Consider the following 57,538-nt stretch of genomic DNA (forward strand, 5'->3'; position numbering starts at 1 on the left):
CCATCTAAATATTGCTTAGCAATGATACATTTTAGCTCTCGGCTATATTTGGACATAAAAAGACCCCCAATAATTGGTGTCCAACTATTGGGGGTCAGTTCATTTTCATGTAGGGCTTTTTTGTATCTCGCCTTTCACCGTTAAAACGTAAACCTTGCCCCCAAACGAAGTGTATTCTGGTTTAGGTTTTTACTATACGTGTGTTCATACCCAGCATCGACCGCGAGCCAAGAAAGAACGTCAACCGAGCTCACAATCCCAAAGTTGTTTAAGCCATGCTTATGCGTGTCAGAATAGCTATAAAATGGTTGCAACGACCAACGCTCATTAATCGAAACAATCGCCCCAGCCTCACCGATAAAGCCCTCATCGTAGTTTTTGGTGGTTTCTCTATCACACGGTCCATGGATAGTGTCATTTCGGCACGAAGAACGCCTCTGCGGCCTAACCCAATTCACCCCACCAGAAGCGTAAAGCTCAACCTGCGAAGTAATAGGATGATACCAGCCCAACTGAACAGACAAATCAGACAGTGTCGTCGAAGAGCGTGTGGTCACAGAAGAGTCGAAACCGACGAAAAAAGTATCCTTTAAGGCATAGTTACCGCCGACATAGCCACCGTAAAGCTGCTTACTCCCCGAGTTATTGTAAGCACCATCAAAGTAATCTTGAAAACCATCGTCGCTCACCCTCGTATTCTGATATCCCGTATAGAGATAATTTGATCCTTTAGAGGCTATACAAGGAACACTAATAAAACTTAAGCAAATGGTGGTAACAATAAGGGGGCGCATGCTGATGCTCTGTCTTTTGATTGGAATATATGAAGTGTAACTTAACCTCAATTGAACGATGTTTTATTTTTGTTTCAAAGCTTTTCTAACCTTCACTTCACCTACAAAAAAGCCCTGCACATCATGCAAGGCTTTCTTTTATTTTTTCATAAAGTTATTTAAGGTCGCTACTTTTCTTCAAAACGTTTAGCTAACTGATAGAACTCGTTTACTTGTTCTTTAAGCTCAGTCGAATGATCCTTCACTGAGTGAGTAGCAACTAAATTCTGCTCTGCTGTCGACGCGATAGATTGCATGTGAAGATTCACCTCACTCGACAGTGTGCGTTGCTTATGGGCTGAGTTTTCTACCGACTGCATCAACTCGTTCATAGATTGCATCAAGTTTTCAACTTCAGATATACGCTCTGCGCTCACCTTAGCCACATCACCGCACGCATCGGTCTGCTCTCTGTTCGCCAGTATGTCTTTCTGCCAACCTTCAATGGTAGTGAGCATGGTTTCGATGCTCTCTTTGATTTGTACTGTCGCGTTCGAAGTACGCCCAGACAGCGCACGTACTTCATCAGCCACTACGGCAAAGCCTCGACCTTGCTCACCCGCTCTCGCCGCTTCTATTGCTGCGTTGAGCGCCAGCAGGTTGGTTTGCTCCGCAATGCCACCAATCTCTTCCATTATCTTACTGACACTTTGCGCTTGATCGCTCAGTTGGTAAGTCGTTTGTGTCGCTTTTTCAGCTTGTGAAGCTAAATTTTCAAGGTTGCGATGAGTTTGGTTAATGCTCTCTTTAGCGCCAGCACAAGTCTCTAGAGTCACATCGACAATCTGATGCGCTTCTTCTGTACGAGACGAAACTTCATTCGCGGTTAATTCAACCTCTTCGGTTGCCTCACGTACTTGCAGAATGTCTTTGGTTTGTTGATCTAACGCTTCAGACACTTCAAACGACGTAGCATTAAGATTGTCAGCCAAATCTTGCAATGGTTTCGCTGAGTCAGTCATTCGACCTAATACAGTGCGTATACGAGCAGACAGAAGTTTTAAGTGAAAATCAGCCACAGAAAACTTACTGTTCCCTGAATAAACTAGGCGGCTCACGCTATCGAACTTTGATTGCAGTTTTTTCAGCTGTAAAGGTGTGTCGATGAGTTCTTGGCGGAACAACAGCGCAAGAGCAGAGACAGGTAGTAAACTCAGAAGCCATTGGGACACTTGCCCTACTTCGACAAGGTTTGAAATCAGCGGTGCAGCCAGAGAGCCCAGCAACACAGCATAACGAACACTATCACTGATCTGTAATGACCATTGGCGACCAGATTTCTCAGCCTTCAATAAACCTTGGTATGCTTTATCGGCAACTTGTACCCATTCGTTTTTAGGCTTCACACGTACCGATTGGTAACCACTCACCTTCCCATTATCGTAAATTGGCGTCACATAAGCATCGACCCAATAGTATCCACCCGATTTGGTTTTGTTTTTTACGATACCCCGCCACGCTTTGCCTTGCTTAAGGTTTAACCACATATCGGCAAACGCCGCTTTAGGCATATCGCCATGCCTAACGATATTGTGGTGTTGCCCTAGTAACTCTTGCTGGCTGTATTCTGCGATACGACAAAAAGCATCATTACTGTAAGTAATCACGCCTTTGAGGTCCGTCGTGGATACGAGTTGTTCGTGTTCGCTGAGTAACGTTTCACGAGATAGAGAAGATGAGCTGACAGTCATTATTATTAACTTTGGTTAATTATTATTTTAGGCGAGGAATATATACAATTATTAAAGTTATGACAAAATGTGAACGTCACATTTTGCGTAAATGCCTGCTATTTACACGAATTTAAGCTAGTTACCTCACATAGCTGCAATTTTGTACTAAACGTCCTAGTCTCGGTTACGCCTCTTCTAAATTCAATTCAGTACTAAACTTCACCGTTCTCATTGATACAGAGGTGTGGAACTTACGAATATTGAGATCTTTGCGTAGCACTCGCTCAACAAAGTCTTCGTAGGCTTGGATATCTTTAACAGTCACGATAAGCATAAAGTCATAACTGCCTGAGATCTGATAACACTGCGTAACTTCTGTAGCCTTCGAGATAGAATGGCGAAAAATTTGATAAATATCGCCTCTATCTCGCTCCATTTCGACAGACACGACCAAAGTCATCTTATGACCAGCAAGCTCAGGGTTAATAATAGATACATCGCCCACGATCACTCCCTCCTCTCTCAAACGTTTTACACGCTTTAAACAGGCAGGCGGTGACAAACCAACAAGCTCGGCCAATGCTAAATTGGGAATACGATTATTCTTTTGAAGTTGGATAAGAATGCTTCTATCTATGCGGTCGATTTCCATAATTTCTCAAATCCATTATTTATTGACTAATAATTTCTCAATTAAAGGTAACTAAAAAATTATAGCCGAATTTATAACGAGATTTAGAAATCACGATCACAGCAATCACGATAAGATCTTCTTAAATCAAACAGTCGCAACATGGACGTATCAATGAAATCCACTTATCAATTTTTTAAAGAACTCTTAAAAGAGATTTTCGATGTTACCTCAACGCTTTTTCGGATCATGATTCCAATTATCATCGTCATAAAAGTCGTAGAAGAGCTTGGCGGCATAGTGATTCTGAGTGAATGGTTAAGCCCAATAATGGAAAGCGTTGGGTTACCAAAAGAGATGGGCCTAGTGTGGGCTACTACCATCCTCACCAATATATACGCTGGCTTAATTATTCTCATCAACTCCGATGTTTCTTTAACGGTTGCTCAAGCTTCTGTGTTAGGCAGCATGATGCTGCTCGCTCATTCGCTACCAATCGAAGGCGCAATCGCGAAAAAAGCAGGGGTAAGTTGGCTTGCCACCTTATCAGTCAGAGTCGGCGGCAGCTTGGTATTGGCATGGCTACTGAATCTCAGCTATCAATACGGAGATTTACTCAACTATCCAGCAACCGTCTTATGGCAGCCAGAAGTATCGTCAGATAACAGTTACATCGGTTGGGCTATCGAACAACTCAAAAACTTTGCAGTGATATTCATGGTGATTTCAGCACTGCTACTGTTACTTAAAGTTTTAAAGGTTCTTGGCATCGAGAAGTTAATGGCTCTGCTGCTACGACCATTTTTAAGACTACTAGGCATCAGCAAAGATGCGACCAATCTAACCATCATAGGGATCACGCTCGGCCTTTCGTTCGGAGGAGGTCTATTGATCAACGAAGCAAAGAAAGGACATATAGCCGCAAGAGACGTGTTTACCGCCATTATGCTACTCAATCTGCTCCACAGTTTGATTGAAGACACCTTGTTGATCTTACTGATCGGGGCTGATTTTTACACCATATTCTGGGGAAGAATCGTATTCTCAGTTCTCATCGTCGCTTTAATTTCGCACGCTATTAAACGTGTCAAACCAACGATTTGTGAGCGTTACTTTTATCGCGACGTATCCAAATCATAACAGCGAAAACTCACCTTAAACCTTTTAGTAAAAGAGCCGGCACACAGGCTCTTTAATCATCAGCTTTTTCACTACCCAACTTGTTCGCCACTACCACCAACCGCTCCAACCCAAAAATTTGCGTAACATTGCGCCCACAAGCGCTTTCACCTCTCCTCAATCGAAGAAATCGTGATAATTCGAGTGAAAATAATTTAAACACGAATAATCCATCATTGGGCTGACAATAAAATTCATTATTCTTATATCAACACAAAGTATAACGGTATTTTTATTACTATCTAAAGCCTTACCTCTATTAACATGAGAGACAATAACCATATTATCTACACTGATACTTACTATTAAAACCATCAACTATAAATTCACCAAAATTCAATAAATAACTGACAATAAGATAATTACCTGAGGGTATTTGATATTAACTCTTAATGTTGAAAATAGGATAGACAATAACTTGTAAAAATTTACAGTTTGATTGGTTAATTTTATAAATATATTTTGTTACATAATCGAAACAAATGGCTAATTATAACAATGTCTCATAAAACAATGGCTTTAATGGTTCTGTCCTTATCCTCACTGTCACAGGCTTACACTATAGAGAATGATGAACCATTGCTGAAGTCATTGATTGAACAGGGCATTATCTGTCCAGGCTTAAATTATGAGGAAAACCAAGAAGCTTTGCGTATCTATCTCAATGCCAAAGCAAATAAGAACCATCAGCCTAATCTCGATTTAAATAAAGATATAGAAAACCAACGTCAGGTAAATAAAGCACCAAAAGAGTGCATTAGACCAATATCGGTGAATAACACCGGTGAAGGAAGTTGATATTAATATCGACATGGAAATATAAAAAGGAAATGTAATGAAGATAATGAGAAAGACGTTGCTGGCTTCAGCAATGATTACTCTATTTAGCGTCAACAGTTATGCTAAAACACCTATTGATTTAGGTGTTGTTAATGAAGATAAGCTAATTGAAATGCTAGTAAGACAAGGCTTAGTTGATGAAAACGCTAGCGATCAAGAAAGACACAGCGCCCTTGATCGTTACCTAAAAAATAAAATCAATTCGGGTTTTAAAGGTGATGCGCAATTTGGCAAGAAAGCCATGGAGCTGAGAGCAAAGATTCTAAAAGCCATCGAAAAAGAGTCCGGCGTCAAAAAAGCGAGTGTTTTCGCACTGGAAATGGGTACCAAGCGCACAGACAAAGTGCTCGCGCTGCTTGTCGACTTCCCTGATCTAAACTGGGACGATAACAAGCTCACTAAAGAGCACACGCAAATGCTCTACGAGAGCTACAACTCAGAACACTACCAAGAGTTACTGTTTTCTGATTCGGGCTATACCGGACCAAATGGTGAAAACTTAATCTCGATGCGCCAGTATTATCAGAGCGAGTCAGGCGACAGTTACAGTGTGGCAGGTCAGGCCGCAGGTTGGTATCGAGCTTCTAAGCCAGCATCTTTCTACGGTGGTAACTCCCCGACTACAGATAACGATCTAAATGCTCAAGAGCTCGTTCGCGAAGCCCTCAACCAGTTAGCTCAAGACCCTAGCATCAACCTCGCTGATTACGATATTGAGGATCGCTACGATTACGATGGTGACGGAGACTTCCGTGAGCCAGACGGAGTAATTGATCACCTAATGGTGTTCCATGCTTCTGTAGGTGAAGAAGCCGGTGGTGGCGTGTTAGGTCCTAATGCAATCTGGTCTCACCGATTCAACCTTGGACGCACACATGTGCTAGAAGGCACCTCGAGCTCGCTTCCAGACCGCTTTAATGGCCAGTACGCGGCGTTTGATTACACGATTCAACCGATTGACGCAGCAGCCGGTGTTTGTGCTCACGAATATGGCCATGATTTAGGTCTTCCAGATGAGTACGACACGCAATACACGGGCAAGGGTGAACCAGTCTCTTATTGGTCTATAATGTCTTCTGGCAGCTGGGCTGGTCAAATTGGCGGTACTCAACCAACCGCATTCAGTTCTTGGGCAAAACACTTCCTACAGAAGTCTATTGGTGGTCGTTGGATTAATGATGACCAAATCTCAATTGATGACCTGGAAGACAATCCACAAATTTACACCTTGTTCCAAACGACAGATAACTCCCGTCCGAACATGATTAAGGTCGACCTTCCAGAGAAACAAATCGAAGGTTTGAAACCGTTCGAGGGTGAGTACTCATTCCACTCTCAAAAAGGCGACGACCTGAAAAATAGCATGACCCGTAAGCTGAAAATCCCGGCGGGCGATTCTGCAATGCTTACCTTCAAAACTTGGTACCAAATCGAAAAAGACTATGACTTTGCTCGTGTCCTTGTGAACGGGCAAGCCATCGCAGGCAACATCACCTCTATGGATGACCCCTACAACACCGGCCTAGTGCCTGCGGTAGGTGGTGAGTCTGACGGGTGGATTGATGCTGAATTTGATGTTTCTCAATGGGCTGGACAAGAAGTCGAGCTTTCGTTCGAGTACATCACCGATGGCGGCTTAGCCATGGAAGGTTTCTACTTAGACAACCTGAGCCTTATCGTTGACGGTGACACAGTTGCGCTAGATGACGGCGAAGATAACTCTAGCTTTGCGCTTAATGGCTTCAAATTGAACAATGGTTTCCATCAAGCTCAACACTACTACCTACTGCAATGGCGCAGTCATATGGACGTGGATGAAGGCTTGGCTAATATCAAGCGCATGGGCCAGCTCATGTCGTTCGATCCAGGTCTGATCATTTGGTATGTCGATGAGTCGCTCACTGATAACTGGGTAGGCAAGCATCCAGGAGAAGGCTGGTTAGGTGTGGTCGATGCAGACCAAAATGCCATGATTTGGCAAAACTCAGGAAAAGTCGCTCAAACACGTTACCAAGTCCGTGATGCCGCGTTTTCACTGAAAGATCATACTCCTATGCGTCTTGTGAACAGTGACAACGATGTGCTTCAGGACACAAGCCTAGTGGGTACAGCGAGCTTCTCTGATGACCAAGATTACACATCACCACAAGCTCCTGATTCGGGTCGTATTTTGACTAAGTTTGGCTTGGTGGTAGACATTGTTAACCAAAGCGATGTCAACGAATACGGTGTAGTACGTCTGTCGAAAGTAAGCCAACACAACATCGCGCCAACAGCGAACTTCGAACTCAATACAGATGGGTTGAACGTCTCAGCTCGCAACTTCAGTTCGGATCAAGATGGCGAAATCATCAGCTACCTATGGGACTTCGGCAACGGCGCAACAAGCAGTGAAATCGCGCCAACATGGACTTACCAAGAAGCCGGCGAATACACAGTCAGCCTTACGGTAGTCGACGACAAAGGTGCTAACGCATCGTTTAGCTCAATCGTTAATGTTGAGGTTCCAAACGCGCTTCCTGAAGCAAGTGCGAAGTACATTCACTTAGGTCGTTGGGTCACTATGTGGTCAACAAGCTCAGACAGTGATGGGCGAATTGTCGATACAGAGTGGACATTACCAAATGGAAAAGTGAAACGAGGTCGTACATTCACTTCTATCTTCCCTTCATACGGAAAGCATGAAGTGAAACTAAAAATCATCGATGACCAAGGCGGGATCACGACTAAGACCATTATGGTCGACCTATAAGTCGCTTCTAGCTCAAATCATTGAAATAAGTACGTAGACAATAACGTGCGTACTGATAAACCAACTTAAGTACTGCTGTCTTTGGCATGAGTCAGGACAGCAGTTTTAAGAAAACGTTATTATTTAAGCCGTAAGCAAAAGCCCTACCGTCATCGGTAGGGCTTTTTATTGGTCTGTGCTTCGGAAAAGCTAGCCTAACGCTCTGTTCAAATGAAGAAGTTAATATCTCCAAACAAGCGATAACTCATCATACAGGTTGATTTTGAATGCGAGATTTACGTGCGCTAAATGCAAACAATATGATAACGGCTAACACAAATGGCAATACATAAATATTGAGGTTTTGCCAGCCCGCTGTCGACTCTAACCAACCAGAAAGCAACGCCGTTACTGTCACACAGCCAAAGACAATAAACTCATTAAACGCTTGAGCCTTCGCTTTGTTCTGCGGTTGATAAGATTGACTGAACAAACCGGTTGCCGCGATGAACATAAAGTTCCAGCCTACCCCGAGTAAAACCAAAGCCGCTCTGAAATGCCAAATCGACTCACCATGGATGTTGATGGCAATACAAAACACAAACAGTATCCCACCTGCCAAGATCATCATTCTTGAACCAAACTTCTCGATGAGTGACCCAGTAAAGAAGGCAGGAACAAACATACCTAACACGTGCCACTCGATCACACCCGCCGCTTTAGTAAAGTCGAAACCACATCCAATCATCGCTAGTGGTGTAGCCGTCATCAAAATGTTCATCACCGCATAGGCGACCATCGCTGCAAATACAGCTCCGACGAAATTAGGCGCCTTTACAATTGCACTCAAAGAATCCGACTTCGGCGCTTGGTGACTAAACGACACTTTAGGGAATTGAATGGTCTGTAAGATAACGAGTGCTAAAATGTTTAACCCAATCAATGAAGCGAACGCACCAATATATAAGCCATCTTGCGACCATTGCTGAGACATAATCGCTAAGTTCGGCCCGAGTACCGCCGCAAGGACACCACCAGCCATTGAAATCGAGATTGCGCGGTGTCGTGCATTTTCATCACACACTTCAATGGCCGCGAAACGATAAAGCGTTCCAAAACCAATACCGATACCCAATAAGAAGGTGGCGAAGCAGAACAGATAGAAGTTTTGTTGTGATAGCGCGTAAGTTGCTAGGCTCGCCCCCGTTATACCGACGAGATTACCGATACTAAACCCTCGCTTGCGGCCTAGCTTACCTGAAATCAAAGAGGCGGGAATGGTGGCAGCCATCAAACCCAAAAACTGCAACGCAACTGGTAAGGTAATCATACTGGCACTGGGCGCAATCTGTTTTCCTATCAAACCAATCACGGAAATCAGTAAGATATTCCCTGTCATTAATAAGGCCTGACACAGTGACAGCAGCCAAACATTTCTATTCATCTTCGTTCCTAAATATGAGCGCGGCTGATCACTAGACCAAATAACCAACAAAGTCTCAACACTTTGTTACAAAAAATGAAACTCACCTGCTACCAATGTATTGCTTTAAAGCCATCTCCTTTTGGATCTTTAACGATATCGAATGCGTCGCTTTCTATATTTTCAATTCATTCTGGATTTGCATTTATCATTAACGGAGATAATAATAATTTTCTGTTATCCATTAGGGCGTGTTGATCTTTCGAGCTGATTTTTGCAGCGAGTTGCTGGGTATTTATACAAGGCAGAGGCTTTGATGTGTAGCTAGCCTACATGAGAAGCCGATAACGCAGTAGAAATGACCAGCAAACGCTGCCCGTAGGGTTCGGCCAAAAGCGTTTTACTCTTTGTTGAGGGAGATTTGCTTAGAATGACTAGGCTACTTCTCCCTCGCCGCGATTAAAACGCTTTTATCTCGAACAAAATTTAACCACGAAAGACCAACACGCCCTAGCACTGTTTCAAAAAACTTCGGCATTAAGAGGCGAGTATGATTAATCCACTTTGGCTCAACACATTTAAAACTCTGGTAGAAGTCGGCCATTTCACCCAAACGGCTGAAAAGTTGTACATGACTCAGCCCGGTGTGAGCCAGCATATTAAAAAGCTTGAGCAAGCATGTGACTGTGAACTGCTCTCTCGAGAAAATAAGAGCTTCGAGCTTACCGAGCAAGGTCGGATCATGTATCGCTATGCACTCAAACTAGAGAAAGACCAAGAAGACCTTTTTGAATCACTTAGTTTCGACAACCCTTATTCAGGACAGTGCCACCTATCCTGTTCAGGATCGCTTTCCTTGCGCTTATATCCCAAGCTTCTTGAACTACAACAGCAACACCCAGAGCTAAGCATCAATCTTGAAGCCGCACCGAATAAGAAGATATTGAATGACCTGCTTCAAGGGACAACCGATGTAGGCATCGTAAGACACTCACCGAACGACAGTTACTACCAAAGCCAAATTATCGGCAAAGAAGCCTTGTGTCTTATCGTGCACCACAGTCATGCCGACCTTGAGATAACGCCACAAACACTGCACGAGATTGGACTCATCGCTCACCCAGACTCTGCGCACTACCTCTCTTTATACTTCGACCTGTGTGGTGATAAAGAGCTCGCGAACATCAACATTAATGAGATTCCGAAATCAGGCTACATCAACCAACTTCATCAGATACTGCTGCCCGTATCCAAGGGATTAGGGTTTACCGTGTTGCCAGCTGGTGCCGTTGAACATTTTGCTGAAAGAGATAAGTTGCACGTCGTCCCACCAAAAGTAGAAGTTGAGGAAACGCTGTACTTAGTCCAAAAGCGAAACCGCAAGCTCCCTCATCGATACAACACCGTGATTAATTTAATCAAACAGAATGTCAGCAATTAGGTTAGTGCACAGATAAAAAAGCCTTTAACCACGATAGTTAAAGGCTTTGAATACTAGCAAAAGGCTTTGGTTCTATGGCTGTGAAGCGCTGAGCACCTCAGTGGCACCTTCAAAATCGTAACTCTCTAGCAATCTCAGCACCTCTTTTAAAGCACTCGAGTCAGGGTGTTCAATGAGTAACTCCGAAACGTATTGAGTCGCATCATTATCGTAAGCCTCGAGAAGAGATAGCAGCTTAGCGATTTGCTCAGGAGCGACCTCAGAACAGTCCGAAGTATCATCTGAACCTCTATCTGCTGTAGTTGCGCATGGTTTGCCAAAATCGCGCTCGACCGCTTCAATTAACTCCGTTAAGCCAATTTCGCCATGCTTAAGATCTTGCTCCACGCATGCCCTATTGTGAGCTCGACTTTCTAAGTCACTGAGTAATTCAGCGAGCCTCTGCCCGCCAATTGAAGCCGCCATACTTTTTAGGGTGTGTAGATTCCGCTCTAACGTCACCCACTCTTCTTGCGCTAGATTATCGAACGCCTCAGACAGCATCGATGGCGCCCCTTGGCAGAACCTATCCAACACCTTATTTTGCAAGGATGCATCGTTATTAGTGAGCTGGTCAAATTGAGCTTGTGAGAAAATAGGCAAGCCAGAGTTGTCAGAAACTGATTCATCAACTAATTTAGGCGCAGATGCTTGCCCCTCAATCAATACCTCTGGAACGATATACTTTGAGATCAAAGACGTCGCTTTATCAATAATGATCGGCTTATCCAAGAAGTCCGTTACGCCTGCGTCCCTCGCTCTTTGTTTTGCATCACTAAACACGTTTGCCGACATCGCAATAATAGGCACTGTGGTATTAAATTCACGAATCAGCCTTGTGGCCTCAAACCCATCCATGATTGGCATCTGTAGATCCATAAAGATCATTTCGTAGTCGTTGTGCTTGGCTAATGCCAGTGCTTCTTTGCCGTTTTCAGCAAGGTCGGCGTCTAACTTAGAGCGACTAAAAAAGGCTAACGCAAGATCTTGGTTTAGCTCATTATCTTCCACTAGCAGTATCTTCTGACCTTTAAACTCTATCTGATAATCCAATTGCAATTCTTGAGCTTTAAACTTCGCGAGTTCTTCATCCGTCGACCTTGCAAGTGTCACAATAAAAGAAAACTCACTGCCTTGCCCAAACTCACTCTCAACCGTAATTTGGCTACCCATCGCGTTAACAAGCTTCTGGCTAATATTGAGCCCTAACCCTGTGCCACCAAACCTGCGCGTTGTTGTTGTGTCTGCTTGGCTAAACGCTTGAAATAGTTTGTGGAGGTTCTCGTCAGAGATCCCAATACCGGTATCCACAACGCTGACTCTCATGGTCAAGTTGTTATCATTCGATTCCATTACATCGACGGTTAACGTGACGCTGCCTTTTTCGGTAAACTTAATCGCATTACCTATCAGGTTAAGTATCACTTGGAATAATCTGAGTGGGTCCCCCATAAGAGGGGTATCCAGTTCTGGGTCAACCGACATCGACAAGTTGAGCTGCTTTTCAGCGGCTTTCGATTCCATCAACTCAATCACGTCTTGAAATGTCGTTAGTGCATTAAATGGAATATTATCGATAAACAACTGACCCGCTTCTATCTTAGACAAGTCTAAAATATCGTTGATGATGCTTAACAGAGAGTGCCCAGAGCGGTGCACTTTTTCGATATAGTTGCGGGCTGTAGGGTTAGTGATCTCCCCAATCGCTAGATAAGACAAGCCAATAATTGCGTTCATTGGCGTTCTAATTTCGTGGCTCATGTTCGCCAAAAACTCTGATTTAGCCTGACTTGCGAGGTTTGCTCTCTCTTTCTCTTCAGCCAATTGCTCATTTAGACGTTTCATTTCAGAAATATCGAATGCCCAAAATAGCGTTGCGATTTCACCATCAAGCTCAAACAAGTAGTAGCTTACTAGTGCGACAAAACGAGTGCCGTCTGACTTTCTAAGCACTAACTCTTTGTTAACGACTTTTCCGTTCAGCTTGAGCTCTTTATGAATGTCATCACGAACCTCGAGAGAATCATGAATAGCAACTACATCGATAGACGAGAGTTCCTTATTTTCAACGCCAAACAAGCGTTTTGCAGTGTCATTGGCATAACGAACCTGCTCCTCAAAAACCACAGCGGCTGCGATTGGAGAACTATTTAACATGCTATAGAGCTGGTCTTGCGCCTTTTTGAGTGCCTCTGTTGCTTGATTGGCTATGCTAATCTGCTTAGCGAGTTTTCGGTTCCAGAAGACAATCAGCAAAAGAATCACTAACGAAAAAGCGGAGATGGTGTAAACCAGATGATAGTCAACTCTTTCTATCGCTTTTGGTGCCGCCCACTTCGCTGATATCTTTTGATGCTCTTCTGCAGAGATCTTATCAATAGCTTTATTCAAAATAGAAAATAGAAGAGGTTCAGATTTGATCACATGTAAGGTCGGTGACAGGAAAAAGTCGAGTCGGCCGATAATCCCAATATCTCGGTGTCCAAATGAATCAATCAAATAGTTTAAGACATCAACCGTATCGATCATTCCGTCTAAGCTTTGATCATCGAGCAAGTTCAACCCCTCAGCGGTCGAGTCAACAAATACCCACTCGACGTTTGGATACTTCTCTACTATCGCCTCAGTATTCGCTGCATTTCTTAAAATACCGATTTTCCATCCTGTCGCTTCATCGAGCACTAAGCTGCTCACCTCTCGCCTTGAGGCTATAGCTAAACGGCTTGAGAAGAGGCTGTTTACCGCTTTGACATTCTCGCCCAAGGAGCGATTTTCTTGCGCCGCAGAGACAAGTTCCACTTCTTGATGATCGACTAAACTTCGAGTCTCTGACCAATTCGCCACATCAACATGTTCAATGTTCAAGCCTGTTTTCTGCGCGATGAGTTCCAGGTAATCATCAATCATACCGATGTACTCGCCAGTACTAGAAACAGCCTCATACGGGAGTGAATTAGGATCGATACCGATTCGCACCGTTGGATTATTTTTAAGCCACTCCCTCTCATCTTCACTTAAATTTAAGATCTCTCCCGTTAAGTTATTTGCTTGATATATCTCTGCAATATACCGCTTAGCGGGTTCACCAAACGAATTAAACTGCTCTATATCTGGGAAGTAAATATGGTTTCGCTGTTGAGATCGAGTGTCAAAGTAAAAGGTCATGGAGCCCGAATTAGTAATACCACCTTTCGTGCGGTAGCTGGCGACTTTGGTCACTGATGCAAAATGGGAGGTATTGCGCTTCTCTCCAAAATCATCAACTAGGTTGCCTATGTACCAGGCTTTAATTGGGCGATTATTGTTGTCTGCTTGGGCTGTGATCACCTGAAATGAACTGTCTGTATCAAATACTTCAAAGAGCTCAGACAGGTCGTCAAAGCGGTCATTTACGATAAAATAAGCCGAGATTTGAGCAATAATACTCGCTTTCTTCAGAACCTGGCTTAGGTCACTCTGGATATGAGTCTCAATGATTTGGTTTAAACCATCATCGACTTGCTTAAGGTTGGCCACCGCAGCGTTAAATCGGTCTCTCAGTTCTTCACTCTTAAAATCGACATAGATTGGATACTCCACTCGGTAGTCATCGTGTAATCGAAGCTCTGACATTTCAATAAAGCGAGTATTAGTAATAAACCACTCCAGTACTCGCCTCTCGACCATTAAGACATCTACGCTCTGAGCTCTTAACTGTGCGAATGCCGACTCTAACGTACCGATATCTTCAACTCGTTCGATATCAACTTCCTTAGAAAGCATCTCTATCGAGTTTTTTATCGGTGAGGTGTCATCAAATAGCAGCGCCCCTAGAGACAAGCCTTTCTGAGATTTAAGATTGAGTTGGCGCCTTGCCAGCGACACAGGGACGAATTCAACGTTAATAACACTATCACTTAAAAAGTGGGCATCCGGATCGTCAGCCTGAACGCCTGAGACAAAAGAGATCGAGTTATTATTATCAATGGCCTTCCTCGCGGCACTCGGCGGCAAAGTGACAACGTCACCAAGTTTATGGCCCATATCATTCAATGCGCGCTGTATAATGTCGTGCTCCAAGCCAACAGCGGTGCTATCTGGATACATGTAAGGAGGGTTGCCAAAGCCAAACACGCCTTTGAGTGGCACACGATAAGGCGAGATATCTAACCACTTAGATAAAATTTGGTTCTCTTTGTGAACATCAAAAGAATGTATCTGTTTATTGAGTAAGGTTAGGAGTTCTACATCGCCGCTACGAACCACCATAGTGGCCTTAATTCTTTTCCAATGCTCTAACACGTAGTTGACTGCTAAGTCATGAACGCCCACCTTCTTTGCAAGATCCATAGTGGTGATAGGTTCAGCTACAATCCCTTCAACTTGACCTTCTCCTAACGCCCTGACCGCATCGATAACGTTGTTAAAATCGACGCGCTCGATAGAACTTAATTGAACACCCGCTTTTTTTAAGTCAATGTTTTCATTAACCATAGCAATTCGGCGCTTACGGTTTTGGTCCAAACTCGTAGTAAGTTTATTATCAATAGGGACAATCACCGCAACCTGATAAGGGATATACGGGTCACTCGAAAGAAAGCGCCCTCCATCACTTGGATCAAACTGTTGGAAAGGAAAAACATCACCTCGTCCATCAAGCAGTGCAGCTTTGGCTTCACTGCGCGAGCTGACGCTTATAAACTTCACATGAACGCCAAACCGCTCTTCAAGATCCTCTGTCCAATCTTTAATAATGCCCGACACCTTCCCATTGTCGTCAAGGAAGGAGTATGGGTAATGGTTAGTAAGGGCTATAAAGGTCACTGAAGGCTTGTTGTCTAACCAACCCTCTAGCTCTGCATCAGTCACTTCAAAGGCATAAGCACTGCCAACAAACATAAGCACGGACAGCAACCATACCGTGAATGAAATCACTGAACTTTTTAGCCTCGACATAAAAACACGACATCTATTGGATCGATTACTCATCTTTGAATTTTTCTTTAATCGCTAAGATCTTAGGTAGATTTTCAAACAGCAATTCAACGATTCTAGGATCGAAATGTTTGCCCTTTTGCTCTTCAAACAAGGCCAGCGCTTCATCTACGCTCCAAGCTTTTTTATACGGTCTCTCTGCTGTCAGGGCATCAAACACATCCGCTACCGCTGCGATGCGCCCTACCAGAGGGATCTCCTCGCCTGCTATTTGATTTGGGTAGCCGCTGCCATCCCACTTTTCATGGTGATACTGCGCGACTTGAATAGCCATTCGCATCAATTTAGAGTCACTTTGCCTGCCGAGTATCTCAACACCGTATTCGACGTGCTTTTGCATGATTGCCCATTCGCCAGCATCCAACTTACCTGGCTTGAGCAGCACGCTGTCGGGGATACCAATCTTACCGATGTCGTGCATCGGCGCTGCGTCTCGTAGGGTCTCGGCATCTTCGTCTGTCATACCCAGTGCCTTCGCCAATATTTCACAATAGTGGCTCATACGCATAACGTGCATGCCCGTTTCATTGTCTTTGAATTCAGCCGCCCTACCCAAAATATTCAGAGTCTCTAACTTACCAAGATTGATCTCTTGGGTTTTCTCTTTCACTTGGCTAAATAGCGCTCGCTGTTGGTCATACAAAGCAATATGAGTCTTCACACGTTGCAGCGCGATCTCAGGTGTGATCGGCTTAGTAAGGTAATCAACAGCGCCTAAAGATAGCCCTTTCACTTCGGCTTCAGGGTCTATTTTGGCGGTCACAAATATAATGGGAATATGCGCGGTATTCGGCTGTGCTTTTAGTTGTCGACACACTTCATAGCCGTCAATATCGGGCATCATGATATCGAGAAGAATCAGGTCTGGCTGAGGGACCATTTTGGCAATTTTAATACCAATGGTTCCGTTAATAGCTACCTTAACTTGGTAGGTATCTTTGAGTATTGCCGTTAACACATCCAAGTTACTTGGGGTGTCATCCACGACTAGCACTATTGGTTTACGACTCATTGATACCTCGTATAAAAATCAAACAGTTATAACCCAAGTGTAGGACGTTTTTGGAATGCAAGGCACAAAAAATGGCAAATGATTTTGAAAAATGAAGAGCAGATCTTCGAGTGACATCAAACTATCACTTTCGATGTAGAAACCTGTCAATATTACGTCGATTAAGTGGTTATAAATAAAAGAGAAATCATAAATACAACCTTGCAACTAAGGTTGATTACCTAAAAAAAGAGCGCCTCATATGGGAGCTCTTTCTTTGGATCAAAGGGTAGTTGACTAACGACCAGAGTAGTACATACAGACTCGGACACCATCAAACTCACGAATCTCAAATGGAATCTCGTAAATCGATTCCATTACTGACTTTTCTACCACCTCAGAAACCTTACCAGATTTCACTACTTGGCCTTTTTTCATCGCTACGATGTTGTCTGAATAGCAAGAAGCAAAGTTGATGTCGTGAATCACAATAACGATCGCTTTATTGAACTCATGCGCCAAACGACGCAGCGTCTGCATGATTTCAACAGAGTGCTTAATATCAAGGTTGTTAAGGGGCTCATCTAAGAAGACATAGTCGGTGTCTTGTGCGACAACCATAGCAATAAATGCCATTTGACGCTGACCACCACTGAGCTCATCAAGGTATTTGTTTTGAATATCAGTAATACCTAAATGCTCTAGAGCTGTATCAACAATCTTGTTGTCTTCGTCTTTCAAGCGACCTTGCGAGTGCGGGAAACGGCCAAAGCAAACCAATTCACGAATCGTAAATCGCATATTGATGTTGTTTGACTGTCTGAGTACCGCCAGGTGCTTTGCTAGCTCTTTGGTATCCCACTCAGCAAGCAGCTTATCGCCAATTAGCACTTCACCGGCATCACTCTCTGTTAGGCGGCTGGCCATTGAAAGCAGCGTACTTTTACCCGCACCGTTTGGGCCAATAATAGAAGTCACTTCCCCTTTTGGGAACATAGCGCTGGCATCGTCCACAACCAGTGACTTGCCATACTTCTTACTTAAACCTGTTAATTTAATCACTACTTACTACCTTTACTGAATTCTGGTGCGCAACAACAAGAACATAAAATACAAACCGCCGACCAAGTTAATGATCACACTGACTGTGGTTTCAAACGCCATCACTTTTTCAATGAACCATTGGCCAGACACGAGTAGAACCACCGCTAATAAGCTACTTGCAAGAATAAGTACACGGTGTTGATACGAGCTAAATATCTGGCGCGCTAGGCTGACCGTGATTAAGCCGAAGAAAAGCACGGGGCCAACCAAAGCAGTCGATACCGCGACCATCACTGATACGATCACCAAAATCATCTGAGTTAGTCGCTTGGTATTTACACCTAAACTTGTCGCGTTATCGACGCCCAACCACAGAACATCCAACTTTGGAGCTAACACCCAAAGCCCAAGCAAACACAAACCTAACGGAAGAATACTCAGGTAAACCAGCTCGCTTTTCACATTGTTGAAACTGGCAAACATGACGTTCTGCAGCACTGCAAACTCGTTCGGATCAATTAGCATCGCTAAGAAGTTCGATAGGCTCGAGAACACGCTGCCACAAACAATACCGATCAGCAGCAGGGTAAATACGTTGTTACGCTTGCTCTTAAAGTAAAAATGGAACAGAGCAAACGAGAACAAGATCATCACAGATACAGATAGGCCGAAGTTTGCAATGGAATCAATCACCCAAAAGCTCGTGCCTCCAAATACAAATAACAACGACGTTTGAACCAACATGTACAAACTATCAAAGCCCAAGATTGAAGGGGTGAGAATCCGGTTGTTGGTAATGGTTTGGAAGACCAGTGACGATGCAGAAATCGCCACAGCCGCCAGTACGATGGACAACAACTTAGGCATTCGTAGCGACAAGAAAAATTCGTAGTTATCCCAGGTTAGCCCCTGTCCTACAAAAATAGCCGTCATACCCAAAGACGCGATAGCCAGAATCGCGATTTTTATTGAATCACGCATTCGACTTGTCTCTCATGATTAGGTAAATAAAAATCAAGCCACCGAAGATGCTGATGACCATAGAGATTGGAATCTCATAAGGGAAGATGACAATTCGAGCTAACAAGTCACAAGCCAGCACCAAGATCACGCCCCAGTATGCTGTCCAAGGCAGGATTCGCTTCATGTTGTCACCCATCATCAGCGATACAATGTTTGGCACGATAAGACCAAGGAAAGGAATGACGCCAACGATCATCACCACTGAAGACGCGCATATCGCCACCAAAGCAACACCAATGAACACGATCTTCTGGTAGTTCAAGCCGATATTCTTTGCAAAGCTCTCACCAATACTCGCCGCGCTGAACTGACTTGCGAAATAGTAAGCCAACATACAAGCCGGGACGGCAAGGTACAGAATTTCATAACTTCCCTGTAATACGCTCGCGAAGTTCGCCATAGTCCAAGCAGACATGGTTTGTACTAGGTCGTACTTGTAAGCAATAAACGTTGTCAGTGCTGAAACCACGTTGCCATACATGATGCCAATCAAAGGCACTAGCACCGCATTCTTGAACTTAAGGTGCTGTAAGAAGCGAACCAACAACATGGTGCCAAACACTGCAAACGCGAAGATGAAACCCAGGTAGCTCCATTGAGCTGCACTACCTAACACCAGAATACCAACGATGTAGCCCAACATGGCACAGTCAATCGTGCCCATCGTAGACGGTGCTGCGAACTTATTCTGCACAATCTGCTGCATGATTAAGCCAGAGACACTTAGACCAGCGCCTGCGAGCACAATGGCAAGCAAACGAGGGATTCGACTCACGATATAAATAGAGTTGGCGTGTTGGTTGCCGTTAAAGAAGTCACTAAAACTGATTTCAGCGACCCCTATCATCAATGACGCAACGCATAACACGACAAGAAATACAGCAGCTGCAATGGGTTTCAACATAGAAATAATACTAAAGGTAGGTCTCGGGTAGCCCGTATAAAAAGTGAAAAAGGGCTTATAAGAACGTTTCTTATAAGCCCGAAAAACTCATTAAAATTTACTGTTGAATGGTACGTTCAATGTCACCCAACATTCTGTGGATTGCTGTTACACCACCACCTGCTAGGTACCATGCACTTGAATCAAGGTAAACGATGTTGCCTTGCTGTGCTGCTGGAGTCGCCGCAACTAATGGGTTGTCAAACAGTTGAGGTGCACGACCTTCAGAGCGGCCAATCGCTTTTTCACGATCTAGGATGTAAAGCACTTCAGGTTTTGCATCCGCAATGTACTCAAAAGAGATAAGGTTACCGTGCGTGCCTTTGATTGGTGCGACTGTCGCACTCTTTGACTCAACGTAACCAAAATCATCAAAGATGATAGAGAAGCGGCTGCCTTTGTTGAACATCGCAATATTGTTACCGTTGTTCATTAGCATCATCGCCGTCGTTTCACCCAAGGTTACTTTGTCATTCACAGCAGTAATTGAGCCTTGAGTCTCTTTGATGATAGCTTCCACTTCAGCCTGCTTACCAAATAACTCACCCAGTGAACGCCAATTTTGTTGAGCATCAGCCCAGTACTTATCACCTTCAATAGAGAACATGATCGTCGGAGCAATTTGAGCTAACTTGTCGTAAACCTTAAGCATGCGGTTTTCCGCAATGATTACGTCTGGCTTCAACATGTAGATAGCTTCAAAATCAGGTTCGCTTAACGAGCCCGTGTTTTTCGTTGTTTCTTTGTATGACTCAAGGTAATCAGGCATTAGGCTGTGAGGTGCACCGACTGGCTTTACGCCAATTTTATCAAGTACATCCAAGCTACCAAAACCAAGAACAACAACTCGTTGTGGTACTTCAGTAAACTGCGCGGTGCCCTTTACGTGTTCGATAGTCACGGTTTCCGCATGAGCGGTCATCAGCGATGATGCAAGAACGATGGCAAGCCCGCTCACTAACTGGCGAACTGATTTGATTGTTTTCTTCATGTTTCTTCCTTTGCCATTGAGACAAACCACCACTCATGACAATGAAAGTCAGAATACTCATAGGTGAGCCTGGGGCGTACACAACTGCTAGATAACTATAATTTAAAGTCTGTCATTGTTTTGACAACAAACTTGTAACGCAAGTGAGAATTATTATCAATTATATTTGCAGTTATTTAGGTACACAACAACTTTGTTATTCAGAAACGTAAAAGTGATTATTCATATTTTGCTAAGCGACTATCCAAAAAGAACATAGCTGTACAGCATTGAAGAACAGAAAGGATAAATAGCAATCACATTGAGGAAAGAATGGAAGATAAGTAGATAAGGCTGAAAATTTCAACGAGTGATATCACTATGAGTCACAACATACGCGCCTTAAGCCTTGAACAAGGAGAGAAATTTACAATGTAAAACTTCTATATAACAGCAAGTTAATTGCAAGTGACAAAATAAGAAGACAGAAAGCGCTTGTGAAGAGCTTATCTTTAAAAAGCACAGGCAGTGACACCGCTAAAGAAAAAGTAAGTCCCTACTCATTCCTCTCTTTCCTGCTAAATAACGGTGATATTTCAATCAAAATTATTTTCAAATTTAATTACAAATAGGGTTGTAATTTAAAAAACTAGGCGTATAGTCCTTCACCTGGCTCTAATCTATAGAGCTGTTAATGCTAAAGTAAGTCCAAGTTCCACAAAGACAGTTCTCGATACCTCGTTACACCATCTCTGCGTCAGCTTTCACCTAGATAGTCATTCAATAGCTTTTTAATTCGATCCTAATTCTCGATCTATCGTCGTTCGCTTTCTTATATGCGAATCCAGATTAGATCGTTCACTTAAATACAAATGTAATAAACACAAGGCAAAGTTATGTCACGAAGAACAACACGACAAATCCATTGGTACCAACTATCACGCGATAAATCAGTCAATAAACTAAAAGGTAATAAATGCTCAAGATCAAAATAGACTTACACAAAGAACAACTTTCATGGGTCGCCGAGATTCGACAGCTCAATAGCGATATACTCCACCGCCACATATTGCCCAAGCTACAACACAACAGTTATCTCATCGACTTTGAATTTAACGAAAGAGACAGCATCGGAACTATCGTTTCGCGCAACGGAAACACCCTAGGACATTTCACACTCCTATAGCTTTTCCCCTCAGGCAATAGAAAGAAACACAGTTAGTCCCACAGATATCACCCTCAATTCGCTCTAGCAGAACAAAATAGAGTAGAACTGGAACAAAATAGAAACCTAGCCCTTTTGCATTTCACTCGCGGCTTACGCTAGCTAGGTTATCGTGTTTTCATTGGATAGACGCTTGTATTGAAAGCGTAGAATTGGAAAGCGTTACGTTAAATGGACGCTTCTGATGAAACCAACTTCTATTTCAACTCGCTCTTCTTGAAATCAATTAATACCGAACCTTGAATCATCAATGACACATTATCATTGAGTTAACGGCATAGACCTTAACTTTTGATCAAGACTATATAGATGTTCTGCAGCTTGCATGTGTTGAGGGTAATCACTGAACTTTTCGCGATTTTCTTCAGTCATCTTACATGTTTCATCTACCAGCATTAACTTCCAGTAAAGCTTCGTAGTGTGCAGCATAGCCAATAAAGGTTTGAATACCTCTTTCTCATAGGCCTGCATCAACTCCTCAATCAACTCATCACGCTCATCTTCACTTGCGATAGAAGTCTTGGTCGCTTCCAATACCTTTTGATATTTAGGGTTTAACTTGAGCTTTTCTATCACGCTTTGATTGTCTTCAGCTAACTCAACCAGATTTAAGCGAATGATATTCACCCAATTAGCTTGGCTAATCACACCCTCATCAACGTTTGAAAAATCTTCACGAATTTGGCGTTCAATATCTTTCTGGGCGTTTTTTAAAACAGTACGCACCTTTTGAAAAGGCAACTGAAATTCCTTACTTAGCTCGATAATCAGTTTATGAAAACCACCATTTGGAAGGTGTAAGTTTTCCTTAAACATCGCCATTGCAGCTTCTTGCTGTTCTGTAAGGTGGGTCATTCTCTTTCCTTTTCTTTCAAACTCATGGTGCTATCTCTCGATCATACCATTATTGGCAGCGATTTTTCGGTTACTTCACAGGGTTAACCGAGTTGTGCGCTTAAATTCCCTTGCCCCTCGTTAACTTGGTTTATTTTTAAGCTAAATGGCATTAAATGGTAAGTTTGCTCTGGCGAATATTTGTACATTACGCACTTAGGGGAGACAGCCAGACAGGAGCGTCGTTACTTACCTAGCATAACAACAGCGAGAAATGAGAGAAAAACCATGACCTATTCAGAGTACAAAGAATCCGATTTACACAAGTGCGTAAACATTGCTTGCGAAGCAACGGTCTCAATTGCCAAGTTTGTCTTTAAAGCTACCACCCTTTTATTACGATTTTTCCGCTGGCTTATAGTGAAGACTTACAACTATGTCATGAAGTAACGATAGTTATTATCTCAATGCTTCCTTTCCAAACATCAAGCGCGCCCTTTTAGGTCGCGCTTTTTTTATGTCTAGATTTTTAGCTCATTTTTATATGTCTAGTTTATAAGCACTTTTATCATCGATGGCGTTAAATGGTAAAACTGTTCTTCGAATAAAAACCATACTACACCTGTTCCAACGAAACAGACTTCTAACTTATACAGGTACTAAAATGAAAAAGATTGCACTTAAAATTGTAGGACTAACGGTTTTGGCTTCTGCGCTAACTGGTTGTATCGGCAGTAACGCCGTAACAGGGAAAGTGATGAAATTTAACGTTGAAGTTGTCGATAACCGCTATGCTCGTGCAGGTGTGAACTTCCTATTAGCGCCTGTGTACGGTATTACGACAGCAGCCGATTATGTGGTATTCAACTCTCTTGAATTCTGGACAGGCAAAAACCCTATCAGTGGCGCACCACACGTATTTGACACCAAAACAGACACTCACTTCAAGGTTAACGATGACCTGGACCCAAGCCTCAAAGAAGCGCCTGTAGGTCCAATCTCAAACAACCGCACGATTGAAACTGGTGAGATGATTAAGATCGATGAAAATACTATCCAAATGGACATCGTTTACAACAGTGGTGAGACCGCAACACTTACTGGTATCAAAGAGGGTCAAAACGTGACTTACTACATGGACGGCCAGCTAGTATCGCAAACCACTATTGCTGAATTAGAGAAAATACAAGCGACTGCATCATAAGGTTTGATCTCTGAGAAGCAGTAAAAAGCCCGGCATTGCTAAGCAATTACCGGGCTTTTTTATACACGCTCTAATCTGATTGGGACTGGGCCAGCCGAATACTGACTAAACTTGCCACCATAATAGCTAGGTAAAAACTACCAATTATCGATTCCATAAACACAAAAAATTGAGCGATCGGTAAAGCGGGTGAAATGTCTCCATACCCTACCGTTGTCAAAGTGATAAAGCTGAAATACATCGCATTAAACAAGTTCGTTAGCCAAATTTGTTCTTCTAAACCATTAAATGCGTTAGGGAAGATCTCTAAAATTAACAGATAGATAGTCGACCACGCGAAGCCCAACAGCAAATAAATACAAATGGAACCTATGATGTGATTGGGGGTGACGGTTTTCGCTTGTATTACCTGCTTTAAAGCCGAGTAAATATGTGAAAACAGAAATACCGCTAGCGCCGATAATGTCACTATCGACAAGTTGTAACCTTCTAAGAAGGAAAACACACCCGACACCGACGCTGTAATCAACAACAACCCATACCAGGAGCGATACAAAGAACGCTCTTTATGAATGCCGACAATCGAAACCGCTAAGGTAATGATGATCAAAAATAGAATCGTTTTTTGGCCTTGCGGATAAAACTGCTGCATCACCGCGCAACCAAAAAACAACACCAACAGTGCATAAAATAAGAAGTAGAAGTTGTCGTCTTTCGAGACTGCCTTCATTTATTTCTCCTCGGTCTCTGCTTGCTTTGCCTCAGCTTCTTCTTGGTTTTTATCTTCAAGCCCAAGCCACGCCATCATCAACTCGTAGGTCAAACTCAGAATCACGGCACCAACAAACAAACCGACGATTCCTGACATCGCCATTCCGCCAAGTGCACCCAATAAAATAACCAGCATTGGAATATGAGAACCGCGGCTCAGTAGTACAGGTTTCAAGATAGCGTCACTACCACTCACCAGAATACACCACACCAAGAACAAGCTAGCAGCCAACGTTGATTCAACGCTGAACATGTAGATAATTGCAGGTAACAGAGCCAGAATCGGTGGAAGTTGAATAATTGCAATTAACAATACCGCCAGCGCCCATAACGCGGCAGCAGGTACGCCCGCAATGACTAGACCAATTGCTGACATAATAGACTGAATGACAGCAACACCTATCACACCTTGAACTACGCTGCGTACCGTTGTCTTAGACAGTTGCACCAGTTCAACACCTTTGCCATCCGTTAAGCGAGCCACTAAGTGCGTTACACCCGTTTGACATTTGTCGGCATTACTCATAAATGCGCCAGCGATAATGGTCGAGATAATGAATTGAATAAAGCCACCGCCAAGAGAACCTAATATCGAAGCCGCTTTAGTAGCAAATACCTTAAGTTCTTCCGCATACTTAATAAACACCCCCTCAATATTTGAAGAGGCATGAACCAAGGCGGCATACACTTTTTCACCGATGAATGGGATCTCTTGTATGGACTCTTTTGGTTTCGGCAGAGACAAGGTTCCGTCCTGAAGCCCTGTCATTAAGTCGGATGCACTGGTGTAGATGCCTGATGAAAGAGCGACTAAAGGAATCAACAGCAACAACACACCAATAAAGCTCAATAATGCGCTGGCTTTACCTTTCGACATTCCGGTTTTATTTGAAATCGCCACCGCTACTGGATAAAGCGCAGTCGCAATAATCGCACCCCACACTACCAATAGAATGAATGGGCGTAGAATTGAAAAACACCAATAGACTAGCATCGCAATGGCAGCAATCTTTATTGCGGCATCAATCGCCTGTTTAGAAAAATCATCGGTTAACTTCATGGGACGTCCTTGTTAGGGCAAAAATTAAGTCTGGTTTTGTAAAAACTTCCAATTCCTAGTTTCAAGGAAGAGCGAAGCCAAAATCATATAAATTCCAATCAACACTAATTGGAATATGCGTATAAATGTGTTGCTGTCGATATCGCCTGAGCTCATCAATGTGCTCCCGACCAGCACTAATAAAGTACTGAATGCAGTCGCGAAAATCGGCGCTTTTTCTGGAACGGTATATATCTTGGTCGCCATAAGAATGGCGATCAAACCAATAAACAAAGAATAGAAGACAATATTAGGAACAATAGAAAGAATTGAGAAAGCCGCAATCGCTAACAAGCCCCCAATACCATTACTGATCACCAGAAACGCACTCAACTTTATCGATTTCTCTGACGTAATCATTAACGATAACAATGCAATAAACATCATTGTCAGTAACGCTTCAGAGATTTGAAAAATAAAGAAAAAACACACAACAGGGTAAGAGATAATCATCGCCCTAAAGGCCGCATACCAACGCTGCTTCTTATCAAGTGGCGCTGCCGCAAAACCGGAAAACTCTGACTTAGGTTCAGGGAAAAACACATGTACCAAAGCAAAGATCATGACTGAAACCACACCCGAGGTTGCCAAGCCTGATGCCAGTAGCACAGAAACACCTGGGTTATCAATCGCCATGAATGGAAGCATCAATACAGCAATTAATAAGACGGTAGCGAACAGATTCCATTTAGGGTCAACAAACAAGTAATAGCCCCACAGCATCATCAAACCCACCAATATCAACAGAGGGATGGGATAATGCGTAATACCGCGAGACAACAACAAACCTAACGCCATAGTGGTAACCACCGCCAACAAAAGCTCGTAAACGGTTTCTTTATGCAAATTAGGTTTGTCGATTAAAAACTTAGCGGTGAATACCGGTGCGACGAACGCAAGTGGCCAGTTGATCCATGCCGCCAAAAAGACAGCCAACGTGACCCCGACGGTATACCGCAGGATCCGTTGCTGTGTTTGTTGGTCGAGTACGGGCTTATCGGACATAAGACAATACACTTATAATTCGAATCCAAACTTTACCTATTGCGTTGAAAACAAAGTTATCACCGCTATAGACAATGACATCGGCCTGACCACCGACACGCAACATACCTTGCATCGCATCACGTTCAAACTCGATAGTAATTGGCAACATTTGAGTTTGACGCAACCAGCCTGTTTGTTGGCTCGCTTGAGCAAGCTTACCTGCCTGATCGTTTTGCCCCCAATCGACCCCCCAATCGATACTGCTCACACGGCCCTTAACAATTTTGCCTGGAGCAAAATCCAGAGCCACTTCCACTTCATCACCAACCGTGACATTACCTAAGCTATTTTCTCGATAGTAAGCTTCGATCCAGATGTCTTCCGTCGACACAAACGTCATGATCGCCTGACCTGCGGAAGCATAGAAACCTTCGGATAGGCTGAAGTTAGACACACCGCCTTGCGTTGGCGCTTTGATAACAGTACGTTCAAGGTTCAACTGAGCTTGTTCAAGCGCCAATAATGCTGCTTTCACTTGGCTGTTTTCTTCACCCTGTTTACCCATTTGTTGCTTAGCACGTTCCAAATCCGCTTCAGCATTGGTCACGTTAGCTCGTGCTGTTGCCAAAGCCGCTCGAGCTTCGTCTGCATCCGATTTGGAAACCACACCTTTGTCTGCCATCTCCAAGATACGCTTGGCCTGCAGCTGAGTATTTTGTTTCTCAACCAAAGCAGAAGTGAGCTTAGCCTGTGCAGAAGCAATACTTGCGGTTTGAGCACCGACATTTTGCCCTGCAATTTCAAGATTCTGCTCTGCTTGCTGTACCGCAATTCGATAATCTGAGTCATCGAGAACGGCTAACGTGTCACCTTGATTAACCAGTTGATTGGGCTGAACCAAAATGTCCAACACTTTGCCTGACACCTCAGGCTTAACAGGAACAATGTAACCTTTAACACGAGCATTATCGGTAATTGGAATAATTCGATCGGCAATGATGCTGAACAACAGTGTGAATGCGACGAAAGCGAGCAGATAATTGGTTACCTTTCTCACTTTATCTTTGCCCTGTTCCGGCTGAGCGCTTTCTTCTTTTACATCCTGCTTGTTCCCTTCGACTTCTGACATGGGACTCCCTTCTCAATAACTAAAATCAACAAAATTAATACCTTAAAAATAAACCTGACCATGGAAAACTCAAGTAATTAGGGTTAGATTTACTAAACAAAGTGTCGTAAATGATATGCACGTCCAATTATGTATCAATACACAAGGATTGATTGATCATGGCCAATAGCCCCTATCAAGTACCAGTAATACAAACCAGTTACGCCAAGATCTTAGTGCAAATATTCACGGACCATGGGCTAGATCTACACAAGCTACTCGAAGACTCAGGGCTGCCGCCGGACCTGATAGAGTCAGAAAGTGACTTTGTGCCATCAGAGTCGATCAAGCGATTGATTTATCTAACGTCGTCACAATTGGGGGTATCCCGCTTTACGGATGTACTTGGTCTTGCTTTCAGACGAAGAATCATCCCATATGTCTTGCATCAATTTACCGAGTTCGAAACCATTGGCGACGCACTAAAACACATCAACACAATCTTCGCTTATGACTCTCCAGGCAGCAGTGTCGATTTCGTTGTCGAACACGGGCAGAGCTGGTTTTGCCGAACATCGCGAGACGAGCCTTCATCTATGTTCCAATGGGGCGAAGTGTTTGCCATCACCTACATCATTGATCTGATCACGATTTTATCTCAATCGCCTTGGCAACCTACCAAGTTACGTTTGCAAGGGCATGACACCGATATCGTCAAAACCTTGGTTCCGAGCAATTGCCAGTTGTTTATTGACCACAGTTCAACCGCCGTGATGATCCCAGATGAGATTCTACAACTGCCAATTCGCCTCACAGCTAAAGACTTAAGTAATAAGCCTGCTATCGTTGAATGGCACACCAGCTTTACCGACAGCGTTTATGAACTGCTCCAACCCTATATGAAAGAGCAAGACCTCTCGCTTGAAGAGGCGGCGGAGCTGCTTAATTTCTCAGTGAGAACCTTTCAACGTAAGCTTAAAAACGAAAACACGACCTATCGAAAAATTAAAGAGAACCTGATGTTTTCCGTAGCCTGTGAGCTGATGGAAGAGGGCCACACCCTGACCTACATCTCTAGCCAATTGGGTTACACCAACATTTCGCATTTCTCACGTGCTTTTAAGCGCGTTTCAGGACTGACGCCAAAAATTTATCAACGCTCAATCTCTGGCTAGAAACCTTCCTACCAGAATCTCTTCCCAGCCTGAAGATAGTTGCTCCAGAAAGGGAAGAGAATGGTGGTAACACTATATCCAGCTACCCTAAAACGATAGGTGTCGGGTAGCCTGAGCTAGAACTACATACTCGGTTTCGGCCATTACCTTTGGCACGGTAAAGCGCCCTATCTGCACTGCGATAAGTCGCTTCAGCTTGAGCCTGTATTTCAGACACCCCACTGCTCACAGTTAGGCTCAAGGTCGTTCCTTTGGTAATCACTTCTTTCAATCGATACATGGCTTCAAACGCATCGGCCAGGTTGGTCTCTGGCATTAGGATGGCAAACTCTTCACCACCCACTCGTGCCACAATGTCAGTCTCACGGCTGTTGTTTCTCAGTAGTTCTGCCACCTCTTTAAGTGCCGCGTCACCTTGGTCATGACCATGATTATCATTAATGGCTTTAAAATGATCTAAATCGATCAATGCCAAACAAGAATGTGTATAGCCGTAACGCTCCGCGAGATTTGCATAGTGGTTCAAATCTCTATCGAAACGGCGTCGGTTCCAACAACCAGTTAGTGAATCGGTTTCCACCAGCACTCTTAAACGACGCTCTAAAACCTTTCGTTTGCTGATATCGGTAAACGTGACCACGTACTTTTCGTTATGTGGTAATAGTTCCGAGAGTTTTTCAACCACCACGTTAACCGTGAAATGCTCGCCAAGGCGGCTAACACCGCTCAACTCCCCTTTCCACCTTTTGTTTTGTTTAAGGGAAGTAGCGATGGTCGATACCAGACCGCTGTTATTCATAAAACAGAGATCAGAAATGGGGCGAGCTTCGACCTGGTCAAACGCATAACCAGAGACTCGAGAAAACTGCTGATTAACCTGAATTATTCTCAATTGACTATCGAGGACAATAAAGCCAGCCACGCCATCAATGATCGCCTCAGACAGACTGTTCTGGCTTTGATTAACTTCGTGTCGATACAAGCGGGCTGTGCTCAATGTGCATAAGAGAAATAGCGCGCACACGGAAAAAACCATGGCTGCAGTGGAAGCGATGCTCAGCAACCACAAGCTAACTAACGTATTTAAGACAAGCACAGAGACAACGTAAAACGGTGCTCTGCGATCAAAACTTAACTTGTTCATAATGTGCTCGGGTGATGGACAGAGCGCTATGATGACTAAGTTTTACCAACAAGATTTACCATTTTACGACACATACAAATTCAAATTAGATGCTGAGCCGCGCACTCTACGACTTATGCTAGTTATTGAGCAAAAATAGCAAACTACCCCCACTCAATGAACTGCCGTAGTTAAAGTTGATCCCAACACCAAAGTTATCAAAGAAGTAAGAGTCGTAAGGCACATCAAAGACTAACCCTGCGCCAAATTCATAGTAATAGTGCGTATCAAGCGGATCTGTTAGATCCCCTGCTACATCGATTCTTCGAAAGTTGTAATGAATTTGAGGGTTCTTTAAAGACCAAGCATCTAATTCCACATTCTGTCTGAATTCAATCTCATTGATAAACCTCAAACCTTCAGGGTTGCCGATATCGCCATCATTGGCTTCGCCCCATCCCGTTCCATAGAAATAACGCGCTCTTGATGAAACATTCCAACTTCCCCACTCTTGTTTCTGTAGGTATTTGAGTTTGACCGACGGCTCGCCAATCAATGCCCATGCAGAAGTATTCAACGCGTATCCATCGAGCTGAGATTGAAAGGCTTGAGAGTAGCTATTTTTATATTCGTATTTATTGCGGTAGTAGAGTAAATGAGTGCCCAAACCATACGCGATAGACCAATGTTGATTTAAATGGCTTTGAGCGCCGAAAAAGCCATACAGACCCAATACTGAGTCTTTATTGGGGTTAACTCTGCGGTCCGATGTAACATCAGGTGAAATCTCAATATCTTGCTCAGATAGCGCATAAGACCCTCGTACCGACCAAATCAAATCTAAGTCAGGATCATCGGTTTTAACCACGGAAGAATAAGGAATAGAACCAACGCTAACTTGGCTCCGGGTGTCGATAGTTTTATCAGAACCAAAGCCATTGTCGTTTAGATTGATGAACGAGTTCGGGTCAAAATCGACAAAACCAATTGAAACGGCATCGCTGTCAGTAAGCGCAATAGAAACGGCGAAGATCTTCTCTAGCCGATGTTGAATCGCTTCGTTGGATGCATAGGCGGAACAAGAAATAAGGCCCGTTAAGAGTAAAGCAATAGAAGGGGGATATAGCGACTGGGGTGAAAGCATTAAGTTGACTCCATTCAAACTTATGCTTCAAGTGTAATTGGTAATTTTGCTATTTCAATCAGATAGTTAATTGTGTGCTTGATACCCCTCTCAGTTCTAATTGTAAGAGTGTTGCCAAATCTATTGATCCCCAAAGCTCTTCTACGTCTTGGATTCTAAAGTGAATAATCATATCTACCTCTGTGTAAATCGTAGGCTCATGTCGAGAACTCTCCGAAAACTCATCCGAGAACTCATATTGAATCATTCCCACTCGGGATACTTACCATAATGCGCCACGCACACTTTAAGAGCTGTTTCGCATCCTGAGCAGTAAGCGTTTGAATATTCTGTATTTATCTCCTAAGTTTTTTATAACCCTTTACTCAGGAAGAAGTAGATGAGCAATATTGAAAAAGTATATGGATTTAATACGCCCCAACGACTCTTTGTCGGATACACCCTTGCGATACTCGTCGATTTAACCGTTCTTAATTTTTTTGATGAATACTGGGACTTCGTCAATATCGAGTCATTCACCATCTCGTTTGCTGCCGCAATTTTACTGCAGTTGCTGCTCAAACTGTCTATCGGTTTGGAACATAAGCTCGCGGATTACTTCAAGTCGAAGCCAGGCACGGCACCTAAGATTTACAGGGGGCTGTCTAGCTATGTCATTCTGGTCGGTTCAAAGTTCGTGATGCTAGAAGCGATCAACATCCTATTTGGTGACAGAGTCGATTTCAGTGGCCCTTGGAATGGCGTGGTCGCCTTCTTTGCTGTGGTATTTACGATTCTGATTGCCGAAGTGATTGTTTCTAAGATCTACTTTGCATTGGACGATACGCAGAAGACTGAAAAAGCCTAAGGACTCGATTACATAAGGTTTAATCGAACTAGAAACAAAAAAGTGAGCCACCATGGGCTCACTTTTTAGTTCTAAACAAGATAATTAAGTAGCGGAATTAGATAAACACTCTCGCTCTAATACCAAACACCCACGCGCTGCTTTCATTGGAGAACGCTGGATCTTTAATGTACTGAATGTCAGGTGTTACTTGGAAGTGATCACCAAACTGCATGTTGTAGTAAACCTCAGCGGTCCATTGTTCTGTGCTGCCGCTTATTGCTTTGGCATCAGCTGCAAAAGAATCACCATTCACTTCTGCCCAGTTCAGTGCCACACCTAAGTTGTTGGTTGGCTTTCCTAATCCAAAGTAACCCATACCAACAGAAATCGATTTATCGTAAAGGGCTACATCCCCTTCTGATAACCCACCGCGAACAAACGGCATCACTTGGTCACTCGTGAACTGACTCCACGAGAAATTAACGCCTGAGCCACCTTCCGCAGATAAACTATTACTATGACGCGTATCGTCACCGAAGTCCCAGAAGGTCACATGAAAGTTATCGGTATAGATCTGCTCTTGCGAAGCTGTCCAACCTAATTCCAGCGTGGTAAAGTAAGAAGCATCGCTACCAAAGGCTGTGTCAAAGCCATCAAAAATCTCATCAGACTTACCATTAGCGTCAGCAATACCACCGACAACATAGAAGTTCTCACCCAGCATATGACCAGCAGAGAGCGCTAATACACCATCATCCGGTAGACCCATTGCGCCAGAGCCTGTCGAGAATGCTAAGTTCGTAAAACCAGACCAAGGGCTTGCGAGAGCGTAGACATCGGCATAGTTCGTCACATCTTGCCAACCGACAACGATAGTGCCTTTACCGTCATTTATTTTTTGCTTCCAGTTCAAGTCTGTCACTCGAAAACCTTGGTCGCTGTATGCTGGACCAATCGCCCCGACGTAACCAAGAGGTCCAAATGAATAGTCTTTTGGCGCAGTATCGCCATAAGCATGCCTATGCTCGACCTTCCACACCAAGCTACCTGAGTTCTGTGTATCTTTGCCTAGCAGGTGCCATGAACCATAGAGTCGAGCGACACCTGATGAGGCATTAACGCTATCACCACCAGCACCATCCCCAGAGGTTAACCCTAAAGCAAAGTAATCGGCACCAAAGGTAAAACCATCCTCGGCTAATGACTCTCGCCAAGATTTCTTTTGTGCTTTCTGCTCTGCAATTGTATTTTCAACAGAGTCAGGGCCCTCAAAGTTGGCGCCATAAACAACGCCGCTCATTGGGCTAGCCGCCATCACAATTGCCATACTTACTTTAGATAATCTTGAATTCATCATGTCACCAGTGCTTTTTAAGTTAGTTTTATTTTAGTTATTACTCACATTGAAAATTGTCATTTGATGACACTGGGTGATTTAAATACTTCCAACATGAGATTGGAGCGCACTAGGTGCGTTAGCTTAAGGTTGATACTGTTCTATACCGTCCGCTTTCATTGCATATACCGACTGCACGTTGGCTGCGCCGTCAGAGTAATTCACATTTTCTTTCGATTGATGCCCAGTTAACTCACCTTCAACCCAAACCGGCGTCATTAAGCTCACTAATTCAATGCCTTGAGGGTAATCTATCAGCACCAATTGATTCGCTGGAGGTGGTGGCGTGTGGATACAAGCTCCGGCAGAAGGCACTAAGAAGAACTTAGTAACTTTAGTTCCGTCCATTTCAATCGGAGTGATATAGCCAGGGATTCGATGCTTACTACCTACAACCTCATTATTTGGTTTAGAACCTAACGCTTCTCGCTGCTTCATAATCTGCTCACGAGCAACAAACAACGCTTCAACATCCACGTCCTGCTTTTTAAGCCTTTCTGTTACTTCCACTATTTCCTGTTTTGCTTCGTCACTTGCGACAAAACCGTCTTCAGTTTGCGCGTCTTTAAAGCGAGCAATGGTCGCCATATCAAACATCTGATTCCGATCAAGCTTTTGAAATGGGTCTTCTATCAAATCCATGCTTGGAACTAGCTCGTCCCAGTATGTAACCTTCACTTCGTTAGCTAGTGCTGGAAACGACAAACAACAAAATACAAACAGCGAAAAAATTGGCTTCAAAATAACCATGAAACTTTACCTCACAAAAACATCGTTAAGCTAAGTTTGGTAGAGGAGGCACTCCCCTACCTAACTATTAAACATCAAGCCAAAGATTACATTTCATTGCGGTATACAACGCCATCTTTCATTACCAATTTAATCGTATCGATAGTTTTGTATTCAGGATCGGCGTCAAACCACTCGGTGGTCGCACCTAATACCTTTATGTCTTCCAATGGGTTACCATCTACTAATAAGATATCTGCAACGGCACCTTTTTCGATAACACCTAACTTGCCTTGGGTTGTGCCTCTAGGGCCTGACATTGCTAACATTTCACCAGCTGTAGAAGTCATTTGTTTTAGCACTTCGAAGTTGCTACCAAACGCTTGCGTTCTCCAGTAGATTTCGTAACGACGAGCTCGCTCGGCATCTGAGTCTGCACCTACATAGTCTGATGCAAAAACAACCTTCACGTTATTTTCAAGTAAGCGTTTACCGTAGTCACCGTACTGCTCTTGAAGCTGAGCAACCATAGGAAGTTTTTCTGCAGGCATAAGAGGGTTCTTTGCTAGATCTGGCGATAGCCCCCACATTTGTGGAACAACATATCCGCCCTCTTTTGCAATTCTCTTCATCGTGTCGTCATTAATAAAGAATCCGTGCTCAAAGGTTTTTACACCACAATCAAGAAGACGGTTTACCGAGCGATCATTGAATGTATGCGCAGCAACATAAGTGTTCCAATCTTTTGCTGCTTCAACGATGGCACAGGTTTCGTCTACCGAGTATTGAGTGGTATCAATCGGGTCAAATCGAGATGAACCACCACCACCGGCCATGATCTTTATCTGAGTCGCACCATTGCGTAAGTTCAGTCTTGTCGCTTTGAGAACTTCAGGCACGCCATCGGCTACAGCGCCAATGCCCATTCTTTCAAAGTTAGAAATATCCCCTACCGAATTAGGCGTGAAACCGGGATCACTTCTATCTCGGAAATCACCATGACCTGATGTTTGAGAGATAAATGCACCAGACGGATAAATTCGAGGACCAACAACATTGCCACTCTCAATTTCGCGAGCCAAACCGAAGGCAGGTCCGCCCATATCACGAACGGTTGTAAAACCATCATCTAAGTAGCGCTTAGCCACTTGCGTTGCATGAATAGAGATGTCAGTGAGATCTTTATTGGATTCGATGTCACCAAAATTATAGTTAATCATAACGTGGGCATGGCCATCGATTAAGCCAGGCATTAACGTTTTACCTTCACCTTCAATGACGGTAGCTTCACTGGCTTCAATTGGGTTTGCCGAAATTTGTTTGATTAGGTTGTCTTCGACTAATACGTGATGGTCTTCGTACAATTTGTTTTCAGTACCATTGAACACATCGACGTTAGTAAATAGCGTTGATGCTGCATTTGCAGAAAGAGCAAATGAGCACGAAAGAGCAACAACAGAGAGCTTTAAGCCTGCATTTTTCATTTTTACACCTTGATTCCGTTTGTTAGTGGCGTCCACTTCCCATAACGATTCCGTAACTACTAATGAGTGTTATGAGGTTTCAAAGATGTTTTTATTGGTCATGACACTCACAAAAATCTAATCAAAATTCTGTGAAATAATCGAGGCAAAAACAACTCATCCACATTCAATAACTTAGTAGTGATGTTGCCAGCATTCAAGGTTGATAAATGGCCATTTGGTGACAATAAATAATTCTGCGTTCAGGCTGGAATTTTTAGTCACTGGCTAGAGTTTCACTTCGGAGTTGTTATTGCCGGATCTCTTACTGATAGCTTTGTACTGCTACTTATAGACTGTTGCTTACCGACATTAGCTGTGCTCTTTTCGGTACTGTCTTGGCGTCATGTTCATTTGACGCTTAAACGCACGAGTGAAGTGAGATGAATCGGAATAGCCCATCTTTGCCCCTACTTGTGTAATCGACAAATCTGGCTGCTTAAGCAATTCCAATACTTGCTCCAATACCATCTCCTCTATCAGAGTTTTGTAGACGACTCCTTCTTGCTCCAAACGGCGCTGGATAGTCCTGACATGCATGTTTAAGATTTCAGAAGCGAGACTAATCGGGAGTTTTCCCATAGTCAGGTACGGTTTAATGACAAGTTTAAAAGCACTTAAGAAAGAGCTAGGCAAAGGAGCACTGGATTCAAGAACAGGGGGGGCTTTAGGCAAAATAATTGGCTCAAGCATGATCGCTTCTGGGATTTCAAAAGCCGTAACTGGCCTGTGTGTGAAAAACTGAGCGCTACCCATTTGAGGCAAAGATTGGAAGCATTCAAGGTCATCACTCTGAATACCGACTTCCGATGGCTTCCAACGCCCCTGCGTTAACACTGAAATCAGTTCATTAATAAAAATAACCGAGAACAGTTCAGCAAACTTAAACCAAGGAGCGTTTGTAAATGGCTTCTCACGAACAAACCACCACTTACCACCTGCGTGTTTGGTATAGACGTGAGCACCATTGGATACCAACTTTAGCTGTTCACTAAATTGGTCAAGTGCACTTTTCAGGGAGTCCTGTTGATTCAGTTTTGCCACAAACCTGGGCACATAGGTTTGCTTGCAAAAGCTCCACATAAACAGCGAAAACTCTTCTCGTGATGCTGATTCTCCCATAATCTTGACCACATTTTTTATAGTTGTCTCTGGGAGATAATCGTAATGATCATTACTAGTAAGAATATCGTTGGGGATTTTTGCGCTACGTAACAAGGTGTAGATTTCGCCATCGATGTGGCTCAGTAGTTCAGCGAAAAGCTCAACCTCTTTCTTATCGACCACTGCCATTGTATGAGGGGTATTAGGCATCCTTTCCTCTTATTCTGTTCATTCATGAACTTAAATTGTTTCCTTACTTAAGATAGCAGATTTAACACAACTTCACATAGGCTTACTAACCAGAACAGTTCATTAAACTCACCAATAAACAACTGGTTAGTAACCATGACACGTGTAACTTGTGAGTATTAGTATCGAACCCTTTTATTGAGTTAGAGGCTGAGCTTTACGCACCAAAATAACTCGAACATGGTCGTATACCAGATTGAACAGAAACGCGTAAATGGTAATAAAAATGGTCACGCCGATATCCATCAAGAATGCCTGCCAAACTCCTACATTGAGTAAGTAAGCCATGACGGGGATAGTTGCAATGAGCAAACCCGCTTCAAATAACACGACGTGAAACACTCGTAATTTCAATGAACGCTCTGATTTCTCACCGGTGAAGTAGCGATCAAAAATGCGATTAAAGCAGTAGTTCCAAACCATCGCGATGGTAGCAACAACTATCATGGTTCCTGATAAGGCACTCACATCGTGATCGGTAAATATTGCTAAGCCGATTATTGAAAGCGTTACGGCCAAAACTTCGAATAACACTGAGTGAAACACTCTTTCTAACGTACTCATACATTCCTCTAAATAATCAAGTATGTGTTGGATTAGCTAGGATTATGTCACCCGAAATAATAAGAGAAAGTTAACAGCCATCACGAATAGTGATAGCCTGAGCAATTCAGTCTAATCCCAAAGTCGCGAGAGATAACATGTACAGTTTTGAGCAATTAAAAGTCTTCGTCACTGTGTGTGAAAGTGGCTCTTTTTCTGCGGCAGCGCGTAAGTTAAAACGAGCTCAGTCCGGTGTTAGTCAGTCGATCGCCAACTTAGAAATTGCCATCGACCAAGAGCTGTTTAATCGAGAGAAGAACATCCCCGTTTTAACCTCTACAGGTAAAGCTTTATTGCCTGTCGCTAAATTGATTCTTGATCAACAAAAGTACTTCGACCAAAAAGTAGAATCACTGGCACAAGAAGACGAGCATGAGCTAATTGTTGCTATCGATGAAAGCATCATAGATAAAAATTTCATCAAGATAATCAGCTCCCTAGCCGATCAGTTTCCAATCACACACTTCGAGATCATTACGACATCCACCTTCGATGTAGAGGATTTAGTAAGACGAGGAAAAGCACATATCGGCATTATCTATGCGGATGGAGAGCTCAAGGTTGATATGGATTTCTTTTTGTTGGGCCAAGCACGCTTCCTAACCGTCAGCTCTGCCGATCATGAGCTCAGCAAGCTACCAGTAGTTCAAGATTCAGACTTAAAACGCTATCGACAATGCGTACACCGCAGCTCAAAGCAACGTGAGCTGTGGTTCACCTATGGCATCAGCTCAATGCTTTGGTATGCCAACACGCACAAAACCATCATCGACCTAGTAGAACAAAACGTAGGTTGGGCAAATGTGCCTGAAATGATGGTCATGGAAGGCATAAATAAAGGAGAACTCGTTGCCCTGCCTGTTGCACACGAGCATGGTGGCTGGATAACTCCGGTAGGGTGTCTGGTGTCACGCCGTCACATCAATGGCCCGGTGCTCACGAGTCTGATTGAGAAGCTAGAAGGATACTCTTTGCAATACAATCAATGGCAAGCAAACTAGCTAAAACTACACTGCAATATCGGTAGTGCGTTTCGCCGCACTACCGCATTTCGACACATTTCACCGATAAATATCTTTGTCGTCTGGACAAAACACCCTAGTTGATGTCCCAAAGTGACATAACTAAACTGCGATCCGAAAGGGGTTGTCGTGCCTATACATGGTTAACGAATCAATCCAAGTCGCTCTTTAACACTACTGACCTAACCTCAAATCTCCAGCATGGGCATTGCTAACATCGCCTATGACAGCTTCAAATAGATCACTTTTTGAATTTAATTCACCCCAGTTTATGAGTGCTCTTCGAGTGCTTTTTTATATCTAAATGAACCTTTTGGAAAATTTGTCGTGAACGTTTTAAGAAACATTTGCCCTGAGAAAATGGGTAAAGAGCGTAACAAACGAGAGTATGATTTACGCGTACTTAATTGTGTCAGTGAAAGTGAATATGAATCGCGTATGGCGGTTTGGAACAGCCTAACGATGGCTGCAACGCCGTCAGCTTCGGAAACAAAAGGCTTCATCGATGAGGCTTTCAACAAATTACAAAATGACTTAAAAGAGACAAGTCGTGAGTTATCCATTAACTACACCGACTTTATTGCGATGGCACATGAAGAAATCAATTACATCAAGATTTTCGTTGCCGATAAAACCTCGCAATACGGTTGGTACGCAGCCATCGCTCTGATGATCATCGGCACCATTGCTCTGTGTATTCAGTAAGTTAGGTTCTATCTTCAGCTGAAGATCCCTTGAGCGCTTTCATACGCGCTAACTAGAAAACAAATGACTCGCTTCATTTGTTTTCTAGCCACCACAAACTCACTCTCCCATCAGATTTAGCAAGTCTTGCGTCGCCTTTTTAGGATCTTCGGCGTGACAGATTGCAGATACTAACGCTAAGCCGTGAATACCCGTTTCAGTCAGCTGAGGGATGTTCGACTCGTTGATACCGCCAATCCCAACAATCGGAAGCTTGGTCGTTTCTAACGCCATTTGAATGCCTTCGTAACCCCAGTGTTTCTTAAGGTTTGTCTTGGTCGGTGTCGCAAACAGTGCACTAAGACCAATGTAATCAATCGGCAAGCTATCGGCTTCTTGTAGCTGTTGCTCCGTCTCAATCGATAACCCAAGAATCTTGTCTGAACCAATCAGCTTGCGTGCTAACACGGCAGGCATATCCGATTGCCCCAAGTGCAAACCATCGGCATCAACGGCCAATGCCACATCGACTCGATCATTAATGATCAACGGCACACCCGTTCCAGCTAAAAACGATTTCACGGCTTCTGCACGCTCAATAAATGCTCTTACGTCCCCATGTTTTTCTCTAACTTGAACCATAGTGACGCCACCAGCAACCGCTTGCTCAACTACGAACTTAAGCGTTTCTAAATCTTGTTGGTCGTCAGTCACCATATATAGTTTATAAGGGTTCATCGCATACCTTTGAAGTCGATTTCTAAAATTGATTTTCTGTCATTTTACCGACAAATCACATCCTATGCATGGGAGTTAGTACTTAAATCAATAAATTAGACGGGGCAATTCAAATACGCAACTCGTTGAAAGCATATCGAAAAATCTGAACTTTTTAACTAAAGCGTTACTTATTACACAAACTATTCACTTTGAGCATGCCCGATACACAGTTTTATGGAATACTCCAAAATGAAGGAATCAGGTAAATATAGGGATAGTTATGCGCCACCTTTCTATAGCGCTTAAGATCAAGCTGGGGTTTGCCATCTGCTTGCTCTTTTTCGTCATTTCAGGCCTTGTGAGTTACAAAGGCATTCAAACCTTGTCAAACGGCTTTAGCCAATACAGCGAACTCAGCCACAAGGCGACTCAGTCAGGCAACATTCAAGTGCACTTTCTTCAGATGCGTTTAGCCTCTGAACGTTACTTAGAGTCATTGGATGAGCAATATGAAGCGAATTATCAATCAAGCAAATTGGCGATCGATGAACTGCTCAATAACTTAATCGAAACCACCACAAACACTGACAGCCTATCAAGCTTACAACTGGTCCAAGACAGTATTGCAGCGTTTGATGCGGCTTATGGCTCAATGAAGCAGAGCCAGCTAATGATCGACCAGCTCGTAAATGTTGAGATGGTCAAAAGAGAGACTAACGCGCTAAAAGCCGCGCAGAGCTTATTGTATGAGTCATACAATAACAACGATCCAAACGCGAGCTTATACGCAGGCATGCTGATGGAGAACTTCCTCGCGGCTAAGATCGCGGTGATTAGCTACTCGAACAACAACGATCTCAAAACCTACGAAGCGGGTAAAGATATCTTTGAGTATGCTCTGCCAGGTATCGAGGGCGATATTGAGTCTCTTAAATCATCTCCTTATCAAAGTGAACTGATTGAAGATTTCTCTAACCAACGTGAAGCGTATGCGAAAGGTTTTGAACAAGTTCACCAACAGATGCTGGAGAACACTCAAAGAACCGCTACCCTTTCCTCGATTGGTGATAGCTTGGCTATCGCAGTGGCTGATGCTCAGAGCATTCTAGAACAACAGAAACAAGCGCTAACACCAGAGCTGCAAGCCAGTGAAACGCGTTCAATTCAGATCATCATCTTGCTAACGGGGGTCGCGTTAGTTATCGGCATGACAAGCGCGGTGTTAGTCACTCGCTCAATTACAAAAGGCATCGCACAGGTTAAACAAATCACCAATGAGCTTTCTCAAGGCAACCTGAATGTTGAAGTAAACATTGAGAGTAAAAACGAGATTGGTGAACTGCTGACTAACATGGAGATCACCATTGAATCTCTGCGCGATATTGTAGGTCAAGTGAATCGCTCTAGTGTGCGTATTGGCGAGATGTCTGAATCACTCAATCAAGTGACCAATAACAGCTCGACCAACGCAACACAGTTGAACAGCGAAATGATGAACATCTCTACCGCGGTTGACCAACTGGCTTCAAGCACATCAGAGATAGCTTCAAGTGCCAACCACGCCTCTCAAGTCGCGAACCAAGCGACCGAGAATGTCGCGATGGGTCTCAAGGAAGTAGACAAGACACTGCACGAAATTGGCAGCGCCGATGAAAGCATGCAGGTCAGCAGCCAGAAAGTGACCGACCTGCACAAAGAGTCGATGAACATTGGCGCGATACTGGAAGTAATCAAAGGCGTATCTGAGCAGACCAACCTTCTCGCGCTGAATGCCGCAATTGAAGCCGCTCGAGCAGGCGAACAAGGTCGTGGATTTGCCGTCGTAGCCGATGAAGTAAGGACTCTCGCTAAACGTACCCAAGATTCTGCAAGCCAGATTGATGAGCTCATTACCTCACTACAACGTGGCGCTAAAGATGCGTTAGAGTCAATTAAAGAGAGCCACAGCACGGTTTCAGATGCTTCAACTCAAGCACAGCAAGCTTCTCAGAACTTACATGTGATTAATCAACACATCCAAGATCTGAACCAAGCCAACAGCCAAATCGCGGTGTCGGTTGATGAGCAGGATCGTCTTACCAAATCACTGGGTGAAAACGCGCAAGGTGCAAACACTATTGCTCAAAGCAACCAAGAGTCGGTAAGCAGCATTTCAGGTGCAGCGAGCGACTTAACCGAGGTTGCTCATCACCTAGAGAGCCAAGTGAACCGATTTAGAACCTAGCCAGCTAATCTATACACAGCTGACACAGTTCCAAACCAATAATAAAAAGCCCCCTACACATAAGTGTTGGGGGCTTTTTTAAGTTAATCTAACTCTAACTTGTGCCTTAGAGTGAGATTAGCCCTACTGAATCTTCAAACGTTGAATCAGAGTCTCTTCGTCTAACTGATACAGCTCATCAAGCAAATTCATTTGCAAGCTACCTGGGCCGCGTGAGTTCTCAGCAGCTATTTCACCAACCACGCCTAATACCGCCGCAGCAGCCAAACCGCTTTCATCACCAACTGCAGCAAATGCACCCGTCAATGCAGTTAAAGTACACCCCATCCCCGTCACATATGGCATCATTTGGTGTCCATTGTTTAACGTCACCACGCAGTCTTTGGTGACAACGTAATCTGTCTCACCAGATATCACCACATTTGCACCGTATTCAGCCACTAAGCACTGTGCAGCACCTAACGCAGCATCACTGCTATCAAGCGCATCCACACCTTTGCTCTGTGCTTGATCGCCCGCTAGTGCGATAATCTCAGACGCGTTACCACGAATGATCAACTTATCTGCTAAACGTGCGATTTCACGAGAGGTCTCGGTACGCAGTGTGCTTGCGCCACAACCTACAGGGTCAAGAACCACCACCTTGTTGTTCGCATTCGCTTGTTCAACCGCGAAACGCATTCTTGGCGTCCAAACACTGTCTAACGTGCCGATGTTAATAACCAGAGCACCAGAGAAAGACATCATCTCTGCCAGCTCTTGCTGTGAGTGCGCCATGATAGGCGAAGCGCCAATCGCCAATAACGCATTGGCCGTGTTGTTCATCACTACATAGTTGGTGATGTTCACAACCAGTGGTTTTTGTTCTCGTACTGCGCGCAACGATTGGATAATTTGTTCAGTTAGCATGGGGTAATCCTTATTCGTCAAAGTTGCTTTAAGCCGTTGTTGAGTCATTCAGTGCATTTAGACCTTGCTGCCAGAAAGCCACTTCCATACGCGTTGCGGTCTTGAATATATGTACGATGTTCTGACCGCGCTCGCTGTTGATATCAATTTCAGCCAGTAGCTGATTGAAATACTCAGCGCCCGTTGCCACGCCAGACTGGAACTCTTCACCACCGTAAAGCTGTAACCAGCTCGCGTATGGGTTGCCTTCTAAAACAGTATCACTGCTTTCTAACAGCGCTTTACCAATCACAGCATAACCAATTGAGCACGGAGCCAACGCCGCGTAAAGATCAACAAGATCACCCGTCATACCCGCGTCTAAAACGTAGCGCGTGTAAGCGACGGTGCCGAAATCTTCTGGTTCGTTTTCTAAATCAGATTCCGTTAAGCCCCACTGACCACAGTAAGTCACGTGGTGTGAAATTTCAGAATCTAATAAAGCATGGACACTTGGCAATGCACGGCGCATATCAGCCAAGGTTTTAGCCTTGTATATCGCTAACGCGTACGCGCGAGCATACTGCTTCAAAAACAGAAAATCTTGCTTTAGGTAATGCAGAAAACACGGCTGAGCCAATGTGCCGTTCGCCAGCGTTTTAACAAAATCATGCTCGGTGTAGTCTTGCCAATCTTGCTGGCAGGCTTGGATTAAGTCTTGATATTTCATGAGATTCCTTAGTCAAAAGCCGGTACGTAATCAGCAGCTTTTGGTAGTGATTTGATAATGCCTTTGTCGAACATGAACTGCGCGTAATCATCGTAACGCTTCATGTCTACCGCTGAAGGGCGAAGCGCAAAACGAGTCAATGTGTCGTTCCATGCGCGTTGGTTTAGCTCGTTGTTTAGCGTATCTGGTGAATACGCTACAAACTCACTCCATGAATCTTGTGGGTGGTTCACAATGTAAGTGGTTGCTTGCTCAAGTGCTTTATTGAATGCTTTGATGGCTTCATCGTCGTGTTTCTTCGCGTTCGCCACAAAAATCAACTCATCGTAAGCTGGCACACCGTGCTCTTCAGGGAAGAATGCTTTGGCTTTATAACCTTCAAGGGCTAGTTGGTTCGTTTCGAAGTTACGCAAGCCACCCCAGATTGCATCTACCTTGCCTGATGCCAGTGAAGATGACAGTGCCCAACCAACATTGATGGTTTGGACGTCAGTAAACGCAACATTTTCTTGAGCTAGCATGGTGCCGATCGTCGCTTCTTCATTACCTGCAATCGCAATTCCGATCTTCTTGCCTTTCAGGTTCGCTAGTGAATCGTTCTTGCCGTTATCCAGCACCATCAACGTGTTCAGTGGTGTGGCGATTAGGGTTGATGCACGAACCAAAGGCAAGCCTGCAGCGACATCCATGGTTAAACTTGGTTGATAGGTTACTGCGAGATCGACCTTACCTGCTGCAACGAGTTTTGCTGGCGTGCTTGGGTCAGCTGGCTCTTGGATTTCAACCTCTAGGCCCTGCTCTGCAAAGTAACCACGCTCTTGAGCAATCACAATTGGGCCGTGATTCGGGTTTACAAACCAATCCAACATCAGTGTCAGTTTCTTGTTTTCCGAATCCGCGAATGCATGACCTGAAACTAGCGAAGCAAGCAGTGCCACTGCACCTACCAATTTGGTGTTTTTCATAGTTAACCTTTCCTTTTGAATATTATTATTGTGTTTGTCGATCTAATTTCTAACGAGGTTTTGTTTAGATAAATAGCCTTGAGCAAAGCTTTATTAAACAAAGAGTTATTTAGCGAACCATCACTGGTTCTCCCAAGGGATAGCTTTTTTGAGTAATTTGTCTGTGATGAAGTAGAGCGAGATAGAGAGCACCGCCAAGATAAACAATGCAGCAAACATCTCATCAATGATCATGCGCGCATTGGCTTGCAGCATTAGGTAGCCTAGCCCTTCACTCGAACCCACCCACTCACCAACAACCGCGCCAATTGGAGCGATAACCGCTGCCACACGAATGCCTGACGCCAATGTTGGCAGAGCAGCAGGAAGTTGAATGTGGCGTAGCAGTTGCCATTTCGATGCACCCATCGTCTTAGCGAGATCAAGATACCCAGTCGGAGTATTTCGCAGGCCGTCATAACAACAGGTAGTTACAGGGAAGAAAATTATGATCGCCGCCATCACTACTTTTGAGGCGATACCATAACCAAGCCACAGCATCAGTACTGGCGCAATCGCAAATACAGGAATCGCTTGGCTAGCAATCAAGATCGGCAACAGCCAGCGTTTCAATGGGTCAAACATCAACATCTGCAGAGCGAAAAACAGCCCCATCGTCAGACCTAGTAATAGCCCTAGCAAGATTTCTTGTGCAGTTACCCAAGTGTGTTTGAGCAACACGTCATAGCGTTCAATTAGCTTGAGGAAAACTTCAGCAGGAGCCGGCAGAATAAAGCTTGGCATTTGGAAAACCACGACCACAAGCTGCCATAAGCCGAGAATCACAACACTGCTAATTAGCAAACGCGTGACAGGATTCATCTGACTTGAACGCTCAGTGCTAGTCTGTACGTTCGTTGGCTGAGTGGCAGCTTCAGTTCGCGTTAAATCAGTCATAATCACGCTCCAACTGCTCTAAGATGGCTTGTTGCAACTCGGCACACTCACCATCGAGCACTCGTGGCGTTGACGTGTGAGGCACAGATAAAGAGTGAGCACTCGCAGGCGTGCCTTGCAGCACATACAAGTTATCCGCCAAACGCACCGCTTCTTGTGGATCATGGGTGATCAACACAACGGTTTTATCTCTTAACAGTTCATACGCTAAGCTCTGTAACTTGTGTCTTGTTACCGCATCCAACGCAGAGAATGGTTCGTCCATCAGCACGACTGGCTTGTCTTGCATTAAAGTTCGAGCCAAAGCAACACGTTGGCGCATACCACCAGACAACTGATCCGGCATAGTATCCGCGTAATCAGCCAAACCAACCGAAGCGAGTAACTCGAACGCTTGGTTCTTTTGCTCTGTGTTTAGGTGCTTGTTCGTGGTGTTCTGAAAGCGATGGCTCAGACACACGTTGTCGATAACCGACAACCATGGCAATAACAAATCTTGCTGTGCCATATAGGCAATGCGATCGGTTAGAGGCAGTTCATCAGACGTTGCCAATACGCCCTGCCATTCCACCTTGTCGCCCAACAAACCTGCCAAGTAACGCAATACCGTGGTTTTCCCACAACCGCTTCGCCCAAGCAGCACTGTCCACTTACCCGCGCTTAGATTAAGTGACAGTCCCGACAGGGTCGCGCGCTCGCTATCTCGGTAACGCAGCGTCGCATTGCTAAGTTGAACACCAACCGTATTAACGGACATTACCGTGCCCAGCGAAAAAGTGATTTACCGGGCCATGACCTTGACCGACTTTCAATTCGTCAGCATGTGCAATAGCGCGTGAAATGTATTGTTTACCTAGGTCGACAGCCTCTGGAAGCGTATTACCTTGAGCTAAGAAAGAAGCAATTGCAGAAGATAGCGTACAACCCGTGCCATGGGTGTTTTTGGTAGGGAAACGCTTCGCGCTAATCAAGGCAGAGGTAGTCGGCAGAATCAGTAGATCGTTACTGTTCTCATCCTTCTCTAGGTGGCCACCTTTCAAGAGAACGGCTTTAGCACCTAGTGCGCGCAGGTCTTCAATCATGCCCTGCATTTCAGCTTCGCTTTCAGGTACTGGCTTGCCTGTTAATGCTGCGCCTTCAGGTAAATTAGGAGTAATGATATCTGCCAGCGGAATCAACTCTTGTTTTAGCGTCGTGATAGCTGAGTTTTCTAGAAGAAGGTCACCACTTGTCGCGACCATCACAGGGTCAATCACTAAGTGCTTAGGTTGGTACTGCTTAATTTTGTCAGCAACGACTTTGATGATTTGCGAATCGGCCAACATGCCGACCTTCACGGCCACGATATTTAAGTCAGTGAAAACCGCATCTAACTGGCTAGCAACATGGTCGAGTGGAATAGGAAAAATGGCGGAAACGCCTTGCGTGTTCTGAGAAGTGATCGCGGTAATTACCGAACAAGCGAAACTACCTGTCGCAGACATGGCTTTAATATCAGCTTGAATACCGGCACCGCCGCCACTGTCTGAGCCAGCGATCGTCAATACAATCGGAGTGTTCGTTCGAATCGAATCATCAGCAGAGTGCTGTGAAGCTGAGGCTTTTGGCGTTAAATCTTTTGAAATAGAACTGTGTGTCATTGTCGCTCCTACTATCTTACAAGGCGTAGGAGAACGAACACCGATCGAAGGAGAAGTCGCATTGGATTCATGAACAGTCTTCATGAGTGCAGACGTAGATCGAGTGCTTATAGTTCCCTACGCCAGTGTTAACTGAATCAGGTTCAACGGGTCTCGACTAACGATCTCAGCAAACACCAAATAAGGTATATGCCCCCCGACTATTGATAGCGATAGTAACAGCACTCTCACAACTGAGATACTGATTTTATTCAATTATAAGAATTACGCATGAATAAATTTCAATTAGGCACAACAAAACAAATACTTATAGCGTTCCTTTAGCTGGCTTCGACTGTATCAACAAGCACAGCACAATCAGAAACATACCTAGCCAACCTATAAAAGGAATCAGCTCACCGACAACGCAGACGGCAAGCACCGCTGCAACTACTGGTTCAAACAGGGTCAGCAGATTGGCACTGCTCGCGGTCACGTGGCGTAAACCAAAACTGAACGCGATATAGCCCAAGCATTGTGGAATTAACGTCAGATAACTGATGACTAATACGTTAATCTGCGAGGAAAACAGGTTCTCCCCCGTAAACCAGAGCGTTGGCAGCAACAGCATCGCACCAAGGCCAAAAATACTGCCCATCGCCGCTTGTGACTTAATCCCTTTATCGATCAGTGCTTTTGTCGCCCAAGAATAAATGGCGTAACACAATCCAGCGAGCAAACCTAAAGCAATACCTAACAGCTTGAGATCATCACCGGATTCATTCGTTGATGAAGATTCTGAAAACACCAACAACCCAATACCCACCACACCAATCGAAAAGCTAGTGAGCCAACGTTTGTTGATATTGTTTTTTTTGCTAATCAGACACTCTAATAGTGCCGAAAAGAAAGGTGCGGTTGCAATCGAAACTACTGTACCAATCGCCACACCTGATAATTTCATTGAAGAGTAGAAAGCTAAAGGATAGACCGCCAAAGCCAAAGCGCTCACTGCCAACAGCCTCTTGTTCTGTAAAAGTTTGTCGAAAGCGAATAGGACTTTTCGATACGCCAAGCCCGCTTGCATTAGACCGCCGACGCCCATAGAGAAAGCACCAACAGCTAAGGGGCTTAGATCAGGTGCAAAGCTTGCGGCGGTGCCTGTCGTGCCCCATAAAATGGAAGCAAACAAGATGGCCAAAGTGCCCGTTTGGAATTCGTTAACGCGATTGATGGCAAGATTCATTTCTATTACCCAATTTTCAGTTCTGAAATAGATAATAGTGAAGATTGATAAAAGTTAGTTTGCTGAAAGGACGCTATTGTTGTTTCTAAAGACTGTCTTTCATTGAGCCTAGAAACGCCCTTGGAGACATGCCAAAGTGCTGAGAGAAGCGACGACTGAAAGCAGACACATCACTATAGCCCACATTTTCAGCAATCAATTGAACCGGTAAATCGGTATGAGTTAACAAGGCTTGGGCTTTCTCCATACGATAGCGAGTGATGTATTTAAGCGCACTGATGCCCAGGCACTCTTTGAAGCGTTTTTTAAATTGAGTGGGACTCAAACAGGCCGTTTCTGCAAGCTGTGAAATGGATAACGGCTGGGTATAGTTATCCGCAATCAACCTTTGTACCGCACGGATTCTTGGGTCGATGCTCTTGCTCACTTGTTGTTGCTCTAACAGCAGTGAAAACACATCCACGATTGATGACTCAATACCGCTATCGACCTGATACTCCAGCTGCTTCTCAACAAACAACAAGAAGCTCATCAAAGGTGGCGTTATCGTGAAAACCGAGAGCTCATGCTCCAACAAGTGCTGCGGCAACTCCGCCATATCCGCGACAATAAACCGCGCCGCCTCATCCGCCTTAAACGCATGCGCTGTGGTTACTGGAATCACCACACATTCACCCACGGCCACCTTGCCGACATACCCCACCATCTCGATATTGATACTGCCTTGGATCGGCAATACCAATTGGTGATGGTCATCATGAGCATGGGTATTAAATTGCTTGGTGTAAGATCGAATGCTTAAACTAGATTTCATGAGCAACGCCAGAGTACATTTCGCTAGGTTAAAGTAAGAGATACAACGTTACATTATCACTTCCCTAGAGTCACACTCAATGCGCGTCAAATTCATGCTAGCTAGGTGACATGATCAAAAACGGCCTCCAAATAAGAGGCCGTTTTTATTCGAATGCTAAATCACGTCAAAGATTTAAAACGACACTTGGCTGTCTTGACCTACGGTGACTTGCACGCCATTTTGAGCTTCGTATATTGCGAACCCAGCGGCTAGTGGCGCTGCATTGTCTTCATCACTGTCATGCTGCGCAGTACAGGTATAACCCAATGAATAAGTACCTGGATCAATAAAGCCCAGTGAGAATTCAAAATTAGTTTGGTCTTCACCAAGCACAACGGAAGCTGAAGTGACGGGTTTTACTTCCTCACTACCACCAATCGGTGTCATGTCATCTTTGTCGATGTTGCCTTCATACAAGTAGACCGCCTGAACAAAGGTATTATCGGTTGTAAGCCTACAAGCATCAAAGGTTTGCTTCGCAACAGTACCTTCAATATTTCCGGTCTCAACCGTATTGATAAGGCTTACAGACGTTCTTTGAATAGTGTAATCAGGATAGGTTGAACTGTTCTTTAGGCCTCGTCGAAGATCGAACTCGACAACAAAATCGTTACTCTGTTGGTTCACATTAAATGAATCATTAAAGTAAAGCACGCCAGCGTTATCTTCTTTACCCACACCTTGCGGGCACGCGCCATTACCTTTCACCGTTAACTTTTGTTCCACATTATTATCATCTACGACATATGATGGATCTGTTGGATGATCGCCGTCATTTGCGAACACACACAACTTATAGCTGCCTACCGGAATGACCTCATTTTCAATCAAAGGAAGCGCATCGCTGCCTTGATAATCCAACAAATTCACACTTAATGGAATAGGGTCCTCACCATCTGGCAAAGGATCGCCGTTCTCATCAACATAATCGCCATTTTCGTCCGTTTTATATACATCATAAATCAGTGGCGAACCTTCTCCTTGGGGAAGTAAAGCGACCTTACTGAATGTCACCGTCACATCTTTAACATCATCGACAGGCGCATCACTCACGCTCAAAGTAATGGGTGTCGTACTGCTTGATGACCCAGAGTCACCACCACAACCGACAAGCCCAGCCAGCACAAGGCTCGCTAAAGCGGTTTCCTTAAAATACTTCATAACTCATTTCCTATAAATCACTGCTCAATAAAGGACCTAGCCAGTTGCCCTTTTCTTTTTTGTTGTGACTCATTGGTAACCAGTACATTGCTTAACATTTACTCCCTTTATTAGGGCTATCTCTATACAAATGCACAGTTAACCAAGGTACACATATCAAGTCGCGCATAGGTTAATCAAGTTTAGTAAGTAATTTGTCAATATGATTTTTAGTTTGGCAAGTTTGCTGTCAATTATGTTGAAACGGTCGGTATGTATTGCGTCAGATAAGATGATTGAAAGTAACTCAACCAAAGCTCTAACTTACCACCAAGATCAAAAAAGGCCGTTAAGGCAGCTATTGCTGAACTTAAACGACCTTTTTATTGAATGCAGATTAAGCTAAACCGGTATTAGCTCATTCAGACTCGATTATTTTTGAAGTTGCTCTTTAGCGGCTTCAACCTTAGAGAAATCTAAGCCAAGCTCTTCAACGGCTTCTTTGATTAGCGCAGGGTTTTGCATTACCTGACCCATAAGCATTTGAAGCTTGTCTTGTGGTAAACCAAGTTGGCTGATCGTCGCCATTGCTGCAAGAGGGTTTTCAGTCAACGTTTGGAATAGCTCGCTGATCTGTGCGTCGCTAATATTGTTCTCTTTCAACATTGCTAGAATCGGGTTCATCTTTTTACCTTTGAAACACTAAATAAAATAGGAGCACAGCATACCATCTAGCTGTGCTCGATTGTACTAGCAACTTATACTTTGCCTACTGTGAAGTAACGTGAAACCTAGCGAGACTCTAACGGGTAAGAACGGTAGCTCCACATCCCATAAGTTCTAAGGGCATCACGGTAGATACCTAATAGCTCACCATCACTTGCTTTCTTAAGATCTGCGAGTGGCTTGTCTGGGTAAGAAACCGTATCGAAAGTAATGCCCTGAGGGCCGGTTTGCCAGCTTGCCACTTCAAACAGAGTTTGACCACGGCGAACGTGGCTTGCCGAGCTAATAATCGTCGCGTGTTTAATGTTGTGGCGAGCTAACGCATAACTACTGAACAAGGCATTGCCAACCGTGCTCGTCGCATAGTTTTCTTCAATGATGCGATCTTTGCTTACCCCTTTATCGATAAGCCAGTCCGCCATCAACTTGCCTTCAGTCTTGTGGTTCTTCGGCACGCCACCCGTTAACACGATCATCGCATCCGGATTCGCTTTAGCCATCGCCAATGTCGTCTCAAGACGCTCAATTAAGATCTGATGCATTGAGCCGTCTGGATTCAGCGCATAACCTAGAGTAACGATAGCGCCGTGATCATCAAGCAACCCTTTGTCCGCAGATTCTTTAAGCGGTGTTTCTAGCACGCGATCGACCGTAGCAAAAATGCGTTTGATGTCTTCTGCTTTACCTTTGTTCAGGCTTTCTAGCTTCTCCATGTGCTTGTTGGATTCAATTTCATTGCCTTCAAAACGCTGCCAAACCGCAAGGTAAGCGTGAAGGTCAACATCGTCTGGTGCAACCATCAGCGCTTGTTCAAACAGCTCAATCGCGCGCTCTGCGTTCTTGTTGTAGATCTGAGCATTCGCTGCCGAGATCAGCAAGTCGGTACGGTAAGGTTCTAACTGGTAAGCTTCTAACAATCGGTTAGTCACAATTTCCATGTTACTTGGCATTTTTGCCGTGAAACCGGCGTGAGAAATTCTTGCCGGAGACTTAAACGCTTGCAACGCATCGAGAAGTAATTGGTCGACCACTTGTCGCTTCGTTACTAACTGCGCGTAATCCGCAGAAGCTTGAACTGCGCCATCGTTAGCAGCAAACGAAAATGGGGTTGCGCCAAAGGCCAGCATGCCACCAAGAGCGAGGGCGAGAATGTTCTTTTTCATGAGGGTATCCTGTGTAGATAAGTGTTCACATCAGATTTGTCCCCCAATGTAAGTCCCCAAAATAAAAAAACTGTGAACCACACCAGAATCTCTAAGGTTAATATTCATTTGTTGCATAAGGTGTGGCAGCAGATCACGATTTCGAACCTCTCAGTAAGTCTAATGATTAAGAAAATTCTGATTTTGAAAAGAAATTACTCATTATTTTGAAATATATAACTGCAAGCTCTACGCCCTCTAACCCCTCTAAAATTCATCAGCGAGAGATCCGGAATCCACATTAGAAATAGGTCTAAGCCTCTCTTTAATGCTCACTTATTCAACAACTTATAGCCTATCTTAAACGATAAATCGATTTTGAATTTCTCTCTGAGAACGAAGTTCTAAACACATGGGCTTCAAATACAAAATTGAAGATTCACAGAGAAATTAAAATCAATTATTGAACGATCGTTCAAGTGGTGTTTTAATGAATTACCAATACAAGGAGTTACCCATGCTTAAATTCTATTTTCACCAAACCCCAAACCCAATGAAGATCGCTCTGTTTCTAGAAGAGACAGGCCTAGATTTTGAACTCGTTCCAGTTGATACCTTAAAAGGCGAACAACACACGCCGGAATATCGCTTAATCAACCCGAACGGAAAAACACCTGCGATCGAAGATGAAGGACAACGCGTGTTCGATTCGAACGCTATCCTTCTGTATCTCTCTGAGAAAACAGGCAAGCTTGGTGGTCAGCCAGAAGACAGAGCTGAACTGCTCTCTTGGATGATGTTTATCGCGAGCGGACTTGGCCCATACTCTGGCCAATCGGTACACTTCCGCCATGCTGCACCAGCAGGCCTAGACTACGCAGTGAACCGTTACCTGCGTGAAGCACAGCGTCATTACGAAGTGCTAGAAAAACATATGGAAGGCCGTGTATTTATCGTCGGGAATGAGTACACCATTGTCGATGTAGCCGCGTGGGGCTGGATTGATAAAGCGCCTGTCGTGCTTGGTGAAGAAGGCTTAGAGCCTTACCCGAACCTGAAGCGCTGGTTTAACGCCATCAACACTCGCCCTGCCGCACTGCGTGCCCGCGAGATTGGTAAAGACATTGAGTTTAAAACCGAACGTGATGAAGAAGCGAAGCGAGCGCTGTTTCCTTCAAACTATGCAAAATAACTGAGCTCAACAACATCACTGAGAGCAAATGACGAGGCCCTACGTAGCCTCCAATTCCAAAAGTACGACTCAAACAAAAAAAGAGCGCCTAACGTGCCGCTCTTTTTTGTTCAATTCATATACGTTGAATCGGCTTACTATTGAGGTCTCGCCACAAAGTTAATATCTCCAGAACCCGTTAAATATCGGTCTGTCATCTCGTATCTCACTCTCAGAAACAAAGTCAATCAGCAATCGTGACGTAGACGTGGAGTAATACAAACTCTTAAATATGCCATCAGTTAACCACATTGAATCTGTCGAGCGACATATGACACGTCATAAGCCGCAGCTTGTAGTGAAATAAATGAAATTAAAGACGTCAATAATACTCGAGCATTCATTGTTACTTTCCTTTATATATTAGTGTTTTTTAAATTCACGAACTTAAAAGCAAAGCACTTACATACCAAGAAGAGCTTTTATGTCACCAGACATATTAAGCATCCAATATTCACCTTCACTCTTAAGTGTAATAATTTCATATTGAGTAGTGATTCGGTCCCCGAACTGCTCTTTTTTCTCGACCGTAATATACTTTTGACCTTGGTAATCAAAGTCATTAATTACAGTGAAGGAAGATAATTTAGCAATATTGGAGCCTTGAGCAATCTTGCGAATATTTAGGAAAGTATTCATAAAGACTTTATCATCCATAACCGCGATGTCTTCTCTAGCAGCTCCGGTACCAAAGGCAATATTCACGATATCAAGAACGTTCTGATTTCCGTTTTGAAGACCTTCCATAATGATTGATTTGAGCTCTCTAATGGCATCCGTATGATAGAAACTTGCAGACTGGTTAAAACCGACCTTAGTGATGAAATCAAAATACTGCTCAACAAACTCGACAGGATCTTGAGACAAAGATAAGTCTCCTTCAACCACGACATTGACATTTTCAATCAATGCGAACACTGAGCTATAAGGGGTAAAGTCGATACGTTTGTCTGCCAACCAATTATCATAAACCCATGATGATTCGTCCAAACAATGCTGCGATAATTCTGCCAACGGTATTCTGTCACCGATAGTGGTGTTGTGCGTTTTTTTACCTTGAGCGTTTGTCGCATACGTATAGACCAAAACACCGGATTGCGGGTAACGCTCCTCTCTATCTATCTCGCTAAAGGTAGTACTAATACACACTCTATCTATGCTATTAAGCGCTATTGGTAACAAGGCACTGGCTTCAGCCCTCTGTGCCAAATACCCCTCACTAAAGTCGAAAAAGTCAAAACTAGGTGCTTGATACAGATTAGGTTCTTCAGTCAGGGTTGGGAGCCCGTGCTTTGTATTCGGGCTAACAATATAGGTTTCACTCGCAGCGCTCGCTGAAATTAATAACATTACTAGTGGGGTGATATTCTTCATTATTTACTTCCTTCATATTTTGGCGAGAATATCTTTTATCCTGATAAAAAGTTCAACCCAGTAAAGCATGAATTAAAAAATAAAAAATCCATCTGTGATTACAATCAACTATACAAGAAGAATAAAATACAATTAAAACAATAAATATACAAAACACTGTGAGCCATAATTAACTAATGATAGTGTTAATTAAAGTTAAAACTATAGATATAGACCTTTATTTATCTCTTTCACATTCCAAATAACTGAAATTAAAATAAAGGATATCAAATTAAACATTGATAAAGTTGAAACCATGCTTATATTAACCTCCAATTAAATTAAGGTATCACCACCATTAAATTTAACATCTAAGATTTCTAATTTATTAATGACTAATTTTATCTCTCACACCATAAGTGAAAGGTAAAGTCCACAAACTGCGTAACTGAAAGTTATTTTAAAGAGCTACTCCCAATGAAAATTAAACTCGCATTATTAGCACTACTATCGCTCAACACAGCTTCAGCCAGCGAATTATTCTTATTTGATCAAGTCACCGCTTTCAAACTCGGTGGTGAGCAACATAGCCTGAGTGGCGTTGAAAAGTACACGGGGCAGAGAATTCGCATCGAGTGGCGACAAAGCGCTTACGAGAAACCACAACGTTTAGATAGATGCATTGGCACTTTCCAACAGGCGATGAACCAACCGGAGCGCTATTACTTGCATGTAGAGCTATCAGAATCGACATTTGTAGGTTGTGAAATTGGAATGAAGGAAAGCTTGTTAGCAAACTGATCCAGACTGTTTGATAAGCTACGATTAGTATTCGGTATTACTAATCGTATCTTAGCTCATTCAGGTTCAGCTTCTACGATTAGACACCAAACACTTGAATCGACAATTCATTCATATTTGTGATGTTTGCAACCTAATTCATATGATTATGTTGCATACATCCGAAAGACTAACTAACTTCGCATGCTCCACAAAAAACTAAAGGAATCATTTACGTGCGACGTTTATTACCACTCTTAACTGCCTCTATACCAGTACTCTTTTCACCAACGCTATTTGCTCAAAGCTACTATTCTGTAACTAGCTGTGATCAGCTAGTAGACATATACAATGAAAAAAACAGACCACTGTACATCGATATTGTCGATAATCTAGATTGTACAAGTGCCCCGACCTTAGTTGAAAGCCTATCGGGAGTAATTAATGGTAATGGCCATGCCATCACGAACCTGAACTTCAAAAGTGAAAGAGGATATAAATTAACCAAGGCAAATTTAAATAACATCACATTTAAAAACACTTCTATCCATAATGAAAACAGCTTTGATCACTTGTTTGACATCGATGACCATTGGCGAAACGTCAAATTCATAAACATAGAAACCACAGGTGCACCATTCAACCAGCTGTTTTATTCACTTGATAACAAAGAGCTTACAGATGTCTCAATTGATCTTGTGGGGGTAAAATTGGCAGCCATTAAAGACTTACTCTCTTCACGTATTTCTCGCTCTAGTATTAACAACCTAGAGCTTTTGAATGCATTTGTAAGCCGCCACTCGTCATCGCCGCTATCTCTGCTTAGTAGGAATGTATCCAGGTCAACCTTAACGAACGTTACACTAGCTGATATAACAGTTATCGGTGAACCTACTGGGGACAATGGGAAAACCAGCATAGTAGATAAGATAGCTGACTCACGCATCAACGGGCTAACTCTAGAAAACGTTACATTCTCACGTTCAGAAGAAGATGCATTCTTTTATTATGAATCCGATAACAAAAGTACCTACACAAACATCTACCATAACCTGTTCGATGACACGACAAATATTGGGTCTATGCCATTAGTCTCAAAACCTAAAGACGACCCGCTAAACCGTACGATCAATTTCCAATCTATGAACCAACCAATGCAAGCTCCGGCAATGTGTACCCCATATTTACTTCAAGATAGTTACTTTGGCATTAAAGCTGAATAAACAAAAAAGAGCCGCTAAAAAGCGGCTCTTGATTTTCAAACTATTCGAATTCGTTCAGATTACTCTTTACCGAATACGTTGTTCTCTTGCTCTTGTACACGGATGAAAGTTGTACGCTTAGTTAGCTCTTTAAGCTTTGCTGCGCCTACGTATGTACAAGTTGAACGTACACCACCAAGGATGTCAGAAATTGTGTTGTGAACTGAACCACGGAA

Annotated in this window: 50 protein-coding genes and 1 riboswitch; of the genes, 14 read left to right on the plus strand and 36 right to left on the minus strand. The window is 43.7% G+C overall.

All coding sequences use genetic code 11. The annotated features are described in order from the left end of the window. Positions 1-140: 140 nt before the first annotated feature. The 3 genes from F0228_RS21850 to F0228_RS21860 form a co-directional block, all read right to left on the minus strand. Positions 141-689: a hypothetical protein gene (locus F0228_RS21850; RefSeq protein ID WP_345775988.1), complete on the minus strand. Its 549-nt coding sequence runs from the start codon at positions 687-689 to the stop codon at positions 141-143. 272 nt (positions 690-961) lie between these two features. Next, positions 962-2,524, minus strand: a complete 1,563-nt coding sequence (locus F0228_RS21855) for a PAS domain-containing methyl-accepting chemotaxis protein (RefSeq protein ID WP_171731941.1) — start codon at positions 2,522-2,524, stop codon at positions 962-964. Between the two features lie 166 nt (positions 2,525-2,690). Continuing rightward, a complete protein-coding gene (locus F0228_RS21860; protein WP_008216282.1) occupies positions 2,691-3,158 on the minus strand; it encodes an Lrp/AsnC family transcriptional regulator in 468 nt (155 codons plus the stop codon). A 153-nt stretch (positions 3,159-3,311) separates the two neighbouring features. Here F0228_RS21860 and F0228_RS21865 point away from each other — a divergent pair, with 153 nt between their 5' ends. The 3 genes from F0228_RS21865 (at position 3,312) to F0228_RS21875 (ending at position 7,908) form a co-directional block, all read left to right on the plus strand. Continuing rightward, positions 3,312-4,277: a hypothetical protein gene (locus tag F0228_RS21865; protein ID WP_171731942.1), complete on the plus strand. Its 966-nt coding sequence runs from the start codon at positions 3,312-3,314 to the stop codon at positions 4,275-4,277. 537 nt (positions 4,278-4,814) lie between these two features. Continuing rightward, a complete protein-coding gene (locus tag F0228_RS21870; protein ID WP_061032333.1) occupies positions 4,815-5,114 on the plus strand; it encodes a hypothetical protein in 300 nt (99 codons plus the stop codon). Positions 5,115-5,151: 37 nt separating this feature from the next. Then, complete coding sequence (locus F0228_RS21875; protein ID WP_171762740.1) at positions 5,152-7,908, plus strand: immune inhibitor A domain-containing protein; 2,757 nt, start codon at positions 5,152-5,154, stop codon at positions 7,906-7,908. A 247-nt stretch (positions 7,909-8,155) separates the two neighbouring features. Here F0228_RS21875 and F0228_RS21880 read toward each other — a convergent pair whose 3' ends face one another. Continuing rightward, positions 8,156-9,331 carry an MFS transporter gene (locus F0228_RS21880; protein WP_061032331.1) on the minus strand — a complete coding sequence of 392 codons (1,176 nt, stop codon included), beginning with the start codon at positions 9,329-9,331 and terminating at the stop codon, positions 8,156-8,158. Positions 9,332-9,860: 529 nt separating this feature from the next. Here F0228_RS21880 and F0228_RS21885 point away from each other — a divergent pair. After that, positions 9,861-10,751 carry a LysR family transcriptional regulator gene (locus tag F0228_RS21885; RefSeq protein ID WP_171762741.1) on the plus strand — a complete coding sequence of 297 codons (891 nt, stop codon included), beginning with the start codon at positions 9,861-9,863 and terminating at the stop codon, positions 10,749-10,751. A 72-nt stretch (positions 10,752-10,823) separates the two neighbouring features. On the opposite strand, the gene F0228_RS21890 is transcribed toward F0228_RS21885, so the two are convergent. The 6 genes from F0228_RS21890 to F0228_RS21915 all read right to left on the minus strand — a co-directional run bounded on the left by F0228_RS21890 (position 10,824) and on the right by F0228_RS21915 (position 20,756). Continuing rightward, a complete protein-coding gene (locus tag F0228_RS21890) occupies positions 10,824-15,725 on the minus strand; it encodes a transporter substrate-binding domain-containing protein (protein ID WP_171762742.1) in 4,902 nt (1,633 codons plus the stop codon). 25 nt (positions 15,726-15,750) lie between these two features. After that, a complete protein-coding gene (locus tag F0228_RS21895) occupies positions 15,751-16,776 on the minus strand; it encodes a two-component system response regulator (protein WP_105058333.1) in 1,026 nt (341 codons plus the stop codon). 276 nt (positions 16,777-17,052) lie between these two features. Continuing rightward, positions 17,053-17,817: an ATP-binding cassette domain-containing protein gene (locus F0228_RS21900; protein ID WP_061032327.1), complete on the minus strand. Its 765-nt coding sequence runs from the start codon at positions 17,815-17,817 to the stop codon at positions 17,053-17,055. A 12-nt stretch (positions 17,818-17,829) separates the two neighbouring features. Beyond that, positions 17,830-18,780, minus strand: a complete 951-nt coding sequence (locus F0228_RS21905) for an iron chelate uptake ABC transporter family permease subunit (RefSeq protein WP_105058334.1) — start codon at positions 18,778-18,780, stop codon at positions 17,830-17,832. Then, complete coding sequence (locus F0228_RS21910; protein ID WP_171731443.1) at positions 18,773-19,726, minus strand: iron chelate uptake ABC transporter family permease subunit; 954 nt, start codon at positions 19,724-19,726, stop codon at positions 18,773-18,775. Before F0228_RS21910 ends, F0228_RS21905 begins: the two co-directional genes overlap by 8 nt. A gap of 97 nt (positions 19,727-19,823) precedes the next feature. Continuing rightward, entirely contained in the window at positions 19,824-20,756 is a 933-nt protein-coding gene (locus F0228_RS21915) for an ABC transporter substrate-binding protein (protein ID WP_061032324.1), read from the minus strand. 955 nt (positions 20,757-21,711) lie between these two features. Here F0228_RS21915 and F0228_RS21920 point away from each other — a divergent pair. Further along, positions 21,712-21,921: a hypothetical protein gene (locus F0228_RS21920; RefSeq protein WP_008216316.1), complete on the plus strand. Its 210-nt coding sequence runs from the start codon at positions 21,712-21,714 to the stop codon at positions 21,919-21,921. Positions 21,922-22,221: 300 nt separating this feature from the next. Here the strand turns inward: F0228_RS21920 and F0228_RS21925 are convergent, their stop codons facing one another. Then, positions 22,222-22,815 (minus strand): hypothetical protein, encoded by a 594-nt coding sequence (locus tag F0228_RS21925; RefSeq protein ID WP_171731441.1) that lies wholly within the window; start codon positions 22,813-22,815, stop codon positions 22,222-22,224. Positions 22,816-23,458: 643 nt separating this feature from the next. Between F0228_RS21925 and F0228_RS21930 the strand changes: the two genes are divergently transcribed. Beyond that, the gene (locus F0228_RS21930) at positions 23,459-23,998 is read left to right on the plus strand and encodes a DUF3332 domain-containing protein (RefSeq protein ID WP_008216319.1); all 540 of its coding nucleotides are present in this window, start codon (positions 23,459-23,461) and stop codon (positions 23,996-23,998) included. A 70-nt stretch (positions 23,999-24,068) separates the two neighbouring features. On the opposite strand, the gene F0228_RS21935 is transcribed toward F0228_RS21930, so the two are convergent. From F0228_RS21935 to F0228_RS21950, 4 genes are read right to left on the minus strand one after another with little or no spacing between them, the layout of a single operon-like run. Continuing rightward, entirely contained in the window at positions 24,069-24,728 is a 660-nt protein-coding gene (locus F0228_RS21935) for a potassium channel family protein (RefSeq protein ID WP_061032322.1), read from the minus strand. Continuing rightward, complete coding sequence (locus F0228_RS21940; RefSeq protein ID WP_061032321.1) at positions 24,729-25,829, minus strand: AI-2E family transporter; 1,101 nt, start codon at positions 25,827-25,829, stop codon at positions 24,729-24,731. 24 nt (positions 25,830-25,853) lie between these two features. Further along, positions 25,854-26,873 carry a DUF2955 domain-containing protein gene (locus tag F0228_RS21945; protein ID WP_061032320.1) on the minus strand — a complete coding sequence of 340 codons (1,020 nt, stop codon included), beginning with the start codon at positions 26,871-26,873 and terminating at the stop codon, positions 25,854-25,856. Then, complete coding sequence (locus F0228_RS21950) at positions 26,863-27,984, minus strand: HlyD family secretion protein (protein WP_061032319.1); 1,122 nt, start codon at positions 27,982-27,984, stop codon at positions 26,863-26,865. The genes F0228_RS21945 and F0228_RS21950 overlap by 11 nt, the downstream gene beginning before the upstream one ends. Positions 27,985-28,142: 158 nt before the next feature. Here F0228_RS21950 and F0228_RS21955 point away from each other — a divergent pair, with 158 nt between their 5' ends. After that, positions 28,143-29,138, plus strand: coding sequence for a helix-turn-helix domain-containing protein (locus F0228_RS21955; RefSeq protein WP_171762743.1), 996 nt, complete (start codon positions 28,143-28,145; stop codon positions 29,136-29,138). Between the two features lie 82 nt (positions 29,139-29,220). On the opposite strand, the gene F0228_RS21960 is transcribed toward F0228_RS21955, so the two are convergent. Both F0228_RS21960 and F0228_RS21965 read right to left on the minus strand, forming a co-directional pair. Further along, positions 29,221-30,282 (minus strand): sensor domain-containing diguanylate cyclase, encoded by a 1,062-nt coding sequence (locus tag F0228_RS21960; protein ID WP_171731440.1) that lies wholly within the window; start codon positions 30,280-30,282, stop codon positions 29,221-29,223. A 118-nt stretch (positions 30,283-30,400) separates the two neighbouring features. After that, positions 30,401-31,405 (minus strand): Solitary outer membrane autotransporter beta-barrel domain, encoded by a 1,005-nt coding sequence (locus F0228_RS21965; protein ID WP_105058337.1) that lies wholly within the window; start codon positions 31,403-31,405, stop codon positions 30,401-30,403. Between the two features lie 379 nt (positions 31,406-31,784). On the opposite strand from F0228_RS21965, the gene F0228_RS21970 reads away from it, so the two are divergent. After that, entirely contained in the window at positions 31,785-32,252 is a 468-nt protein-coding gene (locus F0228_RS21970) for a hypothetical protein (RefSeq protein ID WP_171731439.1), read from the plus strand. A 97-nt stretch (positions 32,253-32,349) separates the two neighbouring features. On the opposite strand, the gene F0228_RS21975 is transcribed toward F0228_RS21970, so the two are convergent. From F0228_RS21975 to F0228_RS21995, 5 genes are all read right to left on the minus strand, one after another. Then, positions 32,350-33,549, minus strand: coding sequence for a carbohydrate porin (locus F0228_RS21975; protein WP_105058340.1), 1,200 nt, complete (start codon positions 33,547-33,549; stop codon positions 32,350-32,352). Positions 33,550-33,714: 165 nt separating this feature from the next. After that, positions 33,715-34,380, minus strand: coding sequence for a DUF3299 domain-containing protein (locus F0228_RS21980; RefSeq protein WP_171762744.1), 666 nt, complete (start codon positions 34,378-34,380; stop codon positions 33,715-33,717). A gap of 86 nt (positions 34,381-34,466) precedes the next feature. After that, on the minus strand, positions 34,467-35,843 hold the full coding sequence (locus F0228_RS21985; RefSeq protein WP_061032313.1) for an amidohydrolase family protein: 1,377 nt from the start codon (positions 35,841-35,843) through the stop codon (positions 34,467-34,469). 351 nt (positions 35,844-36,194) lie between these two features. Beyond that, the gene (locus F0228_RS21990; protein WP_105058848.1) at positions 36,195-37,175 is read right to left on the minus strand and encodes a helix-turn-helix transcriptional regulator; all 981 of its coding nucleotides are present in this window, start codon (positions 37,173-37,175) and stop codon (positions 36,195-36,197) included. 195 nt (positions 37,176-37,370) lie between these two features. Beyond that, a complete protein-coding gene (locus tag F0228_RS21995) occupies positions 37,371-37,799 on the minus strand; it encodes a PACE efflux transporter (RefSeq protein WP_061032312.1) in 429 nt (142 codons plus the stop codon). A gap of 137 nt (positions 37,800-37,936) precedes the next feature. On the opposite strand from F0228_RS21995, the gene F0228_RS22000 reads away from it, so the two are divergent. Both F0228_RS22000 and F0228_RS22005 read left to right on the plus strand, forming a co-directional pair. After that, positions 37,937-38,839: a LysR family transcriptional regulator gene (locus F0228_RS22000; RefSeq protein ID WP_061032311.1), complete on the plus strand. Its 903-nt coding sequence runs from the start codon at positions 37,937-37,939 to the stop codon at positions 38,837-38,839. Between the two features lie 381 nt (positions 38,840-39,220). Beyond that, positions 39,221-39,565 (plus strand): hypothetical protein, encoded by a 345-nt coding sequence (locus F0228_RS22005; RefSeq protein WP_004738871.1) that lies wholly within the window; start codon positions 39,221-39,223, stop codon positions 39,563-39,565. A 99-nt stretch (positions 39,566-39,664) separates the two neighbouring features. Here F0228_RS22005 and thiE read toward each other — a convergent pair whose 3' ends face one another. Further along, entirely contained in the window at positions 39,665-40,282 is a 618-nt protein-coding gene (gene thiE, locus F0228_RS22010; RefSeq protein WP_061032310.1) for a thiamine phosphate synthase, read from the minus strand. A 262-nt stretch (positions 40,283-40,544) separates the two neighbouring features. Between thiE and F0228_RS22015 the strand changes: the two genes are divergently transcribed. Next, positions 40,545-42,488, plus strand: coding sequence for a methyl-accepting chemotaxis protein (locus F0228_RS22015; RefSeq protein WP_061032309.1), 1,944 nt, complete (start codon positions 40,545-40,547; stop codon positions 42,486-42,488). A 123-nt stretch (positions 42,489-42,611) separates the two neighbouring features. Here F0228_RS22015 and thiM read toward each other — a convergent pair whose 3' ends face one another. The 11 genes from thiM to F0228_RS22070 form a co-directional block, all read right to left on the minus strand. Further along, entirely contained in the window at positions 42,612-43,397 is a 786-nt protein-coding gene (gene thiM, locus F0228_RS22020; RefSeq protein WP_061032308.1) for a hydroxyethylthiazole kinase, read from the minus strand. 28 nt (positions 43,398-43,425) lie between these two features. Then, the gene (gene tenA / locus F0228_RS22025; protein WP_061032307.1) at positions 43,426-44,106 is read right to left on the minus strand and encodes a thiaminase II; all 681 of its coding nucleotides are present in this window, start codon (positions 44,104-44,106) and stop codon (positions 43,426-43,428) included. An 8-nt stretch (positions 44,107-44,114) separates the two neighbouring features. After that, entirely contained in the window at positions 44,115-45,071 is a 957-nt protein-coding gene (locus F0228_RS22030) for an ABC transporter substrate-binding protein (protein WP_171762745.1), read from the minus strand. A gap of 120 nt (positions 45,072-45,191) precedes the next feature. Continuing rightward, the gene (locus F0228_RS22035) at positions 45,192-46,007 is read right to left on the minus strand and encodes an ABC transporter permease (protein WP_105058346.1); all 816 of its coding nucleotides are present in this window, start codon (positions 46,005-46,007) and stop codon (positions 45,192-45,194) included. Then, a complete protein-coding gene (locus F0228_RS22040; protein ID WP_061032304.1) occupies positions 46,000-46,764 on the minus strand; it encodes an ABC transporter ATP-binding protein in 765 nt (254 codons plus the stop codon). Before F0228_RS22040 ends, F0228_RS22035 begins: the two co-directional genes overlap by 8 nt. Beyond that, positions 46,754-47,647 carry a bifunctional hydroxymethylpyrimidine kinase/phosphomethylpyrimidine kinase gene (thiD, locus tag F0228_RS22045; RefSeq protein ID WP_171762746.1) on the minus strand — a complete coding sequence of 298 codons (894 nt, stop codon included), beginning with the start codon at positions 47,645-47,647 and terminating at the stop codon, positions 46,754-46,756. Before thiD ends, F0228_RS22040 begins: the two co-directional genes overlap by 11 nt. Before the next feature lie 97 nt (positions 47,648-47,744). Beyond that, positions 47,745-47,856: riboswitch (TPP riboswitch) on the minus strand. 98 nt (positions 47,857-47,954) lie between these two features. Further along, a complete protein-coding gene (locus tag F0228_RS22050; RefSeq protein ID WP_171762747.1) occupies positions 47,955-48,872 on the minus strand; it encodes an EamA family transporter in 918 nt (305 codons plus the stop codon). 85 nt (positions 48,873-48,957) lie between these two features. Beyond that, positions 48,958-49,686, minus strand: coding sequence for an AraC family transcriptional regulator (locus tag F0228_RS22055; RefSeq protein WP_029405045.1), 729 nt, complete (start codon positions 49,684-49,686; stop codon positions 48,958-48,960). Positions 49,687-49,860: 174 nt separating this feature from the next. Continuing rightward, positions 49,861-50,889, minus strand: a complete 1,029-nt coding sequence (locus F0228_RS22060; RefSeq protein WP_171762748.1) for a DUF4382 domain-containing protein — start codon at positions 50,887-50,889, stop codon at positions 49,861-49,863. 411 nt (positions 50,890-51,300) lie between these two features. Beyond that, a complete protein-coding gene (locus F0228_RS22065; RefSeq protein ID WP_004738856.1) occupies positions 51,301-51,552 on the minus strand; it encodes a DUF2999 family protein in 252 nt (83 codons plus the stop codon). A gap of 107 nt (positions 51,553-51,659) precedes the next feature. Then, positions 51,660-52,757: a YdcF family protein gene (locus F0228_RS22070; RefSeq protein WP_171731427.1), complete on the minus strand. Its 1,098-nt coding sequence runs from the start codon at positions 52,755-52,757 to the stop codon at positions 51,660-51,662. A 496-nt stretch (positions 52,758-53,253) separates the two neighbouring features. Between F0228_RS22070 and F0228_RS22075 the strand changes: the two genes are divergently transcribed. Beyond that, a complete protein-coding gene (locus F0228_RS22075; RefSeq protein WP_061032298.1) occupies positions 53,254-53,928 on the plus strand; it encodes a glutathione S-transferase family protein in 675 nt (224 codons plus the stop codon). Between the two features lie 441 nt (positions 53,929-54,369). Here the strand turns inward: F0228_RS22075 and F0228_RS22080 are convergent, their stop codons facing one another. Further along, positions 54,370-55,341, minus strand: a complete 972-nt coding sequence (locus F0228_RS22080; protein WP_116871371.1) for a hypothetical protein — start codon at positions 55,339-55,341, stop codon at positions 54,370-54,372. 456 nt (positions 55,342-55,797) lie between these two features. Between F0228_RS22080 and F0228_RS22085 the strand changes: the two genes are divergently transcribed. Both F0228_RS22085 and F0228_RS22090 read left to right on the plus strand, forming a co-directional pair. Continuing rightward, positions 55,798-56,121, plus strand: coding sequence for a hypothetical protein (locus tag F0228_RS22085; RefSeq protein WP_171731426.1), 324 nt, complete (start codon positions 55,798-55,800; stop codon positions 56,119-56,121). 215 nt (positions 56,122-56,336) lie between these two features. Then, the gene (locus F0228_RS22090; protein WP_171731425.1) at positions 56,337-57,323 is read left to right on the plus strand and encodes a hypothetical protein; all 987 of its coding nucleotides are present in this window, start codon (positions 56,337-56,339) and stop codon (positions 57,321-57,323) included. Between the two features lie 59 nt (positions 57,324-57,382). Here F0228_RS22090 and F0228_RS22095 read toward each other — a convergent pair. Then, the coding region (locus F0228_RS22095; protein ID WP_171762749.1) for an IMP dehydrogenase at positions 57,383-57,538 on the minus strand (156 nt) is incomplete at its 5' end.

This window comes from Vibrio sp. 99K-1 (assembly GCF_013114585.1).
GTDB classification, from domain to species: domain Bacteria; phylum Pseudomonadota; class Gammaproteobacteria; order Enterobacterales; family Vibrionaceae; genus Vibrio; species Vibrio chagasii_B.

Coding starts and splice junctions, on each gene's coding strand:
- F0228_RS21855 (WP_171731941.1), bottom strand. CDS start 2,524: ATGACTGTCAGCTCATCTTCTCTATCTCGTGAAACGTTACTCAGCGAA.
- F0228_RS21860 (WP_008216282.1), bottom strand. CDS start 3,158: ATGGAAATCGACCGCATAGATAGAAGCATTCTTATCCAACTTCAAAAG.
- F0228_RS21865 (WP_171731942.1), top strand. CDS start 3,312: ATGAAATCCACTTATCAATTTTTTAAAGAACTCTTAAAAGAGATTTTC.
- F0228_RS21870 (WP_061032333.1), top strand. CDS start 4,815: ATGTCTCATAAAACAATGGCTTTAATGGTTCTGTCCTTATCCTCACTG.
- F0228_RS21875 (WP_171762740.1), top strand. CDS start 5,152: ATGAAGATAATGAGAAAGACGTTGCTGGCTTCAGCAATGATTACTCTA.
- F0228_RS21880 (WP_061032331.1), bottom strand. CDS start 9,331: ATGAATAGAAATGTTTGGCTGCTGTCACTGTGTCAGGCCTTATTAATG.
- F0228_RS21885 (WP_171762741.1), top strand. CDS start 9,861: ATGATTAATCCACTTTGGCTCAACACATTTAAAACTCTGGTAGAAGTC.
- F0228_RS21890 (WP_171762742.1), bottom strand. CDS start 15,725: ATGTCGAGGCTAAAAAGTTCAGTGATTTCATTCACGGTATGGTTGCTG.
- F0228_RS21895 (WP_105058333.1), bottom strand. CDS start 16,776: ATGAGTCGTAAACCAATAGTGCTAGTCGTGGATGACACCCCAAGTAAC.
- F0228_RS21905 (WP_105058334.1), bottom strand. CDS start 18,780: ATGCGTGATTCAATAAAAATCGCGATTCTGGCTATCGCGTCTTTGGGT.
- F0228_RS21910 (WP_171731443.1), bottom strand. CDS start 19,726: ATGTTGAAACCCATTGCAGCTGCTGTATTTCTTGTCGTGTTATGCGTT.
- F0228_RS21915 (WP_061032324.1), bottom strand. CDS start 20,756: ATGAAGAAAACAATCAAATCAGTTCGCCAGTTAGTGAGCGGGCTTGCC.
- F0228_RS21920 (WP_008216316.1), top strand. CDS start 21,712: ATGCTCAAGATCAAAATAGACTTACACAAAGAACAACTTTCATGGGTC.
- F0228_RS21925 (WP_171731441.1), bottom strand. CDS start 22,815: ATGACCCACCTTACAGAACAGCAAGAAGCTGCAATGGCGATGTTTAAG.
- F0228_RS21930 (WP_008216319.1), top strand. CDS start 23,459: ATGAAAAAGATTGCACTTAAAATTGTAGGACTAACGGTTTTGGCTTCT.
- F0228_RS21935 (WP_061032322.1), bottom strand. CDS start 24,728: ATGAAGGCAGTCTCGAAAGACGACAACTTCTACTTCTTATTTTATGCA.
- F0228_RS21940 (WP_061032321.1), bottom strand. CDS start 25,829: ATGAAGTTAACCGATGATTTTTCTAAACAGGCGATTGATGCCGCAATA.
- F0228_RS21945 (WP_061032320.1), bottom strand. CDS start 26,873: ATGTCCGATAAGCCCGTACTCGACCAACAAACACAGCAACGGATCCTG.
- F0228_RS21950 (WP_061032319.1), bottom strand. CDS start 27,984: ATGTCAGAAGTCGAAGGGAACAAGCAGGATGTAAAAGAAGAAAGCGCT.
- F0228_RS21955 (WP_171762743.1), top strand. CDS start 28,143: ATGGCCAATAGCCCCTATCAAGTACCAGTAATACAAACCAGTTACGCC.
- F0228_RS21960 (WP_171731440.1), bottom strand. CDS start 30,282: ATGAACAAGTTAAGTTTTGATCGCAGAGCACCGTTTTACGTTGTCTCT.
- F0228_RS21965 (WP_105058337.1), bottom strand. CDS start 31,405: ATGCTTTCACCCCAGTCGCTATATCCCCCTTCTATTGCTTTACTCTTA.
- F0228_RS21970 (WP_171731439.1), top strand. CDS start 31,785: ATGAGCAATATTGAAAAAGTATATGGATTTAATACGCCCCAACGACTC.
- F0228_RS21975 (WP_105058340.1), bottom strand. CDS start 33,549: ATGGCGGCTAGCCCAATGAGCGGCGTTGTTTATGGCGCCAACTTTGAG.
- F0228_RS21980 (WP_171762744.1), bottom strand. CDS start 34,380: ATGGTTATTTTGAAGCCAATTTTTTCGCTGTTTGTATTTTGTTGTTTG.
- F0228_RS21985 (WP_061032313.1), bottom strand. CDS start 35,843: ATGAAAAATGCAGGCTTAAAGCTCTCTGTTGTTGCTCTTTCGTGCTCA.
- F0228_RS21990 (WP_105058848.1), bottom strand. CDS start 37,175: ATGGCAGTGGTCGATAAGAAAGAGGTTGAGCTTTTCGCTGAACTACTG.
- F0228_RS21995 (WP_061032312.1), bottom strand. CDS start 37,799: ATGAGTACGTTAGAAAGAGTGTTTCACTCAGTGTTATTCGAAGTTTTG.
- F0228_RS22000 (WP_061032311.1), top strand. CDS start 37,937: ATGTACAGTTTTGAGCAATTAAAAGTCTTCGTCACTGTGTGTGAAAGT.
- F0228_RS22005 (WP_004738871.1), top strand. CDS start 39,221: ATGGGTAAAGAGCGTAACAAACGAGAGTATGATTTACGCGTACTTAAT.
- thiE (WP_061032310.1), bottom strand. CDS start 40,282: ATGAACCCTTATAAACTATATATGGTGACTGACGACCAACAAGATTTA.
- F0228_RS22015 (WP_061032309.1), top strand. CDS start 40,545: ATGCGCCACCTTTCTATAGCGCTTAAGATCAAGCTGGGGTTTGCCATC.
- thiM (WP_061032308.1), bottom strand. CDS start 43,397: ATGCTAACTGAACAAATTATCCAATCGTTGCGCGCAGTACGAGAACAA.
- tenA (WP_061032307.1), bottom strand. CDS start 44,106: ATGAAATATCAAGACTTAATCCAAGCCTGCCAGCAAGATTGGCAAGAC.
- F0228_RS22030 (WP_171762745.1), bottom strand. CDS start 45,071: ATGAAAAACACCAAATTGGTAGGTGCAGTGGCACTGCTTGCTTCGCTA.
- F0228_RS22035 (WP_105058346.1), bottom strand. CDS start 46,007: ATGACTGATTTAACGCGAACTGAAGCTGCCACTCAGCCAACGAACGTA.
- F0228_RS22040 (WP_061032304.1), bottom strand. CDS start 46,764: ATGTCCGTTAATACGGTTGGTGTTCAACTTAGCAATGCGACGCTGCGT.
- thiD (WP_171762746.1), bottom strand. CDS start 47,647: ATGACACACAGTTCTATTTCAAAAGATTTAACGCCAAAAGCCTCAGCT.
- F0228_RS22050 (WP_171762747.1), bottom strand. CDS start 48,872: ATGAATCTTGCCATCAATCGCGTTAACGAATTCCAAACGGGCACTTTG.
- F0228_RS22055 (WP_029405045.1), bottom strand. CDS start 49,686: ATGAAATCTAGTTTAAGCATTCGATCTTACACCAAGCAATTTAATACC.
- F0228_RS22060 (WP_171762748.1), bottom strand. CDS start 50,889: ATGAAGTATTTTAAGGAAACCGCTTTAGCGAGCCTTGTGCTGGCTGGG.
- F0228_RS22065 (WP_004738856.1), bottom strand. CDS start 51,552: ATGAACCCGATTCTAGCAATGTTGAAAGAGAACAATATTAGCGACGCA.
- F0228_RS22070 (WP_171731427.1), bottom strand. CDS start 52,757: ATGAAAAAGAACATTCTCGCCCTCGCTCTTGGTGGCATGCTGGCCTTT.
- F0228_RS22075 (WP_061032298.1), top strand. CDS start 53,254: ATGCTTAAATTCTATTTTCACCAAACCCCAAACCCAATGAAGATCGCT.
- F0228_RS22080 (WP_116871371.1), bottom strand. CDS start 55,341: ATGAAGAATATCACCCCACTAGTAATGTTATTAATTTCAGCGAGCGCT.
- F0228_RS22085 (WP_171731426.1), top strand. CDS start 55,798: ATGAAAATTAAACTCGCATTATTAGCACTACTATCGCTCAACACAGCT.